This window comes from Vogesella sp. XCS3, from assembly GCF_020616155.1.
Taxonomy (GTDB): Bacteria; Pseudomonadota; Gammaproteobacteria; order Burkholderiales; family Chromobacteriaceae; genus Vogesella.
On sequence record NZ_CP085530.1, the window covers coordinates 3,288,564 to 3,345,342 of the forward strand.

Sequence of the window (56,779 nt, forward strand, 5' to 3'; positions counted from 1 at the left end):
GCTTTTCGCTTTGCTCAATAATTTCGGAATAGTGGCGGCCCCTGTCGCGGTATTTGTTGGTGGTGTCGCTGTTTTTCTTTATATGTATAAGATTGCTTATGCTGGTGATGTTAATGCCAAACTCGAAATGTCAAAGTTGGCCTTGATGTCATTTTTCTTAACGCTATCAACGGCACTGTTCCTGTGGTTGCAAAGCAGTATTATTGCTCAGCCTGATTTCTTTGCGTCCTTATTGGTCTGCATTGGTATCGGTGCTGTCTGGGCTACTGTAGGTTGGTATTTCTTAAAATCTGTCTTGATTGATAAAGTGCGGCTGAAATGAAAATTCTCTTGGTTTGTATGGAATATGATTATGGCGACCCTGCACGAGGCCGTTCGTACGAATATTTCAACTTTTATGATAGTTTAATTGCCAAGCATGAAGTAGTCCTTTTCGATTACATGCAGAATTTGAAACAGCATGGCAAGAATGAAATGAATCGTTTACTGGTTCAGCAAGCCCGGGAACAAGCATTTGATGTCGCAATATTCTCACCCTACACCGACCAGCTGGATCCTGCAGCAGTACAAGATGTGCGTGCATACACACGTACGCTGTGTTTTTTCCATGATGACAACTGGCGTCAGGATTTTGTCCGGTTTTGGGCGCCTCAATTTGATTACTTCACTTCATCTGACTACACCTGTCATGTCAAATATAAGAAGCTAGGCTTGTCCCATGTGATTCACTTTCCATTTGGCGCAAATGACCGCTTATACAAGCCAGTGTCGACAGAAAAAAAGTATGATGTTTCGTTTGTCGGAGGCTGGAACCCTACTCGTGAATGGCTGATCGACCGTCTGAAAAAGGCTGGTATCAACGTACACGTTGCTGGATTTGGTTGGCCAGGCGGTATCGTCGCTCATGAAGATATGGTGCGTATCTTTAGTGAATCACGTATCAACCTGAATCTGACAAATTCACGTTGCTGGGATATAAGAATGCTGGCTTCCAGGCCAATAAATGGTCTGCGTCAACTTCGCTCACCCAAAAGTATCGAGCAGATCAAAGCACGCCACTTCGAGATTAATGCTTGTGGGTCTTTTCAGCTATCTTACTATGTTGAGGGCATCGAGCGTGCTTATCAAATAGGTGATGAGATAGCTGTTTATGCAGACCCAGATGATATGGTTGCTAAAGTTCACTATTATCTGGAGCATGCCGATCTGCGAGAAAACATTGCCAAAGCTGGCTACGATCGTACGGTAAATGAGCATACCTTTGCGCGGCGTTTTGATTTCGTGTTCAGTGAAATGGGACTAGCTGCCGATAATGGGGATATTTCGTGAGCAATCAGGCTATCTTCATTGACCCATCCAGTGAGCACTTTCTGGATGACAAGCTTTTTGATACAGATAACGCTTCCCTGAACAGGGATGGTACGCTGTTGCCTTTTTCCGCATTGCGTAAGCACTACGAGGCCCAGGGTATTCCTGTACACACTGCAGATAAACTGCGTGATGGCAGTAAAAAGCATGCTATTAACCATTACTGGTCGTTAGGCCTGCTGGAAAGCTATAAGGTTTTTCTGAATGATAGCAGTGTAAGATTGCGTGGGTTCATCTTACTTGAACCACCACTTGTTCAGCCTGAGATGTATGAGGCGCTGCCCGAACTTACTACGGCGTTCGAAAATGTTTTCGTACATAATGCGCATGGCGATGGTTACTCATTAACGGATGTTGATACGAACAGGCTATGTAAGATATTCTGGCCACAACCCTACGGTGATGTTCTTCCCGAATTCTGGGCTAACAAAAATCGCTTGAATAAGCTGGTTGTAATCGCTGGTAGTCATAATCCTGGCAATCGTAAACCCGAGTTTTACAGTGAGCGAATCAAAGCCATTTCAGCTTTATCAGCGTATGATGGCGTAGATTTGTTTGGACGCGGCTGGGAGCGTTGGTGGGGCGGGCATGCCCGTTGGTGGCCATACTGGCGCCATTTCATGGCTATCCAGTCTTCTTTTCGAGGTTCATGCACGTCTAAATGGCCAACATTAAGCCAATACAGATTTAGTTTGTGTTTTGAAAACATGCCTATGTCTGGCTATGTGACCGAAAAAATATTTGACTGTCTCTATGCTGGCACGGTGCCTGTGTATTGGGGCGCTCCCGATATTGACACACTATTACCCGCGGATGCCTTTGTCGATATGCGCCGCTTTAATAGTTATGATGAGATGTACCACTTTGTCACTGCCATGAGTGATGACGATTGGCAAGGTATGAGAGAAGCAGGCCGTAGATTCTTGCAGGAAAAGGGTGCTGCTGTTTATCGTGATAGCCTGTTAAACGTGATAGATTTGTAATGGTCGCTCAAAATAACGCTAGTATGACACCCCGCGTACAGATATTCATCCTTGCGCGTGATCGCATGGATTTTTGTCGTGAGACTGTGGCTTCAGCAATAGCACAGCAGTATGAAAATTTTGAAGTGATCGTTTCTGATAATTCGGTTAGCGAGACTGTTTCACAAATGCTTGCCAACGAATTTCCTACTGTGCGGGTAATTCGGCGTATGCCCAATTTGCCAGCATTGCAGCATTTCAATACGCTTATTGCCGAGGCAACTGAGCCCTTGCTGGTATTATTTCACGACGATGATATTTTAGAGCCGGACTATCTAAGCCAGATGGTTTCGCAGTTTGTGGCTTACCCCGATATAACTGCGGTGGGCTGCAACGCTCGTATCATGCGCGGCACCAAGCTGACCAGACAGCCTTTTATGGGGAGTTTTTCCGGCAGGAAATTGCTGCACATGCCTTATGACCTGTTAGAGCCGTATCTTTCATTAAGCACGATAAGCCCTGCGCCTTTTCCTGGCTATATGTACCGCACGGCCATGATACAGGGCCTGACCCTAGATGCCGCGAAGGGGGGGAAGCATGCTGATGTTTCTTTTCTGAGTAGTGTGCTGGCGCGTGGGCCGATGCTATGGATTGATGCTTGTCTGATGCAATACCGTTTTCATGGCAATAATGACAGTAGTCAGGAGTCTATTCCTAACAGGCTTAGTTGGTTGCGGCATATTTATGCCACTGCTGGTGTGCATCCGAAATCCCAAGCTGTGAGAGATTATAAGTTTTTATACTGGTCGAAGTGGTACTCGCAACTTGCCTCTGTTGATATAAGAGATGATGTGCAGTATTTGCAGCATGAATGGCGAAAAAAAGTCATATTATATTTTATTGCTTTTAGTTTCGTGCGCCTTTTTTGCACACGAATGGTGTTTTGGGGGAGATTGGCTCGAGTATTAAAGGCGCGTTTTTTTTACTGATTCGTCCATATATAGAGCTGTAGTGATATTTCGAAGCTTTTTTCGTTTTTGGGGTTCTATGCGAAACCTTAATTTTTCTAGTAGGATCTTCTTGTTGGGATGTGCCGCACTTCCTTTCTTTAATGATTTTCCACTGTTGCGATTTATAACGCCAAGTTTTTTAGATTTGTCTCTTCCTTTTTTTATTTTGGCAGTTATATGTTTGCTATCAGAAAGTGCTTTCTTTGGACGGGCTATTTTTATTGATAAGAACTCATTGAAGTTTTTATTGATTATCTTGCTAACAATTTTTGCAAGTTTGATTGTGAATAATCATAAATCTTCTGTGGTCTGCGGTGTCGATGAGTGTGGTGGGGAGCGGATGTTTAAGACACTTGCTGCTGATGTTATTAAGTTTTCACTTATCCCTTTCTTGGTTTATTTTATAAATAAAGTTGGAATGGAGAGGGTGGCTATTTATGTGAGGCGAGGTTTTTATATATCTTGTGCATATGTGTTCGTTGAGTTGTTGCTTTCTTTTATTCCTTCATTGATTGGTTTTGGCAGACTTGAACTTATGAATTCAATCGATGCCATTTTTCATGCTCGTATCAATGACTGGGGGCCAATGCGAACGCGAGGGTTATCCTTTGAGCCCGGTTATCAGGGAGCGTATCTTATTTTCTGTTTGCCTTTTATTTTTTCTGATGCGCGTGATAAATCCCGAATAAGAAATTTGTGTCTTTGGTTTATTAGTCTTGTTACTACAGGCGCTCCTGGAGCTTTTTTTGCTACATTGGTTTTTTTTGTTTCATTTGATTTTCAAACTAGAAAATCCAGCCTTATTAAAGCTGTTGTTGTTTTCTTGGGCTTGCTATTTTCCGTGCTATTGTTTTCAAGAATGTTAGGCTTGTCTGATTTCATAAGTACAATAACTAGGACTGGGTCATGGGTAGCATCAATATCTGCAATTTCAGACAATGTACTTTGGGGTGTAGGTCCAGGTATGTCAGGGTACTGGTTAGTTAATTACTATCCTGATTTCTTTTATAACTCTCCTGAGGCCGGTGGTTGGTGGCAGTCTGGTATTGACTATATGAATGCACCCACATTTTCTTCTTCTTTTAATTTTATGCTTAATTATGGACTGGTTTCAATAGTCGCTATTTCAGTATTTTTTTACATCGCTGGTTATTGGAGAAATATTTTTGCTAGTAACTTTGGAAAGGCTGCATTTCTTTCTTTTTTTGTTGTTAGTTTCACTATAACGAGTTATCAAGTCTTAGCTTACCTGCTTTTTATAAGCGTTGTTTTATGTAATGGATGGATGTGTCTTGATAGAATTGGGTGCAGGTATACATCTCGCTCAATATGATTTGATATCATACTTTATTTTTTCACCCAGGATAAGAAGTATCGTTCTGGTTTTGGTGCGTTATCGTTAATTTATCTAAAATGATATATATATTGCTTGCAAATGGCGCATCTGTAATACCGCAGTTTGTGCCATACATTCCACAGCTTATTTTGCTGCTGTGGGCTTTCTTTGTGTTTGTTACCTATCGTCATAGGGTTGCTTTACCACTCTATGGTATAGTGTGTTTTTTGTTTGTGCTGTCCTTTGCCGCATTCTTGTATGGTGAGTACGATGAAGGCTATCGCTTCTTGAAGCTTTTCTTTAATTGTCTTGTTGCCATGCTTTTAGCTACTGGCATTTGCCAGCGTTATGAGGAAAACTTTTCTGAGGCTTATTCCGAAGCTGTGCTTTTATTTACGGTGCTAGGAATTATAGGCTTGATATTGACTAGCTTTAGTTCATGGAGTGCTGTTTCTTCTATTGGCGATCGCGTATACCATACTAATTTTCTGACTACTTGGCTGATGGATGGCGATTTTGACTCTAGTCACACGTTATTCTCCCCTTTCCCATATCGTCTTCAGTCGATGTTTGATGAGCCAGGGACATACGGTATGCTGCTTGTACCTGCTTTCTTTTATTTTTTCTTTTCATCGAGATTTTTAGGAGCGGCCATTTTGCTTATGGGCGTTTTTTTATCTGAAAGTGCAAATGCATGGGTGCTATGTGTGCTTGTTATGATATTGAAGGCTATTCAGCTGGATCGTATAAAAGCTAAAGTTTTTCTTGGTATCATGATGCTTCTAGTTACGACGGTTTTCTGGTCTGTATTTATACAACTTTATGAAATCAAGACTGGCATAGACGCTGCTTATGTTCATAATAGTTCAGTGGGCGTTCGCTCTGATGAGTATGCTTATGTATTTAATTCGTGGGCGTACCATGTTTTGCCATTTGATGATATGAAAGTTGAGAGTCGGTTTCCTGATGGGATATCGGTATCTTATATCAATTGGTACGTAAAATCTGGATTTGGTTTTTTGATTGTGCTTTGTCTTGTTTTTTGGCGTTTTTGCATGAAGCTGATGGTGAATTTTAAAACAGGAACTCACGATGGTTGGTTTCCTATAGTGCTGGGGGCTACTTTGTTACTGTCCGGTTTTCAGCGTAGTTCATTTCTTGATAATATACTATTCATGACGCTGACCTTTTGGGCCATTTTTTATAGTGATATTAACAAGCGGGCTAAGTTAGTATATGAATCAGCTTAGTGTCAGTGTCGTCATCCCTTGCTTTAATGCTTTGAACACGTTGAAGCGAAGCCTGGTATCGATCACCATGCAAACAGCATTGCCTCTTGAGGTTATTCTGGTTGATGATGGTAGTGATACCCCTATCGAGCCACTTCTTCGCGATGTCATTGGTACGATGCCTTTCCCCGTTCGTGTGCTTAGGCAAATGAACCGTGGTGCACCTGCTGCTCGTAATGCGGGCATCAAGCTGGCGAATGGGAAGTACATTGCATTTCTTGATGCCGATGATGTCTGGCTGCCAGAAAAGCTTCAGGTACAGTTTGACATCATGGAGCGAGAGGGTTTAATACTCACAGGCCATGGCTATGCATTTGATGCTAATACTTTGCCATGTGAGGGTTCTACTGATAGTACAGGCGTACAGGTGCGCCAGATTAATAAATGGCGCTTTGCTTACGGGAACCCCTTTTTTACGCCTACGGTGATGGTGCGAAAAGACCAGTTTACCGGTTTTGATGAGCGTTTTCGGCGTGTGGATGACTATAAGGCATGGCTGGAGCACTTTCAGCCATCTGGTTATGCCTGTATTGACCTGACATTGGCTGCGGGCTTTAAGCCTGCGATAGGGCATTCCGGTTTGACTGCATCTTTTGATCTTATGCACGAGGGCTATGTAGATGTGCTGCGTACCTTGCGTAATGAAGGGCAGATCGGCTGGCTTTTCTACGGTGCAGCATGGCTGTGTGAGGCCATAAAATTTCCGGTGCGAAAGCATAAAGCGCGATTGGTAAAATAATGAAAAAGCCCCTAGTTAGTCTTTCTGTTGTGAGCCATGGTCAAGCCCGTCTGGTCAAATTGTTGGTGGCTGATTTAAAGCGCCTTGCCTTGGCAGATGTCGAGTTGATTATTACGGTTAATCTGCCTGAGGATGAGACCTTTTACAAAGACACCGGCTACCCGACCGTTATTGTGCGAAATGCTGTGCCGAAGGGCTTTGGCGAAAACCACAATGCTGCACTTTTGCATTCTTCCGGATCATTTTTTGCAGTCGTTAATCCTGATGTCAGGCTTACCCAGCTTGATTTGTCTTTATTGTTGCAGCCTATGCATGATAGGAAGGTTGGCGCTGTCGCCCCTGTGATACTGAATGCTGCCGGTAGCGTTGAGGATAGTGTCCGTCGTTTTCCTACGGTAAGCGGCCTATTTCGCCGGGTGGTATTTAAAGAGACGAAGCCCGGTTATTCCTGGGGTAATGACACTATTGCGGTGGATTGGGCTGCAGGGATGTTTGTTATTTTTCGACGTGAGGCGTTTGTTCAGGTTTCCGGCTTTGATGATAAACGCTTTTTCATGTACTTTGAAGATGTCGACATCTGTGCCCGATTATGGAAAGCTGGCTGGAAAGTACTTCTCCAGCCTCAGGTAAGTGTCATTCATGATGCTCAGCGTGCTAGCCACAGAAGTTTCAAGCACATGAAGTGGCATCTCTCTAGTGCTGTTAGGTACTTGACCGGTATTTAGCGTCTTTTATATACCCAACCGAGCGTGTGATTCGAATATTTTAGGTTCTATAGCGTTGAGTAAGAATAATTTGCCTAGCTTGCTTTCAGAACAGGACTTTGTCGCTGCATGCAGTGCATTACCGCTGGTTTCTATCGACCTGATGCTGACGTACCGTACCCAGGATAGTGAGGTTTTGCTATTGGGCATGAGAAATAATCGCCCTGCGCGTGATTTCTGGTTTTCACCAGGTGGGCGTATTCGCAAAAATGAGGGCATTCAGCTGGCAATGCAGCGTATTGCTAGCGAGGAACTTGGTATGCCGTTGTCTTGGCTATCGCGCGCTACCTTATTGGGTGCTTGGGATCATTTTTATGATGACAGTGCTTTTTCGGATGCAGTTTCTACGCATTATGTAAATTTGGCCTACCGCGTGCCTGTTTCCAGAGAGGAGATAGGTTTGCTCTGCCCACCCTGTGGCGCGTTGGAGCAGCACAGTGCATGGAAGTGGTTCCCGCTTGATGTGGCCAGCTCCGACGAATCTGTGCACGAGAATGTACGCGTAGTGGCGTCTCTTATGCAGGTACGGTGTGATGAAGCGAGGTAACCATTTAGCAAGGTTAGCTCTCCAAAAATCGCCCCTTGGGGCGATTTTTTTATGCCAGTTTTTTGATGTAAGCCGCCACGCCACCTAGCAGCATTTCGATGGAGATGGCGGTCAGCACCAGACCCATCAGGCGTTCCAGGGCGGTGATGGCCTGTTCGCCAAGGGCGCGGTGGATTTTGCCGGAGAACAGGAAGACCAGCAGCGTTACCAGCATGGTGAGGGTGAGGGCGCCTATCCACTCCAGCATGCGTTCCGGTTCGCGGGTGGACATCAGCAGCACGGTGGCCATGGCGGAGGGGCCGGCGATCAGCGGTACGGCAATCGGAACGATGAAAGGCTCGCCGTGCATTTTGTCGCCGCCAAACATGCTGCCTTCGCCGGGGAAGATCATCTTGATGGCGATCAGGAACAGGATGACGCCGCCAGCGACGCGCAGGCTTTCGTCTGTGAGGTGCATCAGCTCGAGGAAGCCTTTGCCAAAGAACATGAAGGTGAGCAGTACCGCAAAGGCGATAAAGCATTCGCGGAAGACTACGCGGCGGCGGCGTTCCGGCTTCACCTGCTTGAGGGCAGAAATGAAGAGGGGAATGTTACCCAGCGGATCGGTAATCAGGATCAGCAGGATGGTGGCAGACAGGAAAGAGGTATCCATAGCTTTTACAGTATGCGGTATCCGGTAAAAAACAAAGTCTGGGCTAGCGTTGCCGGCAGCAGTCATCGTCGAGGCTGATCGCCGGCAAGGGTTGGCCGCAGGCAGTAAGAAAGGCCTTGCGCAGAGCGTAAGGCCTTTTTGGTATGTGCGTGCCATGTGTTGCACTACTGGCAGGGCGTGATTATGTCACGCCCTGTTTTCTATGGCAGCGGGTGTGTCCGTTTACTGACCGCTTGTGTCGTCTTTTTCCTTGCGGTTAGAACCTTCTACCAGTGTGAAGGCGTAAACGCGGCATTCCAGTGCGCCGTTGTACAGCATGGGGCGGCTGTCTGCGGCCAGGCGCATCAGGCTGGGCAGGCGGGTGTCTGCCGTCATCAGGTGGGCGGTCCAGCCGGCAAACTGGCGCTTGAGCCAGGTGGCCAGCTGCGGGTACAGCTCGGCCAGGCTGTCTTGTTCGTCCAGGCGGATACCGTACGGCGGGTTGCACACGATCAGGCCTTGCTTGGCGGGTGCGGCCAACTCGGTGGCGTCGCCCACGCTCAGGGTAACGAGCTCGGCCAGGCCGGTGCGTTCCAGGTTGCGGCGGGTGATGTCTACCATGTGGGCGGCGCGGTCGTTACCGTACAGCGGCAGGGTAGCCAGTTTACGGCTGGCCAGTTCTGCGTCGTTCTTGATGCTGTGCCATAGCAGATCGTTGTGGTTTTTCAGCAGTTCGAAGGCAAAGCCACGGTCGCGGCCAGGGGCGCGGTTCAGGGCGATGTCGGCGGCCTCTACCAGGAAGGTACCGCTACCGCACATCGGGTCCAGCAGTGGCTGGGTGCCGTTGTAGCCGGCCAGCAGCAGGATGCCGGCTGCCAGGTTTTCGCGCAGCGGGGCTTCGCCTGTTTCGTCGCGCCAGCCGCGTTTGAACAGCGCTTCGCCGCTGGTATCCAGGTAGATCTGCACGTCAAAGCCGGACAGGAACACACGGATGCGCATGTCCGGGGTGCGGGTATCTACGCTGGGGCGCTCGCCGCCCAGGTCGCGGAAGCGGTCGCAGATTGCGTCTTTCACGATCAGCGATACGTAGTCGATGCTCTTCAGGCGGGCATGGCCATCGGTCTTTACCTTGATGGTGCAGCCCACATCAAACAGCTCTGGCCAGTTAATGCCCTTGGCTAGGGTGTAGATGTCGCGCTCTTCGCGGAAGGTGCCCATGGCCAGCTGCATCAGCAGGCGGCTGGCGGTACGCGAGTGCAGGTTCACGCGCATCATCACTTCTTGCGTGCCGGTAAAGGCCACGCCACCGTCGGTAAGTTGCAGCTCGGTGCCGCCTTGCAGGGCAATTTCTTCGCCCAGCAGTTTTTCCAGGCCACGCGGGCAGCTGGCAAACAGGGCGAATTCGCCGTCTTTCAGCGTACGTGGCTGGGCTTTGACGAAGGGCGTGCGGCCAACCTTGTCGCCACCGCCTTGCTTGCCAAAACCTTGGCCTGGTTCACGGGCTTCGCCTTTGCCAAACAGCGTGCGGGCGGGGGCCGCATCACGCTGGAAGCCGCCTTCGCGACGCTCGCCGCCAAAGCGTGGTTTGTCGAAGCTGCGCTCTTCGCGCTGGAAGCCGCCTTCACGGCGCTCACCGCCAAAGTGCGGTTTGTCGAAGCTGCGCTCTTCGCGCTGGAAGCCGCCTTCGCGACGCTCGCCGCCAAAGCGTGGTTTGTCGAAGCTACGCTCTTCGCGCTGGAAGCCGCCTTCGCGACGCTCGCCGCCAAAGCGTGGTTTGTCGAAGCTGCGCTCTTCGCGCTGGAAGCCACTTTCGCGGCGTGGTTCGTCGCTACGTGGCGTCGCCGGGGTGTCGATGTCGCTGACGCGCTTCAGGAAGCTGGTACGCACCGGGCCGCCAGCCGGTTTGTTTTCTACCGGTGCCTGCTCGTTGTCGCGTGGTTCTGGTGCCACGTAGTCGGGGTGGGCTTTGCCGCCACGGCCCGCTACGCGGTCACGGGTGTAGGTTTTTTGCGGGCGCTCTGCGGGTGCGGCTTCCGGAGCCGGGGCGTAATCTTCCGGCTTGACCGAAAACAGTGTGCGCGGCTTGTCCAGCCCGTGTTCGCCACGTGGCTGGTGATCGTTGGGTTGCTCGCGGCGGAAATCGCCTTCGCGTTTGAAGCCGCTGTCGCGATTGCCTTCGAAGCGTGGTTTGTCGAAGCTGCGTTGTTCGCCGCGTGGCTGGAACTCGCCATCGCGCTTGAAGCCGCCTTCGCGGTTTTCACGGCTACCTTCGAAGCGTGGCTTGTCGCCGCCGAAACGCGGTTTGTCGAAGCTGCGTTCGCCACGTGGCTGGAACTCGCCGTCGCGTTTGAAGCCGCCTTCACGGTTTTCACGGTTACCTTCGAAGCGTGGCTTGTCGCCGCCGAAACGCGGTTTGTCGAAGCTGCGCTGTTCGCCGCGTGGCTGGAACTCGCCGTCGCGCTTGAAGCCGCCTTCGCGGTTGTCGCGGTTACCTTCGAAGCGGGGCTTGTCGCCGCCGAAACGTGGTTTGTCGAAGCTGCGCTGTTCGCCGCGTGGCTGGAACTCGCCGTCGCGTTTGAAGCCGCCTTCACGGTTTTCACGGTTACCTTCGAAGCGTGGCTTGTCGCCGCCGAAACGCGGTTTGTCGAAGCTGCGCTGTTCGCCGCGTGGCTGGAACTCGCCGTCGCGTTTGAAGCCGCCTTCGCGGTTGTCGCGGTTACCTTCAAAGCGGGGCTTGTCGCCGCCGAAACGTGGTTTGTCGAAGCTGCGCTGTTCGCCGCGTGGCTGGAACTCGCCGTCGCGCTTGAAGCCGCCTTCACGGTTGTCGCGATTGCCTTCAAAGCGGGGCTTGTCGCCGCCAAAGCGCGGTTTGTCGAAGCTGCGCTGTTCGCCGCGTGGCTGGAACTCGCCGTCGCGCTTGAAGCCGCCTTCGCGGTTGTCGCGGTTACCTTCAAAGCGGGGCTTGTCGCCGCCGAAACGCGGTTTGTCGAAGCTGCGTTCGCCGCGCGGCTGGAACTCGCCATCTCGCTTGAAGCCGCCTTCGCGGTTGTCGCGATTGCCTTCAAAGCGGGGCTTGTCGCCGCCGAAACGCGGTTTGTCGAAGCTGCGTTCGCCACGTGGCTGGGCATCACCGTCACGACGATGCTCGCCGCCGAAGCGTGGTTTGTCGAAACCACGGCTGTCGTTGCCAAAGCGCGGGTTGTTGCCGGTCTGGCCTGCTGGCGGAGCGTTATTCCCGGCAGGTGGTGCGTTGCGCTCGGCAAAAGATGTGGGCTGACGGCGTTGCGCGGCGCGCTGGCGGGAACGGAATGTGGACATCGTGCGGTAATCCTTTGAAATCAATCCACCATTCTAGCCTATTCGGGGCTTGCCTGCTTGGTACTCCCCGCGCTTTGGTTTAACATGGCCGGTTCGATTTTGAGTGGCTAAGCCGTGTCTACGCTAGAAACCCAGTTTGGCAGCCGCCTGGTGGCGTGGCAGCGCCTGTATGGCCGCCACGGCCTGCCGTGGCAGGTGAGCGATGCCTATCGTGTGTGGCTGTCCGAGATCATGCTGCAGCAAACGCAGGTCAGCACCGTGCTGGGCTATTACCCGCGCTTTCTGGCGCGTTTCCCCGACCTGGCCACCTTGGCCGCAGCGCCGGTGGACGACGTGCTGGCACTGTGGAGTGGCCTGGGCTACTACACCCGGGCGCGCAACCTGCACAAGGCCGCGCAGATGGTGATGCACGATTTTGGTGGCGAGTTTCCGCGGCAGCGCCAGGATATCGAACGCCTGCCCGGCGTGGGGCGCTCTACTGCTGCCGCCATTGCGGCGTTTGCTTTTGGCCAGCGCGAAACCATTCTGGATGGCAATGTCAAACGCGTGCTGACGCGTTGCTTTGGTGTAGAAGGCTACCCCGGCGACAAGCCAGTAGAGGCGCAGCTGTGGCAGCTGGCCGAGCGGCTTACTCCCGCCAGCCGTGCCGATATGGTGCCGTATACCCAGGGGCTGATGGATCTAGGCGCTACCGTGTGTACGCGCAGCAAGCCTGCCTGTACCGCCTGCCCGATGCTGGATGGCTGTGTGGCGGCCAACAGTGGCCGTACTGCCGAGCTGCCGCAGCGCAAGCCGAAAAAAGCCGTGCCCGAGCGCGAGACGGTGATGCTGATCGCCCTGCACCAGGGCAGTGTGCTGCTGCAGCGCCGCCCGTCGGTAGGTATCTGGGGTGGGCTGCTCAGCCTGCCGGAGTTCGATAGCACGCTGGCGGTAGATGGCTGGCTGGCGGCCAACGCCGTGGGCGACCTGTTGCCCGCGTGGCCCGAGCTGGTGCACGTGTTTACCCATTTCCGGCTCACCATCACGCCGCAGCCGGTACAGCTGCAGCAGAGGTTGGCCGATAGCTGTCATGAGGACAGCTGGCAGTGGCTGCCGCTGGCCGACGCGCTGGATGCCGGCGTGCCGGCGCCGGTGCGCAAGCTGCTATTGCAAGCCCTGGCGATTACCCCCTAAACCCTGTCGCGGCGTGGCCGCATGGTGAGCTGAAAGATGGTTTCCGTAGTACGTTCCGTAGCCGATACTCTGGCCGATGCCGCCGACCCGGCCGTATGGCTGGCCCAGCTGTCGGCCGCGCTGACCGACGCCGAGCGCGCCATGCTGCAGCGTGCGTTTGATGCTGCGCGCGTCATGTACGCCGGCAAAACGCTGCCGCATACCGGTGAAGATGTGTTCAGCCATGCGGTGGCTGCCGCCGCCATCGTGGCCGACCTGAACCTGCTGCCGGACGCCATTGCCGCCACCTTGCTGTTTGCTGCGCCCGATTACCGCGAAGACTGGCAGGAGTGGCTGCCCAATACCTTCAACCGCACCGTGCTGACGCTGGTAGATGGCGGCAACCGTGTGCGCCGCCTCACCGAGCTGGCGCGGCTGGACCGCCTGGCCACACCGGAAGACCGCGCCCGCCAGGCCGAAACCATGCGCAAGATGCTGCTGGCCATGGTGGCCGATATCCGCGTGGTGCTGATCAAGCTGGCGTGGCGCACACAAACCATGCACTACCTGTCGCAGGTGGCCGAGGGCGGCCTGCGCCGCCAGATTGCGCAGGAAACACTGGAGCTGTTTGCGCCGCTGGCCAACCGCCTGGGCGTATGGCAGATCAAGTGGGAGCTGGAAGACCTGGGCTTTCGCCATACCGAGCCGGACAACTACAAGAAAATCGCCAAGCTGCTGGACGAGCGCCGGCTGGAGCGCATCGACTATATCGAACGCTTGCTGGATACCCTGCGTGGCGAGCTGAAAGGCGCTGGCATCAAGGGCGATGTGGCCGGCCGGCCCAAGCACATCTATTCCATCTGGAAGAAGATGAAGAAAAAGAAGCTCGATTTTTCCGAGCTGTACGATATCCGTGCCGTGCGCATTCTGGTGGAGCGCCTGCAGGATTGCTACACCGTGCTGGGCTTGATTCACAGCATGTGGCAGCCGATACCCGGCGAGTTTGACGACTACATCAGCAACCCCAAGGCCAACGATTACCGCAGCCTGCACACCGCCGTTATCGGCCCGGAAGGGCGCGGCGTGGAGGTACAGATCCGCACCTTCGAGATGCACGAGCACGCCGAATTCGGCGTAGCCGCGCACTGGCGCTACAAGGAAGGCGGCAAGGGCGACGCACAGTACGAGGAGAAAATCTCCTGGCTGCGCCAGCTGCTGGACTGGCGCGAGGAAATGTCGGACTCCGACCGCAGCGACCTGGCCGACGCCTTCAAGACCGAGCTGTTCTCCGACACCATCTACGTGCTGACGCCGCAGGGCCGCGTGCTGGATTTGCCTTCGGGCGCCACCGCCATCGACTTTGCCTACAGCCTGCATACCGACCTGGGCCACCGTTGCCGCGGTGCCAAGGTAGAAGGCCATATCGTGCCGCTGTCCACGCCGCTGCAAAACGGCCAGCGCGTGGAAATCCTCACCGCGAAAGAGGGCGGCCCGTCGGTGAACTGGTTGCACGAAGGCTGGGTGAAGAGCCACCGTGCCATCAGCAAGATCCGCCAGTACGTGCGCCAGCAAAACGCCGACGTGGTGCGTGAAACCGGCCGCCAGCTGTTCGAGCGCGAGTTGTCGCGCCACCAGCACGTGCAGCCCAGCCTGGCGCAGATTGCCGACAAGCTGGGTTACTCGCGCATGGACGAGCTGTACGCCGCGCTGGGCCACGGCGAGCTGGGTACCCGCGCCATCAGCAACGCCATCGAGAGCTTTGCGCCGCAGCAGCCGCTGGAGGTGGCGCCGGAAGACCTGGTGCGCCGCAGCCGTGGTGGCCACGATTCGGGTGGCGTGCTGATCGAGGGCGTGGGCAACCTGATGACCATCCTGGCCAAGTGCTGCAAGCCGGCGCCGCCTGATAGCGTGGCCGGTTTTGTTACCCGCGGCCGCGGTATCTCGATACACCGCAGCAACTGCATTACGCTTAAGCGCCTGTCGGCCGACGCGCCGGAGCGGCTGATTGCGGCTGACTGGGGCGACCAGAAAAACGGCGTGTTCCCGATCGACCTGGAAATCCACGCCAGCGACCGCCCCGGCCTGCTGCGCGATATTTCCGACGTGTTCTCGCGCGAAAAGCTGAACGTAATCGGTGTGAACACCCTGTCGCGGGCGCAAAAAGCCAAGCTGCGCTTTACCGTAGAGGTGCGGCAGGTGCGCGATATCAGCCGCGTGCTGGCGCACATCATGGAAGTACGCGGCGTGCACGAGGCGCGGCGCGTGTAAGCGGCGTGCGGCCAACCCTGGCCGCGCCGCGTGTTCTCGTCGGCAGCCTGCCTGCCGGCGCCAGGCCCGGGATGGGCCTGCAATCACTGTTAACCGAGTGCATCATGCAAGACCTGAAACAGCAGGCGCAGCTGGCGCTGTCGCTGATGGACCTGACATCGCTCAATGACGACGACAGCGTGGCCACCATAGACGCACTGTGCGCCAAGGCGCGCAGCGACGCGGGGCAGGTAGCCGCCGTGTGCGTTTACCCGCGCTTTGTGCCGCACGCGCGCCGTGCGCTGGCGCGTGCCGGTGCCAACGGCGTACGCATTGCCACCGTGACCAATTTTCCGCACGGTGATGACGACGTGGCGATTGCCGTGGCCGAGACCCGCGCTGCCATCGCCTACGGTGCCGACGAAGTGGACGTGGTGTTTCCGTGGCGCGCACTGCAAGCCGGCAACGCCGAGCTTGGCCGCGAGCTGGTGTCGGCGTGCAAGGCGGCCTGTGGCGACAAACTGCTGAAGGTGATTATCGAAAGCGGCGAGCTGGCCACGCCAGCGCTGATCCGCCAGGCAAGCGACATTGCGCTGGCCGCGGGGGCGGACTTTCTGAAAACCTCCACCGGTAAGGTGGCCGTTAACGCCACGCTGGAGGCCGCCGCCATCATGCTGCAGGCCATCCGCGATAGCGGCCGGATTTGTGGCTTCAAGGCGGCCGGTGGCGTGCGCACGGCCGACGATGCTGCGCTCTACCTGCAGCAGGCGGCGCATATCATGGGCGAAGCGTGGCTGACGCCAGCCAACTTCCGCTTTGGTGCCTCTGGCTTGCTGGCCAACCTGCAAGCAGTAGTGCAGGACGGGGCGGTGACGCAGCATAGCGGCTACTAAGCGGCGCCAAGGGTGGTTTGTGCGCCCGGCAAGGTTGGCCGCAGCGATGCGGCCAACCTTTTTTATGGATGACTAGCTGGTCTGGCGGGCACTGTCCTTGCCGCCGCCAGCGTGCTAAAAACACAGATAAAGCGCAGCGTGTACTGCGCGCCCAACACGACGAGGCAATACCATGACAAACCGACGCGCCATCATTCTGGTACTGGATTCCCTGGGCATCGGCGCCAGTGCCGACGCCGATAAATTTGGCGATGTAGGCAGCAATACCCTGGGCAGTATCGCCCGTGCCGCCGCCAGCGGTGCGGCCAACGTTGGCCGCAGCGGTCCGCTGCAGCTGCCCAATCTGTCACGCCTGGGCTTGGGTCACGCCTGTGAACTGTCATCCGGCTACTTCCCCGAGGGCATGGACCCGGCAGCGCCGGTAGCGGCCTACGGTTACGCCCGCGAGCTGTCCAGCGGCAAGGACACGCCGTCCGGCCACTGGGAAATCGCCGGTGTGCCGGTGCTGTTCGACTGGGGATACTTCCACGACAAGCAAAACAGCTTCCCGCCGGCGCTGCTGGACGAGCTGGTGGCCAAGGCCGGCCTGCCGGGCTACCTGGGCAACTGCCACGCCAGCGGCACCGAGATCCTCGACCGCCTGGGCGAAGAGCACATGGCCAGCGGCAAGCCCATTTTCTACACCTCGGCGGATTCGGTGTTCCAGATTGCCTGCCACGAGGAAACCTACGGCCTGGAGCGCCTGTACGAGCTGTGCCGCATCACGCGCGAGGCGCTGGCGCCGTACAATATCGGCCGCGTGATTGCGCGCCCGTTTGTCGGCAGTGGCAAGGGCCAGTTCAGCCGCACCGGCAACCGCAAAGACCTGGCGGTAGAGCCGCCAGCCCCCACCGTACTGCAAAAACTGGCAGAGGCGGGCGGGCAGGTGGTGTCGGTGGGCAAGATCGCCGATATCTACGCCCACGTCGGTATTACGCAAAAGTACAAGGCTACCGGCCTGGACGAGCTGTGGGATACCACGCTGGCGGCGCTGAAGACCACGCCTGGCCACAGCATCATCTTTACCAATTTTGTCGATTTCGATTCCAGCTACGGCCACCGTCGTGATGTGGCCGGCTACGCCCGTGCGCTGGAGCAGTTCGACGCACGCCTGCCCGAGCTGCTGGCCGCCATGGGCGACGACGATATCGTGATCCTTACCGCCGACCACGGCTGCGACCCCACCTGGCCAGGTAGCGACCATACCCGAGAGCACATTCCGGTGCTGTGCTACGGCAAGCAGGTAGCGCCTGGCAGCCTGGGCGAGCGCGCCACCTTTGCCGATATCGGCCAGAGCGTGGCCAGCTGGCTGGGCGTGCCGGCCATGGCGTACGGCACGTCATTTCTGGGCTAGGGCCTGAAAGGTACTTTGCCGGTGGCAGGGGGCGCATGGCACCCGTCGCCGGCCTGTTTTTGACTGCGGCCAACATACACGTACAGGAGCGGACGTGTTGGCGCATACCATCTCCGACGGCGGGCAGAGCACCCTCCGGCCTGTGGCTCCCGTGTATCAGCCGGCCGTCGCGATCAAAACAAGGAGATAAAACATGGCTACACCGCATATTGGCGCCGAACTGGGCGATTTTGCCGACACCGTACTGATGCCGGGTGACCCGCTGCGTGCCAAGCTGATTGCCGAAACCTACCTGGACGATGCCGTACAGGTTACCAGCGTGCGCAATGTGTTCGGCTACACCGGCACCTACAAGGGCAAGCGCCTGTCGGTGATGGCGCACGGCATGGGTATTCCGTCGGCCAGCATCTACACCACCGAGCTGATCAAGGACTTTGGCGTGAAAACCATCATCCGCATCGGCTCTTGCGGCTCGGTAGACGCGGCACGGCTGGGCCTGCGCGATATCGTCATCGCGATGGGCGCCTGCACCGACAGCAAGATCAACCGCATGCGTTTCCTGGATCACGATTACGCCGCCATTGCCGACTTCGAGGTGCTGCGCACGGCGGTAGAAACCGCAGCCCAGCTGGGCAAGAAGGTGCAGGTGGGTAATGTGTTTTCGGCCGACCTGTTCTACGGCGTGCAGCCGCAGCTGCTGGACACGCTCAAGAGCATGAATGTGAACGCGGTGGAAATGGAAATAGCCGGCATCTACGGCGTTGCCGCGCAATACGGCGCGCGCGCGCTGGGCATTGTGACGGTATCGGACGTGATTCCTACCGGCGAGGCCATGGACGCCGAGGCGCGCCAGACTACCTTCCGCGACATGATGGAAATCGCACTGGAAACGGCGCTCAAGCTGTAATGCCAGCCTGCTACAGCTGCTTTGCAAAGGGTTTGTAGCGTGCGGTAAACATTTTTTGGTGCAATGCACAAAATTGCCTTGCAAAGTGTCTAGCGCAATTCCATAATCAAGACACATCAGGACGTTGCGTGAAAGTGTGCGTTTTGGTGTTGTCTCCTCCATCCTCCTTCTATAGGTGGAACTTGGCGCAATCAGGCAAGCCCGATTGCGCTCTTTTTTTGCCTTTTTGCCCAATGTGTACCGAAAACGGTTTCTCTTTGCCCGACAAGGCCTTGAATCGTGACTTAGGTTTGACAGCAGGGTATCTCTGTAATAGAATCCGGAACTTTCAAGAATTACGATGGAAGAGTTCCATGAAGACCTTTTCTGCCAAGCCGCATGAGGTAAAGCGCGAGTGGTTCGTGGTCGACGCCGAAGATAAGGTGTTGGGCCGTCTCGCTGCTGAAATCGCTCGTCGTCTGCGCGGCAAGCATAAGCCGGAGTTCACTCCGCACGTTGATACCGGTGATTACATTGTTGTCGTTAACGCAGAGAAACTGCGCGTTACCGGTAACAAAGCACTGGATAAGAAGTACTACCGTCACTCCGGCTACCCAGGTGGTATCTACGAGCGCAACTTCACCGAACTGCAAAACCAGTTCCCGGAGCGCGTTCTGGAAAAAGCCGTTAAAGGTATGCTGCCGAAGGGTCCGCTGGGTTACGCCATGATCAAGAAGCTCAAGGTATACGCCGGCACCGAGCACCCGCACACTGCGCAACAGCCAAAAGTGCTGGAAATCTGATTTCTGAGGCAAGTATAGATGAACGGTAAATACTACTACGGTACCGGCCGTCGCAAGAGCTCCGTAGCTCGTGTGTTCATGCAAAAAGGCTCCGGCCAGATCATCGTTAACGGCAAACCAGTTGACCAGTATTTCGCTCGCGAAACCGGTCGCATGGTTATCCGTCAACCACTGCAAATCACCGAGCACCTGGAGTCTTTCGACATCATGGTTAACGTGAACGGCGGCGGTGAAACCGGCCAAGCTGGTGCAATCCGTCACGGCATCACCCGTGCCCTGATCGACTTCAGCGCTGAGCTGAAACCTACTCTGTCCCACGCCGGCTTCGTTACTCGCGATGCCCGTGAAGTGGAACGTAAAAAAGTGGGTCTGCGCAAAGCACGTCGTCGCAAGCAGTTCTCCAAGCGTTAATTTGCTTGTTGCGAGACAAAAAAAGCCACCGTTCGCGGTGGCTTTTTTCTTTTGGCGCGGGTGTTATCTGCCAAGGTTGGCCGCAATACTGGCCGCCCGGCGTAGCCTGGAAAGGCCTGCTTGGCAACAGCTGACCCGAGTTGTTTTCCTTGTTGCATTGCACTGCCGCACTCCTTACCATGTCGCCTTTGCGACATTTTTTTATATCCAAAGGAGCCTGGCATGATCAAGGTGGGCATTGTCGGCGGTACCGGTTACACCGGTGTCGAGCTGTTGCGTTTGTTGGCCAACCATCCGGGTGCCGAAGTCGTGGCGGTCACGTCGCGCAAGGAAGCCGGCATGAAGGTGGCCGAGATGTTCCCCAGCCTGCGCGGCCGTGTGGATGTGGCGTTCAGTACGCCCGACGAAACCGATCTGAAGGCGTGCGACGTAGTGTTCTTTGCCACCCCGCACGGCGTGGCCATGGCCCAGGCGCGCGAGCTCTTGGAGGCTGGCGTGAAGGTGATCGACCTGGCGGCAGACTTCCGCCTGAAAGACCCGGCCGTGTTTGCCAAGTGGTACGCCATGGAACACAGCTGTACCGACCTGCTGGCCGAGGCCGTTTACGGCCTGCCCGAGGTGAATCGCGAAGCCATCCAGCAGGCGCGCCTGATCGGCATGGCCGGTTGCTATCCGACCTCGGTACAGCTGGGCCTGCTGCCGCTGCTGGAAGGCGGCAAACAGTACATCGAAACCGATACCCTGATCGCCGACTGCAAGTCCGGCGTGTCCGGTGCCGGGCGCAAGGCCGAGGTGGGCACCCTGTTTGCTGAAGCGGGTGACAATTTCAAGGCCTACGGCGTGAAAGGCCACCGCCACAGCCCGGAAATCGAGCAGGGCCTGTCGGCTATCCATGGTGCGCCGGTCAAGCTGACCTTTGTACCGCACCTGACGCCGATGATCCGCGGTATTCATTCCACCATCTACGCGCGCCTGAAACCGGAAGGCCGCGAGGTGGACTTCCAGCAGCTGTTCGAGCAGCGCTTTGCCAGCGAGCCGTTCGTGGATGTGCTGCCGACTGGCAGCTGCCCGGAAACCCGCTCGGTACGTGGTGCCAACACCGCCCGTATCGCCGTGCACCGCCCGGGCAATGGCGACTTGCTGGTGATTCTGGTGGTAGAAGATAATCTGGTCAAAGGCGCATCCGGCCAGGCAGTACAGGTGATGAACCTGATGTTCGGCCAGCCGGAAAATGCCGGCCTGGATATCGTGCCGCTGATGCCCTGATGTTGAAAACTCGCCAGCCGGCCCAATATCCTACTAAAATAGTAGGATGAAGGGCCGCTGGCGCGGCCCGTCCTTGTACCGAAAGGCTTGTGAGATGACTGCTGCTACCGAAACCCCGTCCCCGATCAACTTTACCGACAGCGCTTGCGACAAGGTGCGTGACCTGGTGGCCGAAGAAGGCAACCCGGACCTGAAACTGCGCGTTTTCGTTACCGGCGGCGGCTGCTCCGGCTTCCAGTACGGTTTTACATTTGACGAAATCGCGAATGAAGACGATACCGCTATTGAGCGTGCTGGCGTAACCTTCCTGGTAGACCCGATGAGCTACCAGTATCTGGTAGGTGCAGAGATCGACTACCAGGAAAGCCTGGAAGGTTCCCAGTTTGTGATTCGCAACCCGAATGCACAAACCACTTGTGGTTGCGGCTCGTCCTTTTCGGTGTAAACCCGAGCGTTGCCTCATGCACAAACCCGGGTTTTACCCGGGTTTTGCTTTTGCGGAGAAACATCATGCATAACAAGATTCCGCCCATCATTTTGCCCAAGGTGGAGTTCACCCGCGAGTTTGCGTTCAGTGAACAGGATTTCGAACGTGTACGGCAGCTGATTTACAAGGAAGCGGGCATCTCGCTGAACCCCACCAAGAAAGACATGGTGTACGGCCGCCTGGTACGCCGTATCCGCGAGCTGAAGCTGGATGGTTTTGCCGCCTACGTCGACTTTTTGCAAAGTGCGGGGGGCAAGCGCGAATTTGAGCTGTTTGTGAACGCGCTCACCACCAACCTGACGTTCTTCTTCCGCGAAGAACACCATTTCCACATGCTGGGCGACTACCTGAAGACGCTGCCGGCCGGGCAGGAAATCAGCATCTGGTGCGCGGCGTCGTCTACCGGTGAAGAGCCGTACTCCATCGCCATGACGGCGCTGGAAGCGCTGGGCGGGCGTGGCAATATCAATATTCTGGCTACCGACCTAGATACCAGCGTGCTGGAGGTTGGCCGCAAGGGCATTTACAGCGCCGACAAGATTACCAAGCTGCCGGCCGGTTACGCCGCGCGCTACTTTGACAAGCTGCCGGATGGCAACTATCAGGCCAAGGCGCAGCTGCGCAGCATGATTACTTTCAGCCAGCTGAATCTGGTGCATAACAACTGGCCGATGCGCAAACAGTTCGATGCGCTGTTCTGCCGCAATGTGATGATTTACTTTGATCGCGATACGCAGTTTGCGGTGCTCAAGAAGTTTCACCCGCTGATCAAGCCGCACGGCCTGCTGTTTGTCGGCCACTCGGAAAACTTCTATTTCGCCTCGGACTATTTTGCCCTGCGCGGCAAGACGGTATACGAGCTGGCACGCCGCAAACCTTGACGTTTACGGCAGCTTGGCATGCTGCCTGCATCGCTTTACCATGCTTGCCGGCGAGGCCCCTTGTGGGCCTTTTTTCTTGTGTGCCAAGGGGGTGAGATGAAGGTTGCCATACTGGGTGCCGGCATTATCGGTATTTCTACGGCGTGGTTTTTACGCCAGGCAGGGCATGAGGTCGTGGTGGTAGACCGTGCCAGCGGCCCGGCCCGCGAGACCAGCTTTGCCAATGGCGGGCAGATTTCGGTGAGCCAGTCCGAGCCGTGGGCGCACCCGTCTACCCCGTGGCGCGTGCTGCGCTGGATGCTGCGTGAAGATGCGCCCTTGTGGTTCCGCCCGCATCTGGACCCGGCGCAGTGGCGCTGGTCGCTGCAGTTCTTGCGCGAATGCCTGCCAGGGCGCCATGGGGCCAACCTGCGCCATATGGTGGCGCTGGGGCGTTACAGCCAGCAGACCTTCGCCCAGCTGCGCCAGCAGCTGCCGTTACAGTATGCGCACCGCCAGCAAGGCATTCTGGCGCTACTATTCCAGCGCCAGGAGGTTGAGCACGCGCTGACCGCCTGCAAACTGCTGGCGGCCGAGGGCGTGACGCGCCGCGTGGTGTCGGTAGACGACGCCGTGGCCCGTGAGCCGGCGCTGGCGGCCATTGCCCCGCAGCTGTTGGCCGCTACCTGGTGCGAAAGCGACGAGTCGGGCGACGTACACCAGTTCACCTGCCAGCTGGCGGCGGCTTGTGCCGACGCGGGCGTGCAGTTTGCCTGGCACACCCGCATCAATGCGCTGCAGCCGCAGGGTGGGCGCATTGCCGGGGTGTCGGTTACCGGCGCGGATGGCCGCTTTGATACGCTGCAGGCCGACGCCTACGTGCTGGCGCTGGGCAGCCATAGCCCGCTATTGCTGGCGCAGCTGGGCCACCACATTGCGGTGTACCCGGCCAAGGGCTATTCGGCGACCTTGCCGCTGGCCAATGCCGCGCTGGCACCGCAGGTCAGCATTACCGACGAGTCGCACAAGCTGGTGTTCTCGCGCCTGGGTGACACGCTGCGGGTGGCCGGCACGGCCGAGCTGTCCGGCTACAGCAGCCACCTGAACCCCGTGCGCTGTGCTGCGCTGGTACGCCGCACGCAGCAGCTGTTCCCCGCCGCCTGCGACTGGGATGCCGCGCAGTTCTGGACCGGCCTGCGCCCGGCTTCGCCCGGCAACGTACCGTTGATTGGCCGCTATCGTTACAGCAATTTGTGGCTCAATACCGGCCACGGTACCCTGGGCTGGACCGAGGGGCCGGGCTCTGGCCGTGCGCTGGCCGGGTTGATGAGCGGGCAGGCGCCGCAGATCGCGTTTCCGTTTTTGCACGGCTAGTACGTAGCGCGGCCTGGCCATGCCGGTTTTATTGATGTGGGGCAGGGTTGGCCGCGTACGGCGTGCTACCATGCAGCCCTTGTTTTGCAGGAAACCATCATGCAGGAAATGACCCCTTACGAGCTGCTGGGTGGCGCTGGCGTGGTGCGCTGGCTGACTGACCGCTTCTACGACATCATGGATACCGACCCGTCGGTGAAAAGCCTGCGCGATATGCACCCGGCCGACCTGGCCGGCTCGCGCGAGAAGCTGTACATGTTCCTGTCCGGCTGGCTGGGTGGCCCGCCGCTGTTCATGGATACCTTTGGCCACCCGCGCTTGCGCATGCGCCATATGCCGTTTGCCGTGGATAGCGTAGCGCGCGACCAGTGGATGCAGTGCATGACGCAGGCGGTGAACGAGCTGGTGTGCGAAGACTGGCTGAAAACCAGGCTGATCGAGGCGTTTTACAATACTGCCGATTTCATGCGTAACCGCGACGACGCCTGAGCCGGCCCGGGCGCGGTAAGCGATACGACAATGCGGCCAACCTTGGCGAAAAGGTTGGCCGCATTGCTTTGTCTGGTAGCTGGCTTAGTGCGAGCGGTGGCCGCGCTCTATCATCACGCCCACGTGTTTGACGTCGGGCAGGATGTTCAGCTTGGTGACGGCGACACGAACCCAAGGTGCGCCGAATTCGTCGCGCACAATGCTGGCGATGTGTTCGGCCAGCGCTTCGATCAGCAAAAAGTGCTGCGCAGCCAGCGAGGCTCGCACGCGCTCGACCACCTCGCCGTAGTGAATGGTGTCGCCAATATCATCGCTATGGCAGGCCACTTCGCTGGGGATGCCGTACTCGATATCCAGCAGCACCGTCTGGGGCGCGGTACGCTCCCAGTCGTATACGCCGATGACCGTGTCGGCGCGCACTTCGCGCAAAAAGATAATGTCCATCGTTGCGGGCTTTGGGTTTAGTGCCCGATACCGTAAAATGCCAAGCCTTGCATTCTAGTGGATAAGCCATGACCACAACAGCGTTTGCCTTTATTTTGGGTGCCTATCTGATTGGCTCCCTGTCTTTTGCCGTGATCGTGACCAAGCTGATGGGCATGGCCGATCCGCGTACCTACGGCTCCAAAAACCCCGGCGCCACCAATGTACTGCGTTCCGGCAAAAAGCTGGCCGCTGCACTGACCCTGCTGGGTGATGGCCTAAAAGGCTGGGTGGCGGTGCTGCTGGTTCAGCAGTTCGGCCCGGCCTACGGCCTGGGCGAGCAGGCCGTGGCCATGGCGGGCCTGGCGGTGCTGGCCGGCCATATGTGGCCGGTATTCTTCGGCTTCAAGGGTGGCAAGGGTGTGGCTACCGCGGTAGGCGTGCTGGCCGCGTTCAATGGCTGGCTGGCCTTGGCCGCACTGGCTACCTGGCTGTTCATGGCGTTTGTGGTGAAGATTTCTTCGCTGTCTGCCATTGTGGCCTGTGTGCTGGTGCCGGTTTATGCGTTCTTTATTGTCGGACCGCAAAGTGTGTACTGGGGCACCAGCATTATCATCGCGATTCTGGTGGTACATCGCCACAAATCGAACCTGATAAACCTGTTGACCGGCCAGGAAGACAAGATTGGCCAAGCCGAGCCGGGAGACAAAAAACAGCCCTGAGCCATGACCGTTCGCCCGATACTGCCCCTGAGTGACCCCAGCCTGCGCCGCCAGGCCCTGCCGGTAAACGATGTCCAAGCGGTGCAGTATCTGGTGGATGACCTGCTGGATACGCTGTACGCCACCCGCAACGGGGTAGGTATGGCGGCCAACCAGATTGGCGAAACATTCGCCGTGGCGGTGGTGGATGTCAGCGACGGGCGCAACGCCCCGCTGGTGATGATCAACCCGCGTATCGTGGCGCAGCGCGGCCGGGTACGCGGCAAGGAAGGCTGCCTCAGTGTGCCGGGCTACCGCGCCAGCATCGCCCGCGCCGAAGTCATCGAGCTGGCTGCGTTGGACCGCTGCGGCCAACCTTTTAGCCTGACGGCCTGCGATTTCCAGGCGGCGGCCATCCAGCACGAGCTGGACCACCTGGCCGGCCGCGTGTTTGTCGACCATCTGCCACGCTGGCGCCAGCGCTGGGTGTACTGGCGCCACCCGCAGTGGCTGCGGGTGATCTCGCCAGTTTGACGTGGCAATCACGTAAAAACCGGCCTGGTAGCTAATGCCAGTCAGTTAACGCTGACTGGCATGGGGTTTGTTTCGTTGACCAGCGCTAGTGTGTCCGCTACGCGGACGATATTTGGATGCCGGTTCCGCCCGGCAGACGGAAAAGGGGGCGGATTGCCGCCCCCTTTTCTATCGCTGAGCAAATCAAAGATTTGCACGCAGACCCCGCAACCCGGGGCTGCTCGAAACCCCGGCCAAAATGGCACGCCCCAGGCGCCGCCGAACTCGCCGCGTGCTAACGTCACGCGGCTCAAACAAATCGGCGTCTTAAAACCTGGGGCGCACCACTTTGGCCGGCTCGCGCCAACGGGATGAGGCGCTTCACTCACGCTCGCCCACTTGATTGCCAAGCATATTCGCCTAACTGACTGGCATTAGGCCTGGTGGCCGGTTTTTCCATGTCAATGGGGCAGGGCTAGCCGTCCGACAGCACCTTTACATGCGCCGCCACGCTGCGCGCCAGCGAAGACAGGTCGTATCCCCCCTCCAGCGCCGACACGATGCGGCCTTCGCAGCATTCTGCCGCCACGATCATCAACTGGCGTGTTACCCATTCGTAGTCGGCTTCTACCAAGCCCAGCGAACCCATATCGTCTTCGCGGTGGGCATCAAAACCAGCCGAGATGAAAATCATCTGCGGCTGGAACTCGCGCAGCTGCGGCAGCCACAAATACTCCACCGCCTCGCGGAACTCGCGGCTGCCGCTACCGGCCTTCATCGGTACATGGTGCATATTGCTGCCCATGGGGTTGTCGCCGCTGTAGGGGTAGAACGGGTGCTGGAAGATGGACACCATCATCACGCGCGGGTCATCGTGAAAGATTTCTTCGGTGCCGTTGCCGTGGTGTACGTCAAAGTCGATGATGGCCACGCGTTCCAGCCGGTATTGCGACAGGGCGTGGGCAATGCCTACCGCGATATTATTGAAAAAGCAGAAGCCCATCGCCTTGTTGCTTTCGGCGTGGTGGCCGGGCGGGCGTATGGCGCAGAAAGCATTGGGCGCCTCTTTGTTCATCACCATGTCTACCGCTTTGACTACCGCACCGGCCGCGCGCTGCGCTGCGGGCAGGGTGCCGGGGTTCATGGCGGTATCCGGGTCGACGCGGAAGGTACCGACCGATGGCGCGCACGCTTCGATGTACTCTACGTAGTGTGGCGGATGCACTCGGGCCAGCTGCTGTTCGCTGACCTGTGGCGCATCGACCTCCTGCAGGCTGTCGAAGATTTGCGACGCCATCAGTTGGTCTTTGATGGCAACCAGCCGTTCCGGGCATTCCGGGTGGCCTACCCCCATATTGTGCTGCAGGCAGTCGCTATGGGTGATGTAGGCGGTGAGCCCGCCGCCGGTAATATGAGATTTCAACCAGTTAAGCACAAGCGTTTCCTTATTGCTTTGCCGAGGCAAAAGGGATATATGATTTTTTAATAAATAGTGCGCGTAAGCAGGCCCGAATGCAATCCATCACCTTTGCGTATCGTCAACTTAATGCCTTGATATTGGGGAAACCACAGCAAACCCGGCTGGCGCTGGCGTGTTTGCTGGCCGGTGGCCACCTGCTGATCGAGGATGTGCCCGGCGTGGGCAAAACAACCCTGGCACATAGCCTGGCTGCCGTACTGGGGCTGGACTACCGCCGCGTGCAGTTCACCAGTGACTTGCTGCCGGCCGATGTGCTGGGCGGCAGTGTGTTTTTGCCGGGGGAAGGGCGCTTCGAGTTCCGCCCCGGGCCGGTGTTTTCGCAGCTGCTGCTCGCTGATGAAATCAACCGTGCCTCGCCCAAGGTACAGTCTGCGCTGCTGGAGGCGATGGAAGAGCACCAGGTGTCCGCCGATGGTGCAACGCATGCGCTGCCCGAGCCCTTCTTTGTGATTGCCACGCAGAACCCTGACGGCCAGCGCGGTACCTTCCCGCTGCCAGAGTCACAGCTGGACCGCTTCCTGATGCGCATCTCGCTGGGCTACCCGCCAGCCGATGCCGAGCTGAAGCTGCTGCAAGGTGGCGACCGCCGCCAGGTCATGCACAAGCTGACCGCAGCACTGAGTGCGGCAGACTTGCTACAGCTGCAGCAACAGGCGGCTAGCCTGCATGTGTCGCCGGCTTTGGCCGGCTATGTGCTGGCGCTGCTGCAGGCCACGCGCCAGCCCGAGCTGTTTTTGCACGGGCTGAGCCCGCGCGCCGGCCTGGCCTTGTTGGCCGCAGCGCGCGCTTGGGCGCTGCTGGATGGCCGCGACCATGTGCTGCCGGAAGACATCAAGGCCGTGTTTGTGCCGGTGGCCGCGCACCGGCTGACACCGCGCCTGCCGGGTAGCGATAGCAGCGCGCTGCTGCTGCGGATACTGGGCAATGTGGCGCTGGCGTAAGGCGTTACAGCAGTGGGTGCTGCGCCACACCCCGCGTGAGGCGCAGACACGGCTGACGCAGCGGCGCATCTATCTGCTGCCTACGCGCTTTGGCAGCATGATGCTGCTGGTGGCGCTGGCCGTGTGGATAGGCGCGCTGAACTACGCGGTGAGCCTGGCCTACGTGCTGTCGTTCTGGATCGTGGCATTGATGCTGTTGTCGGTATTGCTGGCCTACCGCCAGCTGGCCGGCTTGCAGCTGCAGGCGCGTGCCGCGGCCAACGTGTTTGCCGGGGACGAGGCGCGTTTTCTGTTGCAGCTGCAATGGCCCGATACCCAGCCACGGCGTTTGCGCGTGCGCTGGTATGAGTCAGACACCGTGCTGGCAGAATGCACCACGCCCGGCGACTATGCCTTGCCGCTGGCGGCGCCTTATCGCGGGCAGCTGGCCATGCCGGTGCTGCGCTTATGGTCCGAGGCGCCATTGGGCCTGGTGCGGGCGTTTTGTCATGTACGTTTGCAGGCGGCGCTGTGGGTATATCCGCAGCCACTGGCCGACCCGCGCGAGCTGGCCTGGCACGGTGGCGATGGCGAGTCGGCAGCCATCGAAGCCGGTGGCGACGACTTTGCCGGGCTGGCTCCCTGGCAAGCGGGGCAAAGCCTGCGCCGCATTGCCTGGCGCGTGTACGCCCGGCGCGGCAGCCTGGCGGCACGCGAGTTTGCCAGCCCGGCCGTCGCGGGCGGGCAGCCCAGCCTGAGCTGGGACGACTATGCGGCCAACGTGCCGCCCGAACAGCGATTATCCCACTTATGCTGGCACGTGTTGCAGGCATCCCGCGCCGGTGCCGGCTTGCTGCTGCGCCTGCCGCAGGGTGAGTACTGCGTAGAGGCGGGTAACAGCGAGCCTGCCTTGCTGGCGTTGGCCCGTTTTGGAGTGCGCGATGCTGGCGGATGAGCTGAGGCTGGCCAGCTTTGCCGTGCTGGCGGCGCTGGCGCTGGTGGCGTTGCCTTTGTTCCTGCACTTGCCGGGCTGGGTACCGCTGGTGTTCGCCTTGCTATTGGCCTGGCGAGCTACGTTGGTATGGCAGCGCCGGCCTTTGCCACGCCGCCTCTGGCTGATGCTGGGCTTACTGTTGCCGGTGGCGGCACTATGGCTGAATTTGCGCACCCTGGTGGGCAGGGAGGGCGGTGTGGCCTTTTTGCTGCTGCTGGTAGGTGGCAAGGCGCTGGAAACCGCCAGCCTGCGCGACTGGCGCGTGCTGCTGGCGCTGGGCTTTTTTCTGGCGGCGACGCCACTGTTGTTTGATCAAAGCCCACTGTCAGCCATCTGGCTATTGTTATCCCTGTTTGCCCTGACCTGGGCCATGGTGCTGCTATCGGGTGAAGATGCCCGCCTGAGCCCGGCGGTGACAGCACGGGCGCTGCTGTTGTCGTTTCCGCTGATGGTGGTGCTGTTTGTGGTGATGCCGCGCCTGCCCGGCCCGCTGTGGAGCATGCCCACCGAGCAGCAGGGCGCCACCACCGGCCTGGCCGACAGCATGAGCCCTGGCGCTATCGGCAAGATGATTCCCTCGCGCGAGCCGGTGTTCACTGCCGAATTTCGCGGTAGCCAGCCACGCGTCAGCCAGCTGTACTGGCGTGTGATGGTGTTCGACCAGTTTGATGGCACGCGCTGGACGACGGCCAACCTGGCGCTGCCCCGTGGTGTGGCGCTAAGTGGTGAGGCCCAGCCGCTGCGCTACGATGTGGTAGCCGAACCCTTCCAGGGCTATCTGCCCATGCTGGAGCAGGGCGTGGAGGCGGGGGAGGGCGTGGTGCTGGGCTATCAGCAAAAGCTGCGCCGTGTCGACGCGGCCAACACCACCAGGCTGCGCTATAGCGTGCAGAGTGTGGCCAGCAGCCAGTACCGCGACGAGCTGGACGAGCGTGAGCAGGCATTCTATCTACAGCTGCCTGCCGATAACCCGCGCACCATCCAGGCAGGGCAGGCGCTGGCCGGGCGCCATCCGCTACCGGCCGCGCGCTTGCAGGCGCTGCAGCTGTGGCTGGCCGAGCAAGGCCTGCGCTACACGCTGAACCCGCCTACGCTAGCCGGCAATGTGGTGGATGGTTTCCTGTTTGATAGCCGCCAGGGCTTCTGCGAGCACTTTTCATCGGCCTTTACCGTACTGGCGCGGGCGGCAGGCTTGCCGGCACGGGTGGTGGTGGGGTTTCAGGGTGGCGAGTTCAATGCGCAGGGGCGCTTCTGGCAGATACGCTCGTCCGACGCGCATGCCTGGAGCGAGGTATGGGTAGACGGTAGCTGGCGGCGGGTGGACGCTACCGCGCTGGTGGCTCCGCAGCGGGTAGATGCCGGTATCGATAATACCCTGGGTGAGGTAGCGCCCCGCATGCCGCTGGTCGGCGGCCGCCCGCCGGGCTGGGCGCAGTGGGTTGGTCAGCAGTGGCAGCTGGCCAACTTCAGCTGGCAGCGCTGGGTAGTGGGCTACGATGCGGCCAGCCAGCAGAACCTGTTCCAGCAGCTGGGCTTGGGCGAGGTGTCTGCGGCCAACGTGGTGAAAGCCTTGCTGGGCGGCATGGCGCTGGTATTGCTGCCGCTGGCCGCCTATGTGCTCTATGGCCGCCGAGGACGGCGCAGTGTGGCGCAGCGGGTATGGCAGGCGCTGGGGCAACGTTTGCGTGGCGCCGGGCTGGCCATTACGCCGGGGGATACGGCTGCCGAGCTACAGGCCCGTGCCGCGCGGCTGGCCGAGGATGATCAGCAAGCGCTGGCTGCGCTGCTACAGCAATGGCAACGCTTGCAATACGGCCCGCAGGGCGGTGACGCTGCGGCCTGGCGGCATTTGTGGCGACAGGTGCGGGCATTTCGCCCTGCCAAGGTTGGCCGCAAACGCTAGCCGTGGCTGGCGTAGCACAATAAAAAACCGGCAGCGCAGGCTGCCGGTGGTGTGTGTGTTTGTATGTGCTCAGATCAGGTAGTCTTTGGTGACACCTTTACGGCGCAAGATGCGACGCAGGTGTTCCAGCCCCTCGATCTGGATCTGGCGTACCCGTTCGCGTGTCAGGCTCAGGGTGGCGGCCAGCTCTTCCAGTGTGCAGACTTCCTGCCCGTTCAGACCGTAGCGGCGCTCGATCACCATGCGCTGCTTGTCGGTCAGCTGGCCCAGCCAGTCGTGCACAAAGTGTTCTATTTGTGCGTTATGCAGCTGGATATCCGGCTCTTCGTGCTGCTCGTCCGGGATGGATTCGCCGATGGACAGCATCGGGTCGATATCCAGTGGTGCATCCAGCGATGCCATGCGTTCGTTCAGGTTCAGCACCTTGCGAACTTCGTCTACCGGCTTGCCTGTCAGGTGGGCAATGTCTTCCAGCGTCGGCTCGCGACCCATCTGGCTTTCCAGATGGCGTGCAGCGCGCAGGTAGACATTCAGCTCCTTGATGACGTGTACCGGCAGGCGGATGGTGCGCGACTGGTTCATGATCGCGCGTTCAATACTTTGGCGTATCCACCAGGTGGCGTAGGTGGAAAAACGGAAGCCGCGTTCCGGGTCGAACTTTTCCAGCGCGTGCATCAGGCCGATATTGCCTTCTTCAATCAGGTCCAGCAGCGCCAGGCCGCGGTTGATGTAGTGTTTGGCAATGTTTACTACTAGGCGCAGGTTGTGCTCGATCATTTTCTGTCGCGCACTGAAGTCACCCTGTACCACACGCCTGGCCAGCTCGACTTCCTGGGCCGGAGTGAGCAGGGCGTTGCTGCCGATGTCGTTCAGATAGATCTGGGTGACATCGGCAATATCCTCAAAGCCTTTGCTGGCCGCTGCTTCTTCTGCGTCTTCGGCTTCGGCACGGGGCTCGTCTTCGGCCTCTACTTCTTCGTCCAGTACTTCTTCCAGCAGATCAAGATCGTCGCTCATGATAATTCCCCCGCTTGCGTTCCTGATCAGGACTGGGTCCGGTCAGGGTCTGGTTTCCAGAAATTTGCTCGGGTCGACAGGTTTGCCTAGCTGACGGATTTCAAAGTGCAGTTTCACCTGGTCAGCATCGGTATTCCCCATTTCGGCAATCTTCTGTCCTTTCTTGACAGACTGGCCCTCTTTCACGAGTAACTGGCTGTTGTGGGCATAGGCCGACAGGAAGGTTTTGTCGTGGCGCAGGATGATGAGCTTCCCGTAACCGCGCAAACCGCTACCGCTATACACCACTTTGCCATCGGCGGCGGCATTCACCGGCTGTCCTGCCTTGCCGGCAATGTCGATACCTTTATTCTGGTCCGAAAAACCGCGAACCACGTTACCCTGGGTAGGCCAGGCCCATACCACACCGGTAGAGGCAGCTTTGGGGCTGCTGGCTTCGGCAGGGGTAACTGCCGGAGCGACGGGTGTTGCTGCTTCTACTTTGCTTACCGGTTTATCCGGCGTGTTCTTGGCGGGTGGTACGTTTACGGCAGGTTTACCGCTTCCTTCGCTCTGGGCCGGAAGGCTCTTGATGGCCTCCTCCGAGTACGGCAGCTTCAGGGCTTTCGGATAAGCCTTGCTGGCTGCCTGAGCGTCGGCACCGTTGGTCGGTGCTTTCGCTTCAACCGGCACTTGGCCTGCTGCCGGTTTGGTTTCTGCCGGCTTCACTACACTGGTAGTGCTGCTGGCGGCTGGGGCGGTTACCGCTGCACCAGTACGCGGTGCATCGGGTGGGGTCAGCCTGATTACCTGGCCAACCTTGATGGTGTAACCGTCCAAATTGTTCCATTCAGCCAGATCCTGGTAGCGCAGCCCGTTATTCACAGCAACGCGGTACAGGGTTTCACCGGCTTGAACAGTGTGAGTTGTCTGGCCCGCGACTACTCTGGCTTGCGGGGTCGTACCCAGTGCAATGGCTTGTGTACTGGCCTTGCCGGTCGTGGCCGGCGTGCTGGCTGCCGGCTTGGTGGGGGCATCGCTACGCGGTTTCTGCGTAGTGGGTGTGCCTTTCACGATTTCTGCAGCGTTTTCCTGGTGCAGCTGTGCGCAGCCTGCCATTAGCGAGACTACTGCGACGCTGCTGCCGATTAGAGCCAGTTTTTTTAACAAGATGTTTTGCATTGAGTATCGATTTTATATGTCAGCTATCTGCCTGCTGTAAATTGTCAGACAAAAATCTATAGGGGTGGGTGTTGCTTTTTTGTTTACTGCTTACCTGGCAGCAGGGGGACAAACTTGGCTGGTTCCAGCTTGGTCTGACGCATGCCCTCTGCAGTTTTCTCGTACAGCCACAGGTGTTGCTCCTGATCGCCTACCGGTAACACCAGGCGGCCGTTATCGGCCAGCTGTGCCAGTAGTGCCGGGGGAACCTGGCGTGCCGCTGCAGTAATGATGATGCCGTCAAACGGTGCTACATCCGGCAGCCCCAGGTGGCCATCGCCATGCACCAGGCGGGCATGTACCAGCTTGGCTTGGCGCAGGTTCTGTCTGGCTTTGTCCAGAATGCCGCCCAGTCGTTCAATCGAAAACACCTCGGCCCCGGTTTTTAGCAGTACGGCGGTCTGGTAGCCGCAGCCGGTGCCGATTTCCAGAATGCGGCCCGGTTTGGCGCGGCCTTCCAGCAGCTTTTCTGTCATGCGCGCCACGGTGAGCGGTTGCGAGATGGTTTGTCCCTGGCCGATAGGCAGCGATACGTCGTCGTAGGCACGGGTTGCCAGTGCCTGGTCGATGAACAGATGGCGGGGTACTTCGTACATGGCGGCCAGCACGCGTTCCTCGCTAATGCCGTTCTGGCGTAGCCGCTCGACCATGCGCATGCGCGTACGGTCGGAGAACATGCCGAAATTGCTGCCTGCAACTAGGGATTGAGCCATGTTTGTATTTCATCCAGTTGATCGCGTGCGGTCAGGTCTATCATCAGCGGCGTAATGGACACGCGCTGTTGGCGGATGGCGTGAAAATCGGTGCCGTTACCGGCGTCTTGCTCCGGGCCTACCGGCCCCACCCAGAACACAGCTTCGCCACGCGGGTTTTGTGCGCGGATGACGGGTTCGGCGTGGTGGCGGCGCCCCAGTCGGGTTACCTCGGTGCCGGCCAACTGTTCTGCAGGGATGTCCGGCACGTTGACGTTCAGCAGCATGGGGCGGCTGAAGGGCTGGGCCTGAAAGCGGCGTACCAGGTCGGTGGCAACCTGGCCTGCGGTGTCGAAGTGGCGGTTTTTGCCGGCCAGCGATACGGCGATGGCGGGTATGCCCAGCAGAAACGCTTCCGTAGCCGCTGCGACGGTACCGGAATACAGGGTGTCATCCCCCATATTAGGGCCGTGGTTGATGCCGGATACGACGATGTCCGGGCGGAAGTCCAGAAAACCGGTGACGGCAACGTGTACGCAGTCGGTTGGTGTACCGTTGACGTAGTAAAACCCGCTGGCAGCCTGCCTGACCGATAACGGACGGTCCAGCGTCAGCGAGTTGCTGGCGCCGCTGCGGTCGCGCTCGGGCGCCACGACGACCACCTCGCCCAGGGTGGAGAGGTGTGCGGCCAACGTTGCCAAGCCTGGTGCAAAATAACCGTCGTCGTTACTAATCAGAATTTTCATCGTAGCTTTCCATCAAGACTTAACGATTGTATCCGCGTATCGGCATGGCGCAAACCGCCGTGCCTGTTGCATAAACAAAAACAGCCCGCATCGGGCGGGCTGTGTGGTTTTGCATGGGCTTACTGGTAGTAGCGCTGGCTGAAGTCCAGCATACGTTCTATCGGCAGGCGCGCTGCGTCCATTTCCGCCTCGGAGAGGTAGTCGATACGGGTGCCTTCGCCTTGCTGGGCGCGCTTTACCGCTTCGATGGTATTCATCTTCATGTAAGGACAGGAGTTGCACTGGCAGCCGGCGTAGATCGGTGCCTGGCGGATGTCCAGATCCGGGCGCGCCAGGCGCATGTTGTACAGGATGCCGTCTTCGGTGGCGACAAAGATCACTTCGCTGCTGCTACCCTGGAAGGCTTTGACCCAGTTCAGCATGCCGGAGGTGGAGCCAACGTACTGGGCACGCTTGAGTACCGGTAGCGGGCTTTCCGGGTGGGCAATCAGGTGGGCCTTGCCATGGGTGGCGGTGAGGGCTTCGTTCAGCGCGGCTTCGTTGAATTTGTCGTGCACTTCGCACACGGCAGACCATAGCGGCATGTCGTAGCCGTACTGGTAGTTCAGGTAGGCGCCCATATTGCGGTCTGGCGAGAAGATGACTTTCTTACCTTCTTCATATAGATGCGCAATGATGTCGTCCACGTTGCGGCTGGTAACGATCCAGTCGGACAGCGCCTTGTGCGCGGCAGACGAGTTGATATATGACACGTGCACGTGGTCCGGGTGGCTTTCGCGCCACTGTTGCAGTGCAGCAACGTCGGTTTGTGTCACCAGCGAGCAGGTGGAGCCGGCATCCGGCAGAATCACTTCGGCCTGCGGGTTCAGGATTTTGGCGGTCTCGGCCATGAAGCGGACACCGGCAAACACGATGATGTCAGCCTTGGATTCCCGGGCAAACAGCGACAGCTCCAGGCTATCGCCGACCTTGTCGGCCATCTGCTGGATTTCTGGCTGGGTATAGTAGTGTGCAAGGGTAACGACGCGTTTGCTCATGATGACGGTTCTCCCGTGAGGGACTGGCCTTTTCCGGATCTGGGTAATCGTTTGATGCGGCACAACATTGCTGCACCGCGAAACCGCGAAGATTAGCAATATTGTGCAAGCAGCGCTACTGGCTTGATACGCTTGATGCAACTGTCAATACTATGCGTGTACCACGCAGCACGCAGGAATGCCCTTATGGCAAGGTCGTGCCTGCTGCGGCAAGATGCCGCCAAACCATCAGGATGGATAAATCATGAAACCGCATTACCTCACACCTTTGTTTTCACCGCGCAATGTGGCCGTGGTGGGTGCCAGCGATACGCCAGGCTCGGTGGGGCAGGCGATTTTTGCCAACCTGCTGGCCGGTAATTTCCAGGGCAAGCTCTACCCCGTGAACCTGCACCACCGCGTGGTGGGCGGCATACCGGCCTATACCTCGGTCAAGCTGATCGAAGGCCCTGTGGATATGGTGGTGGTCACCACCGCGCTGCGCAGCTTGCCCGGCATTGTGAAAGACTGCGGCAAGAAGGGCGTGAAAGGCATCTTGCTGGCCAAGGATTTTGGCGATAGCGAAGCGCAAGAGCGCGAGGCACTGAACGAGGCGGTGTCGATAGCCAAGCACTACGGCATCCGCATCCTGGGGCCGAATGTGCTGGGCCTGATGCGCCCGGTAGCCGGCTTCAATGCCAGCAACTACACCAGTAAGGTGAAGGCCGGCAATCTGGCGCTGGTGTCGCAGTCGTCGGCGCTGTGTACCGCCATGCTGGACTGGGCCGATAGCAAGGGCATCGGCTTTTCCAGCGTGGTATCGGTAGGCGAGGCGCTGGATGTGGAGTTTGGCGAGATTCTGGACTACCTGGTGTCTGACAACTTTACCCAGGGTATTTTGCTGCACGTACACCACGTGCACGACGCCCGCCGCTTTATGAGTGCATTGCGTGCGGCTGCGCGTACCAAGCCGGTGGTGGTAGTGAAATCCGGCCGTTACGAAGACGACGTTACCGGCCTGATGCACTCGTCCAACCTGGTGGAAAGCGGCGACGTGTTCGACGCCGCGCTATCGCGTGCCGGTGTGCTGCGCGTGGCCACCATTGCTCAGCTGTTTACCGCGGCCAAGGTGCTGGCGGCCAACTATCGCGTGGCCGGCAAGCGCCTGGCTATCGTTACTAACGGTATCGGCCCTGGCGTGTTGGCCGCAGACAGTGCCTATATGTACGGCGTGGAGCTGGCCAAGCTGGCGCCGGCCACGCTGGAGCTGCTGAATGAGTCGCTGCCGGCGAACTGGTCGCACGGCAATCCGGTGGACATTATCGGCGACGCCAGCCCGGTGCGCTTCCGTACCGCCGTCAAAGCCTGTCTGGATGACCCGAACGTGGACGGCGTCCTGGTGATTTTCACCCCGCAAGCGGGCACCGACCATCTGACCACCGCCCAGCTGATGGTGGGGCTACAGCGAGAGAGCAGCAAGCCGATGTTCCTGTCGTGGCTGGGCGACGCCAAGGTATCGGAAAGCCGCGAGCTGTTTTCCAAGGCCAAGTGCGCGCATTTCCGCGCGCCCGAGTTTGCCATCGAGGTGTTCCGAAACCTGGCGTCCTACCACCATAACCAGAAAATGCTGCTGCAGACCCCTGCGCCACTGGAGGGCGAGCAGGTGGTGCCTGACGTACTGAAAGCCCGGGCCGTCATTACGACCGCTTTGCTGGAGGGGCGCTCGGTGTTGTCCGAGCGCGAAAGCAAAGAGGTGCTGGCCGCGTTCAATATCCCGGTAAACCGCACCACGCTAGCCAAGGATGTGGATGAAGCCATAGGGTTGGCCGCAGAAATCGGCTACCCCGTGGTGCTGAAGATCGACTCGCCGGACATCATCTACAAGTCTGACGTGGGCGGTGTAGAGCTGAATATCAGTAACGAACACTCCTTGCGCGAAGCCTTTGCCGGCATCATGACCCGCACGCGCGAAGCACAGCCGGATGCGCGCATAGAAGGCGTGTCCGTGCAAGCCATGCGCAAACGCCGCCACGCACGCGAGCTGATGGTAGGGGTAACGCACGATGCGTCGTTTGGCCCGGTGATTACCTTCGGGGCTGGCGGCATTGCGGTAGAGATCATGCAAGACCGGGCGCTGAGCCTGCCGCCGGTGAACCATTATCTGGTCGAGCGCATGATAGACAAAACCCGCATTGGCAAGATTCTGGGCCCGTTCAAGAATATGCCGGGCGTGGATATCGATACGCTCAAGAGCGTGTTGCTGCACGTGTCCGAACTGGTGTGCGAGCTGCCCGAAGTGCGCGAGATGGACATCAACCCGCTGGTGGCCGACGAATCCGGCGTCATTGCCCTGGACGCCCGCATCATCGTGCAGACGGTCAAGCGCACCAAACCGTATGGCCACATGGCCATCATGCCTTACCCCATGCACATGGTGCACTGCTCGATGCTGAAGGACGGTACCCCGGTTAATATCCGCCCGGTACGCCCCGAAGACGCCTACATGACGCAGGAGTTTGTGCGTAACCTGTCGGAAGAAAGCCGCTATAACCGTTATATGTCCAGTATCAAGCAGCTGTCGCAAACCATGCTGGTACGCTTTACCCAGCTGGACTACGACCGTGAAATGGCGCTGGCCATGACCCGTGAAACCGCAGAGGGCGAGGAGCAGCTGGCGGTAGCCCGCTACGTGACCGACCCGGATAACGAAAGCTGCGAGTTCGCACTGGAGGTGGCAGACCACTGGCAGGGCAAAGGTATTGGTGTAATCCTGATGAATGCGCTGTTTGATGCTGCACGTGAACAGGGCCTGAAAGTGATGGTGGGCGAGGTGCTGGCGGGTAACAAAGGCATGCTTAAACTCATGTCCCGCCTAGGCTTTGTGGTGCAGGTACACCCGGAAGACCGGGCCCTGACTATCGTCACTAAAGACCTGCTGCAAGCGCTTCCTGTGCAAAACAGCCAATAAGCACTTGCAGCGTAAGGGAAAAATGCCATAGAATCGGGGGCTTTTCTACGATTCCGTATATTTAAGGACAATCGACAATGGTAGTAATTCGTCTCGCACGTGGCGGCTCCAAGAACCGTCCGTTCTACAACATCGTTGTTACCGACTCCCGCAACCGTCGCGATGGCCGCTTCATCGAGCGTCTGGGTTTCTACAATGCTGTCGCTAACGACAAGCAAGAGCGCGTTCGTCTGGCCATGGACCGCGTTAACTACTGGATCGGCGTTGGCGCGCAAGTGACCGACTCCGTAGCCAAGCTGCTGAAAGACCAGCCGAAGGCTGCCTGATCAGTTTTGATCAGTCTACAGTACGGAAGCAAGGCGCATGCGTGACGCTGATCTAGTTGTAATGGGGTTTGTCCGCGGCGCCTTTGGCGTTCGTGGCTGGGTGAAAGTCCAGGCGGATACCCAGTACGCCGACAGTCTTTTCGACTACCCGCAATGGTGGTTGAAAAAAGACGGCGAATGGAAACCCTATACCTTTACGGATGGCTCCGCCCAGCCTAAGGGTCTGGTTGTCAAATTTGATGGCGTTGACGATCGGGAAATCGCCGCAGGGATGCGTGGCATGCAAATTGCCATCGCCCGCGATCAGCTGCCGGCAGCGGCAGATGATGAGTATTACTGGATTGATTTGATCGGCCTTGACGTGGTGAACAAGGAAGACATCGTGCTGGGCAAAGTTGCCGAGCTGATGGAAACCGGCGCCAATGACGTCCTGGTTGTCCGTGGTGATACGGATGAGCGGCTGATACCTTTTGTGTCCGATTACATTGTCGATGTAGATCTGGCCGCAAAACGGATTACCGTGGACTGGGGTCTGGATTATTAATGCAGCTTGATGCGATTACGCTGTTTCCCGAGATGTTTGACGCAATTACCCGCTTTGGCGTAAGCCGGCGGGCAATTGAACAATCGATCTGGCAGTTTTCAGCGTGGAATCCACGCGACTTCACCAGTGACAACCATCGCACCGTAGACGACCGCACTTATGGTGGCGGCCCCGGCATGGTGATGTTGGTTGAACCGCTGGAAAAAGCGATTGCAGCAGCGCGCGCACGACAGGCCGCTGCCGGTGTTGATAAATCACACGTGGTTTATCTGTCGCCGCAGGGTGCCCCCCTGACGCACGACAAAGTCAGCAAGCTGGCTGGCATGCCAGGCCTGATTTTGCTGTGTGGCCGTTATGAAGGGGTGGACGAGCGCCTGATCGATCGTGAAGTCGATGAAGAAATTTCGGTAGGTGATTATGTGTTGTCCGGTGGCGAGCTGCCGGCGATGGTCCTGATGGACGCCATGGTGCGTCTCTTGCCTGGGGTGTTGAACGACGCCCAGTCTGCCTACGAAGATTCGTTTGTGGATGGCTTGCTGGACTGCCCGCATTACACCCGCCCTGAAGAATATCGTGGTGTGCGCGTACCGGATGTCCTGATGTCCGGCAACCATGCCATGATCGCCAAGTGGCGTTTGAAGCAGTCGCTGGGCCGCACTTTCGAGCGCCGCCCGGATTTGCTGAAAAACCGCACTTTATCCAAACAGGAATCTCGGCTGCTGGCAGAGTACCAGCAGGAACAAGATCTCCTCAAAAACAAGGAGCAGTAACATGGATCTGATCCAGAAACTGGAACAGGAAGAAATCGCCCGTCTGGGTAAAACCATCCCTGAATTTGCACCGGGCGATACCGTTATCGTTCAGGTAAAAGTAAAAGAGGGTAACCGCGAGCGTCTGCAGGCTTACGAAGGCGTTGTTATCGCCATCCGTAACCGCGGTCTGAACAGCTCCTTCATCGTGCGCAAGATCTCTTCCGGCGAAGGCGTTGAGCGTACTTTCCAGACTTTCTCCCCGCTGGTAGCTTCCATCGAAGTGAAGCGTCGCGGTGCTGTGCGTCGTGCCAAGCTGTACTACCTGCGTGGTCGTACCGGCAAATCCGCACGTATCAAGGAAAAGCTGGTTCGCAAGTAAGCCCATCGGGTTTAACTTGTCGTACCCTGAAAGCGTCAGCCTCGGCTGGCGCTTTTTTCATTGGCAACCAGGTTGGCCGCATCCATGCAACAGGCAGCAAAATCGCTTTACCTCGACGCCTTTCTTGACACTCTCTGGCTGGCCGACAACCTGTCGGCCAATACCCTGGCGGCGTACCGCCGCGACCTGTTGCGGCTGGAGGCGGCCTTGCAGCCATTTGGCCATACCCTGGACACAGCAGATACGCCGGCGCTGGAGCAGGTGATGCTGGGCCTGATCGATACCGACAAGCCGGCTACCCGCGCGCGGCGCCTGTCGGCTGCGCGGCGCTTTTACCATTACCTGTGCCAGCAGAAGCTGCGTGAAGACGACCCGTCGGCTCGCCTGCAAGCGCCCCGGCTGGGCCTGCGTCTGCCGGGTACGCTGTCGGAGGCGCATGTGGACGGCTTGTTGGCCGCACCCGATACCGATACGCCTCTGGGGCTACGCGATCGTGCCCTGATCGAAACCCTGTACGCCACCGGCCTGCGTGTCAGCGAGCTGGTAGGCCTGACTTTGGGTCAGCTGTATCTGGGCGAAGGCTATGTGCGCATTGTGGGCAAAGGCAATAAGGAGCGGCTGGTGCCGCTGGGGCAGGTGGCCGAGCACTGGCTGCGCCGCTACCTGGCCGAAAGCCGGCCGCTCATCATGGGGGCGGCGCGTAGCGAAGACGTATTCGTCAGCAACCGCAAACAGGCTATGACCCGGCAAATGGCCTGGCACCTGATAACCCGCTACGGCAAACAAGCCGGGGCGCCGCCGCTCAGCCCGCATACGCTGCGGCATGCCTTCGCTACCCATCTGGTCAACCACGGCGCCGATTTGCGCGTGGTTCAGCTGCTGTTGGGGCATGCCAGCCTGTCTACCACCCAGATCTACACGCACGTGGCCCGCGAGCGGCTGAAGGCGCTGCACGCGGCGCACCACCCGCGCGGCTAAGGTTGGCCGCAAAAAAGCCCCGGTAGTTTACCGGGGCTGTCGGGGGCAATAGTGATTATGCCGTGGCTTCTGCCGGGGTTTCGGCAAACACCAGTTCCACTTTGTCGTCCTGGTCCAGATTGACGGTGACCTCGCCGCCGCCAGCTAGGCGGCCAAACAGCAGCTCGTCGGCCAGCGCCTTGCGGATGGTGTCCTGAATCAGGCGCGCCATCGGACGGGCGCCCATCAGCGGGTCGAAGCCCTTCTTCGCCAGGAACTTGCGCAGGCTGTCGCTGAAGTGGATTTCCACTTTCTTGTCGGATAGCTGCTGTTCCAGCTGCATCAGGAACTTGTCCACCACCTGCAGGATGATCTCCTCGTTCAGCATGCCAAACGGGATGATGGCATCCAGGCGGTTGCGGAACTCGGGGCTGAACAGGCGCTTGATATCGCCCATTTCGTCCCCGGCCTGTTTGCTGTTGGTAAAGCCGATACTGGATTTGGACAGCGACTCGGCACCCGCATTGGTGGTCATGATGATCACCACATTGCGGAAGTCAGCCTTGCGCCCGTTATTATCGGTCAGCGTACCGTGGTCCATCACCTGCAGCAGCACGTTGAAGATGTCCGGGTGCGCCTTTTCGATTTCGTCCAGCAGCAGTACCGCGTAAGGGTGCTTGGTGACCTGTTCGGTCAGCAGGCCGCCCTGTTCAAAGCCGACATAGCCCGGTGGCGCGCCAATCAGGCGGCTGACCGCGTGGCGTTCCATGTACTCGGACATATCAAAGCGCAGTAGCTCCACGCCCAGGAAGTAGGCCAGCTGCTTGGCCACCTCGGTCTTGCCCACGCCAGTGGGGCCGGAGAACAGGAAGGAGCCGATCGGCTTTTGCGGGTTCCCCAGGCCGGAACGCGACATCTTGATGGCTGCGGCCAACGCTTCGATGGCCTTGTCCTGGCCAAACACCACGTTTTTCAGGTCGCGATCCAGGTTTTTCAGCACGTTGCGGTCATCGCTGCTGATGGTCTTGGCCGGAATACGGGCGATCTTGGCGATGATCTCTTCGATCTCGCCCTTGTTGATCACCTTCTTCTGCTTGGACTTCGGCAGGATTTTTTGCGCCGCACCGGCCTCGTCGATCACGTCGATGGCTTTGTCCGGCAGGTGGCGGTCGTTGATGTAACGCGCCGACAGCTCTGCTGCCGTCGACAGCGCGGCCAAGGTGTATTTCACGCCATGGTGCGCCTCGAAACGGCTTTTCAGCCCCTTCAGGATCTCGATGGTCTGTTCTACCGATGGCTCGGGTACGTCAATCTTCTGGAAGCGGCGCGACAGGGCGCTGTCTTTTTCGAAGATGCCGCGATATTCGCCATAAGTGGTAGCGCCAATGCAGCGCAGGCTGCCATTGGAGAGGGCCGGTTTTAGCAGGTTGGAGGCGTCCAGCGTGCCACCGGATGCCGCACCGGCGCCGATCAGGGTGTGGATTTCGTCAATGAACAGCACGGCGTGGCTGTCTTCGGCCAGCTGCTTGATCACCTGTTTCAGGCGCTGCTCGAAGTCACCACGGTATTTGGTGCCCGCCAGCAGGGCACCCATATCCAGCGAATACACCGTGGCTTTAGCCAGCACATCCGGTACATCACCTGCCACGATACGGCGCGCCAGGCCCTCGGCAATGGCGGTTTTACCCACGCCGGCTTCACCTACCAGCAGCGGGTTGTTCTTGCGGCGGCGGCACAGGATCTGGATCACGCGCTCGACCTCGTGCTCGCGGCCGATCAGCGGGTCGATCTTGCCGTCGCGCGCCTGCTGGTTCAGGTTCTGCGTGTAGTTTTCCAGCGCGCCGCCCGGGGCGTTGCCACTATCTTCCCCTTCATTCTCGCCAGAGGCATCGTGGTGCGGCTCCTGGCTGGCGGCCGGTTTGGCGTTTTGCTTGGTGATGCCGTGCGAGATGAAGTTCACTACGTCCAGGCGCGAAATACCCTGCTGATGCAGGTAGTACACGGCGTGCGAGTCTTTCTCGCCAAAGATGGCCACCAGGATATTGGCACCGGTGACTTCTTTTTTGCCGGACGACTGCACGTGCAGGATGGCGCGCTGGATCACGCGCTGGAATCCCAGTGTCGGTTGGGTTTCCACTTCGGCCTCACCGGGCACGGTGGGGGTGTGTTCGTCGATAAAGTCCCCCAGCTGCTTTTTCAGCTGGTCGATGTTGGCGCCGCAGGCGCGGAGGACTTCGGCTGCAGACGGGTTGTCAGTCATCGCCAGGAGCAGGTGCTCCACGCTGATGAATTCGTGCCGTTTGCGGCGTGCATCCATAAAGGCCATGTGCAGGCTGACTTCCAGTTCTTGGGCAATCATCAGTTTTCCTCCATGACACACTGCAGTGGATGCTGGTGCGTTTGTGCGTGCTGCGAAACTTGTTCTACCTTGGTGGCAGCGATGTCTTTGGTATAAATGCCACAAAGACCCTTACCTTCATTGTGGACCTGCAGCATCACGATTGTGGCTTTTTCGGCATTCATGTGAAAAAAATGCTGCAGTACCTCAACGACAAAGTCCATCGGGGTGAAATCGTCGTTCAATAACAATACTTTATACATCGGTGGGGGTTTGACCTCGGCCTTGCGGGCCGCTGTCACGACATCATCCTTGTGCTGCGTAGACATGGGAACCTTCTGCGAATTCGCGCTTATTTCAATTTTGGTTCGTATGGCTGCTTTTTCAAGCCCCTTAACTTTTACCGGCTTGTCTTGACGTTGTCACACGCTAGGCGTAGAAATACAGACGGTGCTTGGCTTTGCATCGCTGGCTGTGTGTAAACCGTTACCTGCTGCAGCGTTTGTAAGCTTGGACTGTCAGGGCTCACCACCCTGTTTACTTTATGCATGCTAAGGATAGTTACACATGGCAACTGGTATTGTTAAGTGGTTCAACGACGCTAAAGGCTTCGGCTTCATCACTCCGGACGAAGGCGGCGATGACCTGTTCGCGCACTTCTCCGCGATCAATATGCAAGGTTTCAAATCGCTGACCGAAGGCCAGCGTGTAAGCTTTGACGTCGTTCAAGGCCCGAAAGGCAAGCAAGCCTCCAACATCCAGAAAGCCTAAGCTTGCGCTAGCTGACGGATGTAGCGGGAACGCTGCTGACAAAAACCGCATCAAGCCGATGCGGTTTTTTTGCGTCTGTCATCAGACAGGCTGAGCCACTATCGGCGCGGTGCCCGCGTGCAAAAGCTGGCGGTAGAGTGCTGCAAAGGTCAGGCTGCCGATGGCGGCGAGCATCAGCCAGGGCAGGGCTGGCATGGCCAGGCTGCGCGAGATATCCAGCAGCCAGCCGCCTCCCAGGTAGCCGGTGGCCCCGCCCAGTGCCAGCCCCAGGCGGCTGGTGCCGCTGTAGCTGGCGCGTGCTTCGCTTTGCGCGTAGCTGGCCAGTAGTGCCTCGCGTGCCGGTTCGGTGATCAGGCTACCGGTATAGAACAACGCGAGTAGCGGCATGGCCAGCCACAGGCTTTGCGCTAGCGCCATCAGCAGCAAGCTCAGCGTCATCACCGCGATACCCAGCAACATGCGTTGTGCCAGGCTGAGGTAGCGTTCGCCCAGCTTGGCCAGCGGGTAGAGCAGGGTGAGCGACAGCGTGGTTTCCATGGCGTACAGCCAGCCCACCACCTGCGGCGTACCCGCCATCTGTTTGAGCACGATGGGGACCAGCAGCATGATCTGCACGCCCAGCACGTAGTAGCCGCTAAGGGTCAGTACCAGCCGCATATAGCGCTTGTCTGCCAGCACGATGCGTACCGAGGCTAAGGGCGATGCTTTGCCGCTGGCCACGCGGTAGGCCGGTAGCAGCCACAGGTTGGCCGCAGCCGCTAGTACGAACACCGCACAGCCGCCCATGCCTACCCACCAGAAGTCAAAATGCAGTAGCCAGGAGCCCAGCATGGCACCGCTTACCGCTGCCGCGCTCTCCCACATCATCAGCAGCGTGTAGAAGTGGTTGCGCTCGTGCTGGCGGGTCAGTTTGATGATGAGGGCAGCACGGGGCGGGTCGAACAGCATGCCGCCCAGGCCGGACAGAATGCAGGAAAACACCAGGGTAGCAGGGGTTTGCGCCATGGCCATGGCGGCAAAGCCGGCGGCGCGTAGTAGCATGCCACCGACAATCAGCGGTTTGGCACCGTAGCGATCGGCCAGCGAGCCGCCCAGTAAGCCCAGCCCCTGTTGCATTAGCTGGCGTATGGCCAGCGCCAAACCCACTGCCGCGGCGGCCCAGCCCAGCTGGTCGACAAAGTGGATGCTGATCAGCGGAAACACGCTGAAAAAGCCGAATACCACCAAGACGTTGTCGAGCATAATGAAACGCCTGCCCAAGCGCCGCGCCTGTTCTGCCGAAGCCATGATGTGCCCCTGTGTGAAGTGGCCTTCATTGTCATGCGGCATCAGCTATCATAGAAGCCGTTAACTGCTAATATTTTCTATGGCTTTTCATTATGGCTATTTCACTGGATGACCTCGCCCTGCTGATCGATATCGTCGATTGCGGCAGCTTTAGCCAGGCGGCTGCGCGCCGTGGTTGGTCGCAGCCGCAGGTTAGCCAGCGCGTGGCGGTGCTGGAGGCCAATGTTGGCGCGCAGCTATTCCGCCGCCATCGCCGCGGCGCGGTGCCGACGCCGGCGTGCGAGGCCTATTTGCCGGCGGCGCGGCAAGCTTTGGCCATTCTGGACGATGGCCGCCGCGCGGTGCAGGGCGTGCCGGCACTGCCGCGCCTGACGCTGGCCTGCCTGCCATCGCTGGCGTCGGTGGTGTTTGGCCCGGTGCTGGTGGCGCTGGCCGAGGCGCCGTTCGAGATCCGCTGCAGTACTGATCATTCGCCCGCCATCATGGAGCGGCTACTTACCGATGGGGTACAGGTGGGCTTTGTGCTGAAGTGCCCGCCAATGGCCGGTATCCAGATGGAGCGCATCTGGTGCTCGCCTATCGTACCGGTGGTACATAAGCGCCACCCGCTGGCGCAAGCTGGGGAGCTGACGCTGGCAGAGGTAGCCAATGCGCGGCTGGCGCCGCAGTACTGGGGCGACGCCTGCGACACCCTGCTGGCCATGCTGCGTCAGCAGCGCACCGCCAGTGGCCCCTTGCACGCCATCCAGCCGGCCAGTGCCGCACGCGAGCTGGCGATGGAACATGGCTTTCTGACCTTCATGCCCGAGGTGGCGGTCAAACGCGACCTGCGCGAAGGCCGGCTGGTGAAGCTGGCCATCCGCGACCTGCCACTATGGCAGTGGGAGGTGATGATGGCCTGGCGCGCCGGCAAGCGCAGCGACGCACCCAAGCAGCAAGTGCTGGATACGGTGCGGGCGATGGCGCCGGACTGGGCCTGACGCGGCCAACGTTGGCCGCAGGTACGCGTGGCAAGGCCCTGCCTGGCGGCAGGGCCTTGCTGTGGTCGTACAGGGTGGTATTACATGCGCGCGATCATGGCGTCGCCAAATTCAGAGCACGACACCTCGGTAGCGCCGTCCATCAAGCGGGCAAAGTCGTAGGTGACTACCTTGTCGCCAATGGCGGCCTCCATGGCGTGGATGACCAGGTCGGCGGCTTCCTTCCAGCCCAGGTGGCGCAGCATCATCTCGGCAGACAGGATCAGCGAGCCGGGGTTCACCTTGTCCAGCCCGGCGTACTTGGGCGCGGTGCCGTGGGTAGCTTCAAAGCAGGCGTACTGGTCGGAGATATTGGCCCCCGGCGCGATACCGATGCCGCCCACCTGCGCCGCCAGCGCGTCGGATATGTAGTCACCGTTCAGGTTGGTGGTGGCAATCACATCGTACTCGGCCGGGCGCAGCAGGATCTGCTGCAGGAAGGCGTCGGCGATGGCGTCCTTGATCACGATGCCGTTTGGCAGTTTCAGCCACGGCCCGCCGTCGATCTCTACGCCACCGAACTCGCGTTTGGCCAGCGCGTAGGCGCTATCGCGGAAGTTACCCTCGGTAAACTTCATGATATTGCCCTTGTGCACGATGGTGACCGACTTGCGCTGGTTGTCGATGGCGTACTGGATGGCGGCACGCACCAGCCGCTCGCTGCCCTCCACCGAGATCGGCTTGATGCCGATGCCGGAGCTGGCGGGGAAGCGGATCTTCTTCACGCCCATTTCGTCTTGCAAGAAGCGGATCACCTTCTGTACCGCTTCGCTGCCGTGGGCCCACTCGATACCGGCGTAGATGTCCTCGGTGTTTTCGCGGAAGATCACCATGTTCACCAGCTCCGGCTGCTTCAGCGGTGACGGCACGCCTTTGAAATACTGCACCGGGCGCACGCACTGGTACAGGTCCAGCTCCTGGCGCAGCGCCACGTTCAGCGAGCGGATGCCGCCGCCCACCGGCGTGGTCATCGGCCCCTTGATCGATACGGCGTATTCTTTCAGCGCGTCGAAGGTTTCGCGTGGCAGCCATTCGTCCGGGCCGTACAGGCGGGTGGACTTCTCGCCGGCGTATACCTCCATCCAGTGAATCTTCTTCTGTCCGCCGTAGGCTTTGGCCACCGCCGCATCGATGACCTTGATCATCACCGGGGTGATGTCGACGCCGATGCCGTCGCCTTCAATGTACGGAATGATGGGCTGGTCGGGTACAAGTTGGCCTGGCAGGATCTTCTGGCCACCGGCCGGCACCTTGATATGCGATACGCTCATGCTGTTCTCTCCTGTGTCATGCGGACATGTTGTGGCAGCTGCCACGGCGTGCCGGCTATCAGACTGCAACAGGGCTAATCTGTTCGCGCCAGCCGTGGGGTAAATGGCGTGCAATATTGCAGCTAGTGTTGGCAACACCCTGTCGTTGTTATGGTACGTGCCACGCAAAGCGCCAAGGTCTGATTGCCACCGCGTGGCGTCGGGCATAAAAAAACGCCAAGGCAAGCCTTGGCGTTGTGTGCGGCAGGGTGGGGGCTTAGGCGCGGGCGCTGGCCAGGATCTGGTTCAGCGTGGCGCTTGGGCACATCACGGCGCGGGTTTTCTCTGCGTCCGGCAGGTAGTAGCCACCGATATCGGCTGGTTTGCCCTGTACGGCTTTCAGCTCGTCGATAATCTGCTGTTCCTGTGCGGCAAAGGCGGCCGCTACCGGGGCAAAGTGGGCTTGCAGCTCGGCGTCGTCGCTTTGTGCGGCCAACGCTTGTGCCCAGTACATGGCCAGGTAGAACTGGCTGCCACGGTTATCCAGCTCGCCGGTACGGCGCGACGGCGACTTGTCGTTGTCCAGCAGCTTGCCGGTGGCTTCGTCCAGGGTTTTTGCCAGGATCTTGGCCTTGGTGTTACCGGTCTTGATGCCCAGCTCTTCCAGGCTCACGGCCAGTGCCAGGAACTCGCCCAGGCTGTCCCAGCGCAGGTGGTTCTCTTCCAGCAGCTGTTGTACGTGTTTCGGGGCCGAACCGCCGGCACCGGTTTCGTACATGCCGCCACCGGCCATCAGCGGCACGATGGACAGCATCTTGGCGCTGGTGCCCAGTTCCATGATAGGGAACAGGTCGGTCAGGTAGTCACGCAGGATGTTGCCGGTAACCGAGATGGTGTCCAGGCCGCGGGCAACACGCTCCAGGGTGAAGCGCATGGCGCGTACCTGGGACATGATGTGGATTTCCAGACCGCAGGTGTCGTAATCCTTCAGGTACTTTTGTACCTTCTTGATCAGTTCGTTTTCGTGCGGGCGGTACGGGTCCAGCCAGAATACTGCCGGCATGCCGGAGTTGCGGGCGCGGGTCACAGCCAGTTTTACCCAGTCGCGGATCGGGGCGTCTTTGACCTGGCACATACGCCAGATGTCGCCTTGCTCCACATTTTGCGACAGCAGCACTTCGCCGGTAGCCAGGTCAACGATGTTGGCCACGCCATCCTGGGCGATTTCGAAGGTCTTGTCGTGCGAGCCGTATTCTTCCGCTTTCTGGGCCATCAGGCCCACGTTCGGTACGGTACCCATGGTGCGCGGGTCGAAGTTGCCGTGCCATTTGCAGAAGTTGATCATCTCCTGGTAAATGCGGGCAAAGGTGGATTCCGGCATCACGGCCTTGCAGTCGGCCGGCTTGCCGTCGGCCCCCCACATTTTGCCGCCGTTACGGATCATGGCTGGCATGGAGGCGTCCACGATCACGTCGTTTGGCGAGTGGAAGTTGGTAATGCCTTTGGCAGAGTCCACCATTGCCAGGCGCGGGCGGTGTTCCTGGCAGGCGTGCAGGTCGCGCACGATTTCTTCGCGCTTGGAGGCCGGCAGCGTGGCGATTTTTTCGTACAGCGTGGCCATGCCGTTGTTCACGTTCACGCCCAGCTCTTCAAACAGCTTGCCGTGTTTTTCGAACGCGTCTTTGTAGTAGATCTTTACGCAGTGGCCAAACACGATAGGGTGGGACACCTTCATCATGGTGGCTTTGACGTGCAGCGAGAACAGAATGCCGGCTTCGCGGCAGTCTTCCATTTCGCGCTCGTAGAATTCGCACAGCGCTTTCTTGCTCATGAACATGGAGTCGATGATCTCGCCGTCCAGCAGGGAAACCTTCGGCTTGAGCACGATGGTTTCGCCGCTGTGGGTCACCAGCTCCATTTTCACGTCACGGGCGCGGTCCAGGGTCATGGACTTTTCGCCGTGATAGAAGTCACCGTGGTGCATGTGGGAAACGTGGGTCTGCGACGACTGTTTCCACTCGCCCATGCTGTGCGGGTGCTTCTTGGCATAGTTTTTCACTGCCAGCGGGGCGCGGCGGTCGGAGTTGCCTTCGCGCAACACCGGGTTTACAGCGGAGCCGAGGCACTTGGCGTAGCGGGCCTTGATGGCCTTCTCTTCGTCAGTCGTCGGGTTTTCCGGGTAGTCAGGGATGGCATAACCCTTGGCTTGCAGTTCCTTGATGCAAGCCATCAGCTGCGATACCGATGCACTGATGTTCGGCAGCTTGATGATGTTGGTGTCCGGGTTCTGGGTCAGTTTGCCCAGCTCGGCCAGGGTATCCGGTACTTTTTGCTCGTCGGTCAGGTTTGCCGGGAACTCGGCCAGAACGCGGGCGGCTACCGAAATATCGGCAGTCTCTACGTTGATGCCGGCTGCGCCGGTAAAGGTACGTACGACCGGCAGGAAGGCGCTGGTAGCCAGCGCTGGAGCTTCGTCGGTCAGGGTGTAGATGATGGTCGGCTGTTCCGAAGGCATTACTCTATCTCCATGATTATTTTTTGACGCCAGAACGATTGCGCGGGGCAGCTTTGGCACGGGGCAGCATCCCGCCTGTGCAAGTGAAAGGTATGGGAAAACCTGCGGTACTGGCTGCCTGTCAGGGGAAGACAGGGGGCTAGGCGGAATGCAGGCTTTCGGGTGACTTTTCAAAAATGAATTATACCTCTCATTGCTGGCTCTGATTGTAGCGTATCCGAACTTTGCTGCGGGTTTGAATGTAAACACCTGTTCGAATCTGAATGACGTTGGCCGCATGGTGTACGGTTCAATAGGATTTCCATGCCGCGCTGCACAGCAAGCCCAGCGGTGCGGCGTGGCCGCTACCGGCCACGCTTGGTATCATCCGGCGCATATTTTCTTTACGCTTGGCTGCCCCATGTCCCAACTCATCCTGTTCAATAAGCCCTATGGCGTGATTTGCCAGTTTTCGCAGCACGAGCTGCACCCCACGCTAAAAGACCACATTGCCTTGCCCGGGGTATACCCGGCAGGCCGGCTGGATACCGATAGCGAGGGCCTGCTGCTACTGACGGGGGATGGCGAGCTGCAGCACCGCATCAGCGACCCGCGCTGGAAGCAGCCCAAGACCTACTGGGTACAGGTAGAAGGCCGGGTGACCGAGGCCCAGCTGCAGGCGCTGCGCGATGGGGTAGACCTGGGCGACTTTGTGACCCAGCCCGCGCAGGTGCGCCAGCTACCGGAGCCGCCCGCGCTATGGGAGCGCAAGCCACCGGTGCGTTTTCGCAAAACCGTACCCGATGGCTGGCTGGAAATCATCATCAGCGAAGGCAAGAACCGCCAGGTACGGCGTATGACGGCCAAAGTTGGCCTGCCCACTTTGCGCCTGGTGCGTGTGGCGGTGGGGCCGTGGCGGCTGGATGGCTTGCAGCCGGGTGACATGCGCAGCCTGGAGGTGTCGCTTGCCGACCTGCCGCGAACGGGGCATGCTAAACCGGCTGCCAAAGCCCCCGCGCGCCATACCGGCCGGCAGGCGCCGGCGCCAGAGACAGCACCGCCACGGGCGGCGCCGCGTTTTCGCTTTGCCAAAAAATAAGCCATAGCGCACGCGCCGCCCTCTGCAGTCAAGACGAACGCCACCCGCCACGCGCTGGCGGGCCACGCAGGGGCCGCGCGATGGAGATACCCGAGTACTACAACCCGGTGGCCAGGGATATCGCCCTGGCGCTGGTAGACGGCTTCAACCGGCACTACCGGCGCTTTCAGGCCACCAGCCGCCAGGCCAAGCGCCTGTTCGAGCTGGCCGACTGGCAAGGCGTGCAGCAGCTGGTACGCGAGCGCATCCAGTACTACGACGAACGCGTCAGCGAAACCGTGGTTCGGCTCAATACCGAGCTGCACGCGGCACTGCTGGACGACGAAATCTGGCAGCAAGCCAAGCTGTATTTCATTGGCCTGCTGACCAACCACAAGCAGCCGGAGCTGGCGGAGACCTTCTTCAATTCGGTGTTTACCCGCATCCTGCACCGCGACTATTTCAATAACGATTTCATCTTCATCCGGCCGGCAATTTCCACCGAGTACATCGAATCCGACCCGCCGTCTTACCGCAGCTATTACCCGGGTAGCAGCAGCCTGCGCAGTGTGCTGCGCCGCATCGTGGCTGATTTTGGCTGGCAGCGCCCGTTTGCCAGCCTGGCGCGCGACCTGGCCAATGTGGTACGTGCAGTGCATGAACACTTTGCCGCACGTTGGCCGCAGGCCGAGGCCAGCTACCAGATTCAGGTACTTTCCAGCGCCTTTTACCGCAACAAGAGTGCCTACATTTTTGGCAAGGTGATTAACGGCAGCCAGATCTACCCCTTTGCCGTACCGGTACTGCAGGACGAGCAGGGGCGGTTGTACCTCGATACCGTGCTGCTGGAGCCGTGGCGCATTGGCGTGCTGTTCTCGTTCAGCCGCGCCTATTTCCTGGTAGACATGGACGTACCCTCGGCTTACGTACAGTTTTTGCGCAGCATGCTGCCCACCAAAACCAAGGCCGAGCTGTACACCATGCTGGGCCTGCAAAAGCAGGGCAAGAACACCTTCTACCGCGACTTCATGCAGCATTTGCAGCATTCGCGCGACCAGTTCACCGTGGCGCCGGGTATACGCGGCCTGGTGATGCTGGTGTTTACCCTGCCGTCTTACCCCTATGTATTCAAGCTGATCAAGGATGTGTTTGGCGGGCCCAAGGACATGGACCGCGCCACGGTAAAGCGCAAATACCAGCTGGTAAAGCGCCACGACAGGGTTGGCCGCATGGCGGACACGCTGGAGTTTTCCAATGTAGCTTTCCCCAAAGCGCGCTTTACGCCGGCCTTGCTGGCCGAGCTGCGCAGCCAGGCGCAGCTGTCTATTGAAGAGAGCGACGACACCATCGTGATTCGCCACGTTTATATTGAAAGGCGCATGAAGCCGCTGAACATGTACCTGATGAGTTGTACGCCAGAAGAGAAAGAGCGGGTAATCCGCGAATACGGTGACGCCATCAAGGACCTGGCGGCGGCCAATATTTTCCCGGGTGACATGTTGTTCAAAAACTTTGGTGTGACGCGTTACGGCCGGGTGATCTTTTATGATTATGACGAAATTGAATACATGACTGATTGCAACTTCCGTCGCATTCCGCCAGCGCCAAACCCCGAGATGGAGCTGTCAGGCGAGGTGTGGTACCCGGTAGCGCACGGTGATGTGTTTCCGGAAGAATTTGCCACCTTCCTGCTGGGTGACCCGCAGATCCGCCGCATTTTTCTGGCTTACCACAGCGACTTGCTGGACGTACGCTTCTGGCAGTACAAGCAGCAGCGTATCCGTGATGGCTTTATCGAAGATTTTTACCCGTATCCTGTCGAAATGCGTTTCTGCCAGCGTTATCCGGCCACAGTCGCCACCGCTGGCCTGGCCGCCCCATAAGACAAAGCCCCTTCCACTGTGTGGAAGGGGCTGCGTACAAATAAGGTGGCTACGCTACGGGTTTACTCGCCGCAACGATGGCTATCAAAGTAGGCTACAGGCCCGGCGCTGGTGAGCCCTACGTGGAAGCAGCTGTCCTCCGGGAAAACATCGCCGGCGTTTTCTGCTGCACGTACCAGCTCGAACAGTACTTCTACTTCTTTGAAGTACTTGGCGATGCGGTCGTTACCTTCCAGCCAGCCCAGAATGGCTTCCCGCTGCGGGTGCTCGTTTTCCAGTGTCAGCGCGCAATGATTGCAGCTGACAAAACTGATGGCCGGTGGAATGGCGATGCCTAGCGGTGCCAGCTCGCTACGTACCAGGCTGGCAAACTGCGACAGTTCCTTGCTGGCACGCTCGCGAATGCCGGATAGCGGCAGTGCCTCGCCACCATTAGCCGAACCAAACAGACGAGCCAGGGCGGACGAGACGGCAGTACCTTCTGCATACATAGTGCTTATATCTCCTTGTCGTTGGTGGTATTAAATCCATTGTAGGAAACATTGTGCAGATTACCTGAATTTATTTTGCCATTTTTTTCAGGGTATACAGCAGCTCCAGCGCCTGGCGTGGCGTGAGGTCATCCACGTCGGTATCAGCCAGTAGTTCTACTGCCGGGTGTGGCTCCGGCTCGTGCTGGATGACGACCGGTGTGCTGAACAGGTCGGGCTGCGCGCGGGCGGCCGACTCGTTTTCCAGCTCGGTCAGATAGCGGCGCGCCTCGCGGATCACCTTCGGTGGGACGCCCGCTAGTTGCGCCACCGCCAGGCCGTAGCTCTGGCTGGCCGGGCCGTCTTCCACGTGGTGCAGGAAGACGATGCGGTCTTTGTGCTCCACCGCCGACAGATGCACGTTGGCTACGCTGTTGTACTCGCTCGCCAGGCTGGTGAGCTCGAAGTAATGCGTGGCAAACAACGTGTAGGCGCGGCTTTTTTCGATCAGCGCGCGGGCGATGGCCCAGGCCAGCGCCAGGCCATCAAAGGTAGACGTACCGCGGCCAACCTCGTCCATCAGCACCAGCGATTTGTCGGTGGCGTTGTTCAGGATGTTGGCGGTTTCGGTCATTTCCACCATGAAGGTCGAGCGGCCGCCGGCCAGGTCGTCGCTGGCACCGATACGCGTAAAAATGCGGTCGATCTGGCCCAGCACGGCGCGCTCGGCCGGCACAAAACTGCCGATATGCGCCAGTAGGGTAATCAGTGCGTTCTGGCGCATATAGGTGGATTTACCGCCCATGTTCGGGCCGGTAATCAGCAATAGCTTGCGCTCTGCGGCCAACCTGGTGTCGTTGGCGATAAAGCGTTCTACCTCCGCCTCGACTACCGGATGGCGGCCGCCGATGATTTCCAGCCGTGTCTCGTTGACGAATAGCGGCTGCACGTAGTGATTGGTTTGCGCACGTTCGGCAAAGGCGGCCAGCACGTCCAGCCCGGCCACGGCTTGCGCCATCAGCTTGAGCTCGCTGATATGGGGTGCCAGCTGGTCCAGTACCGCTTCGTACAGCTGCTTTTCCAGCGCCAGCGACTTGTCCTGCGCCGACAGCGCCTTGTCTTCGAAGGTTTTCAGCTCGGGCGTAATGTAGCGTTCGGCGTTTTTCAGCGTCTGGCGGCGGCGATAGTCGTCCGGCACCTTGTCCGATTGTGCTTTCGATACCTCGATGTAGAAACCGTGCACGCGGTTGAACTCTACCTTCAGCGTGCTGATGCCGGTGCGCTCTTTCTCGCGCAGCTCCAGCGCCAGCAGGAAGTCGCCGCAGTCGGTCTGGATGGCGCGCAGCTCGTCCAGGTCAGCGTGGTAGCCGTGGTTGATCACGCCGCCGTCGCGCAGGAAGGCGGCGGGCTCCGGCAGGATGGCGGTGGCCAGCAGGCTTTCTACCGGGGAGTCGGCTGGCAGCAGCTGTACCAGCTCGGCCAGCAGCGGCGCGTCCAGTGTGGCGGCGATGGTTTTGACACCGGCCAGTGCGCGCAGCGAGTCGCGCAGCGCGGCCAGGTCGCGCGGGCGTGCGGTGCGCAGTGCCACGCGGGCGGTAATACGCTCGATATCGGCTACTTCGCGCAGCTGGGTGTGAATATCCTGGTGTGCGGCCAACAGCGCGCGCACGGCCTGTTGGCGGCGCAGCAGCTTGTCGTGGCGGCGGATCGGGTGGTGCAGCCAGTGGCGCAGCATGCGGCTACCCATGCTGGTGGCGCAGGTGTCCAGCAGCGAGGCCAGCGTGGGCGAGGCTTCGCCGCGGATGGTTTCGGTCAGCTCCAGGTTGCGGCGCGTGGCAGCGTCCATGCGGATCAGCTCGCCCGGCTCTTCTACCGACAGTTGGGCAATGTGCGCCGGGTTCACGCCCTGGGTGGATTTCACGTATTCCAGCAGCGCACCGGCGGCGCCTACCGCTATCGGCAGCGTGTCGGCGCCAAAGCCGGCCAGGTCGCGGGTGCCGAAGTGGCGGGTCAGCGCCAGCGTGGACGATTCGGTATCGAACTGCCACGGCGGCAGTTTCTTTTTCGGGGTGCCGATGCTGTCAAATACCGCCAGGCCGGTGTCGTCGGCCAGCAGCAGCTCGGCCGGTTTCAGGCGTTCCAGCTCGCTGTGCAGCTCTTCCACGCCGGTTTGCATCACCTTGAATTCACCACTGGCCAGCGATAGCCAGGCCAAGCCCAGCGTGCCCTTGTGCATATTCACGGCCAGCACCAGGTTGTCGCGTTTGTCGTCCAGCAGCGCGGCGTCGGTGAGCGTACCGGGGGTAACAATGCGCACCACCTTGCGCTCTACCGGGCCCTTGCTGGTAGCCGGGTCGCCGATCTGTTCGGCAATGGCCACCGATTCGCCCAGTTTCACCAGCCGCGCCAGATAGCCTTCGGCGGCGTGGTAGG

At 58.8% G+C, this 56,779-nt stretch carries 52 protein-coding genes (2 of these 52 only partly in view); 36 read left to right on the plus strand and 16 right to left on the minus strand.

The genetic code is table 11. The annotated features are described in order from the left end of the window. From LCH97_RS15675 to LCH97_RS15715, 9 genes are all read left to right on the plus strand, one after another. Positions 1–322, plus strand: the 3' portion of a protein-coding gene (locus LCH97_RS15675; RefSeq protein WP_227302489.1) for a lipopolysaccharide biosynthesis protein. The gene continues 1,052 nt to the left of window position 1, outside the view; only the last 322 of its 1,374 coding nucleotides appear in the window; the start codon falls outside the window, past its left edge; it ends in the stop codon at positions 320–322. Next, positions 319–1,329 (plus strand): glycosyltransferase, encoded by a 1,011-nt coding sequence (locus LCH97_RS15680; RefSeq protein ID WP_227302490.1) that lies wholly within the window; start codon positions 319–321, stop codon positions 1,327–1,329. Before LCH97_RS15675 ends, LCH97_RS15680 begins: the two co-directional genes overlap by 4 nt. After that, entirely contained in the window at positions 1,326–2,351 is a 1,026-nt protein-coding gene (locus LCH97_RS15685) for a glycosyltransferase family 10 domain-containing protein (protein ID WP_227302491.1), read from the plus strand. Before LCH97_RS15680 ends, LCH97_RS15685 begins: the two co-directional genes overlap by 4 nt. A 23-nt stretch (positions 2,352–2,374) precedes the next feature. Next, positions 2,375–3,319, plus strand: a complete 945-nt coding sequence (locus LCH97_RS15690; protein WP_227302492.1) for a glycosyltransferase family A protein — start codon at positions 2,375–2,377, stop codon at positions 3,317–3,319. Positions 3,320–3,413: 94 nt separating this feature from the next. Continuing rightward, on the plus strand, positions 3,414–4,673 hold the full coding sequence (locus tag LCH97_RS15695) for a hypothetical protein (RefSeq protein ID WP_227302493.1): 1,260 nt from the start codon (positions 3,414–3,416) through the stop codon (positions 4,671–4,673). A gap of 92 nt (positions 4,674–4,765) precedes the next feature. Continuing rightward, positions 4,766–5,926, plus strand: a complete 1,161-nt coding sequence (locus LCH97_RS15700; protein ID WP_227302494.1) for a hypothetical protein — start codon at positions 4,766–4,768, stop codon at positions 5,924–5,926. After that, on the plus strand, positions 5,913–6,704 hold the full coding sequence (locus tag LCH97_RS15705) for a glycosyltransferase family A protein (protein ID WP_227302495.1): 792 nt from the start codon (positions 5,913–5,915) through the stop codon (positions 6,702–6,704). The genes LCH97_RS15700 and LCH97_RS15705 overlap by 14 nt, the downstream gene beginning before the upstream one ends. Next, on the plus strand, positions 6,704–7,429 hold the full coding sequence (locus LCH97_RS15710) for a glycosyltransferase (RefSeq protein WP_227302496.1): 726 nt from the start codon (positions 6,704–6,706) through the stop codon (positions 7,427–7,429). Before LCH97_RS15705 ends, LCH97_RS15710 begins: the two co-directional genes overlap by 1 nt. A gap of 55 nt (positions 7,430–7,484) precedes the next feature. Beyond that, the gene (locus LCH97_RS15715) at positions 7,485–8,015 is read left to right on the plus strand and encodes an NUDIX domain-containing protein (RefSeq protein WP_227302497.1); all 531 of its coding nucleotides are present in this window, start codon (positions 7,485–7,487) and stop codon (positions 8,013–8,015) included. A 49-nt stretch (positions 8,016–8,064) separates the two neighbouring features. Here LCH97_RS15715 and LCH97_RS15720 read toward each other — a convergent pair whose 3' ends face one another. Then, entirely contained in the window at positions 8,065–8,667 is a 603-nt protein-coding gene (locus LCH97_RS15720) for a MarC family protein (protein ID WP_017510384.1), read from the minus strand. A 222-nt stretch (positions 8,668–8,889) separates the two neighbouring features. Beyond that, positions 8,890–11,964, minus strand: a complete 3,075-nt coding sequence (locus LCH97_RS15725; RefSeq protein ID WP_227302498.1) for a THUMP domain-containing protein — start codon at positions 11,962–11,964, stop codon at positions 8,890–8,892. A 114-nt stretch (positions 11,965–12,078) separates the two neighbouring features. Here LCH97_RS15725 and mutY point away from each other — a divergent pair, with 114 nt between their 5' ends. The 12 genes from mutY (at position 12,079) to LCH97_RS15785 (ending at position 24,225) form a co-directional block, all read left to right on the plus strand. Continuing rightward, positions 12,079–13,137 (plus strand): A/G-specific adenine glycosylase, encoded by a 1,059-nt coding sequence (mutY, locus tag LCH97_RS15730; protein ID WP_227302499.1) that lies wholly within the window; start codon positions 12,079–12,081, stop codon positions 13,135–13,137. 36 nt (positions 13,138–13,173) lie between these two features. Then, positions 13,174–15,384 carry a bifunctional (p)ppGpp synthetase/guanosine-3',5'-bis(diphosphate) 3'-pyrophosphohydrolase gene (locus LCH97_RS15735; protein WP_227302500.1) on the plus strand — a complete coding sequence of 737 codons (2,211 nt, stop codon included), beginning with the start codon at positions 13,174–13,176 and terminating at the stop codon, positions 15,382–15,384. Positions 15,385–15,488: 104 nt separating this feature from the next. Continuing rightward, a complete protein-coding gene (gene deoC / locus LCH97_RS15740) occupies positions 15,489–16,256 on the plus strand; it encodes a deoxyribose-phosphate aldolase (protein ID WP_227302501.1) in 768 nt (255 codons plus the stop codon). A gap of 172 nt (positions 16,257–16,428) precedes the next feature. Further along, entirely contained in the window at positions 16,429–17,649 is a 1,221-nt protein-coding gene (locus LCH97_RS15745) for a phosphopentomutase (protein ID WP_227302502.1), read from the plus strand. A 193-nt stretch (positions 17,650–17,842) separates the two neighbouring features. Then, positions 17,843–18,556, plus strand: coding sequence for a purine-nucleoside phosphorylase (gene deoD, locus LCH97_RS15750; protein WP_227302503.1), 714 nt, complete (start codon positions 17,843–17,845; stop codon positions 18,554–18,556). Between the two features lie 353 nt (positions 18,557–18,909). Next, positions 18,910–19,338: a 50S ribosomal protein L13 gene (gene rplM, locus LCH97_RS15755; RefSeq protein WP_017509912.1), complete on the plus strand. Its 429-nt coding sequence runs from the start codon at positions 18,910–18,912 to the stop codon at positions 19,336–19,338. 18 nt (positions 19,339–19,356) lie between these two features. Next, positions 19,357–19,749, plus strand: a complete 393-nt coding sequence (rpsI, locus tag LCH97_RS15760; protein ID WP_017509911.1) for a 30S ribosomal protein S9 — start codon at positions 19,357–19,359, stop codon at positions 19,747–19,749. 222 nt (positions 19,750–19,971) lie between these two features. After that, complete coding sequence (argC, locus tag LCH97_RS15765) at positions 19,972–21,015, plus strand: N-acetyl-gamma-glutamyl-phosphate reductase (protein ID WP_227302504.1); 1,044 nt, start codon at positions 19,972–19,974, stop codon at positions 21,013–21,015. A 94-nt stretch (positions 21,016–21,109) separates the two neighbouring features. Beyond that, entirely contained in the window at positions 21,110–21,460 is a 351-nt protein-coding gene (erpA, locus tag LCH97_RS15770) for an iron-sulfur cluster insertion protein ErpA (RefSeq protein WP_017509909.1), read from the plus strand. A 65-nt stretch (positions 21,461–21,525) separates the two neighbouring features. Then, positions 21,526–22,383, plus strand: coding sequence for a CheR family methyltransferase (locus LCH97_RS15775; RefSeq protein ID WP_227302505.1), 858 nt, complete (start codon positions 21,526–21,528; stop codon positions 22,381–22,383). 96 nt (positions 22,384–22,479) lie between these two features. Next, complete coding sequence (locus LCH97_RS15780; protein WP_227302506.1) at positions 22,480–23,736, plus strand: D-amino acid dehydrogenase; 1,257 nt, start codon at positions 22,480–22,482, stop codon at positions 23,734–23,736. A 99-nt stretch (positions 23,737–23,835) separates the two neighbouring features. Next, on the plus strand, positions 23,836–24,225 hold the full coding sequence (locus LCH97_RS15785; RefSeq protein ID WP_227302507.1) for a group II truncated hemoglobin: 390 nt from the start codon (positions 23,836–23,838) through the stop codon (positions 24,223–24,225). 84 nt (positions 24,226–24,309) lie between these two features. Here LCH97_RS15785 and folB read toward each other — a convergent pair whose 3' ends face one another. Further along, positions 24,310–24,669 (minus strand): dihydroneopterin aldolase, encoded by a 360-nt coding sequence (gene folB, locus LCH97_RS15790; RefSeq protein ID WP_227302508.1) that lies wholly within the window; start codon positions 24,667–24,669, stop codon positions 24,310–24,312. 68 nt (positions 24,670–24,737) lie between these two features. Here folB and plsY point away from each other — a divergent pair, with 68 nt between their 5' ends. Together plsY and def are read left to right on the plus strand one after the other, a co-directional pair. Further along, positions 24,738–25,370 (plus strand): glycerol-3-phosphate 1-O-acyltransferase PlsY, encoded by a 633-nt coding sequence (gene plsY / locus LCH97_RS15795; protein WP_227302509.1) that lies wholly within the window; start codon positions 24,738–24,740, stop codon positions 25,368–25,370. Between the two features lie 3 nt (positions 25,371–25,373). Then, positions 25,374–25,883: a peptide deformylase gene (gene def, locus LCH97_RS15800; RefSeq protein ID WP_227302510.1), complete on the plus strand. Its 510-nt coding sequence runs from the start codon at positions 25,374–25,376 to the stop codon at positions 25,881–25,883. A 454-nt stretch (positions 25,884–26,337) separates the two neighbouring features. Here def and LCH97_RS15805 read toward each other — a convergent pair whose 3' ends face one another. Continuing rightward, complete coding sequence (locus LCH97_RS15805; RefSeq protein WP_227302511.1) at positions 26,338–27,297, minus strand: histone deacetylase family protein; 960 nt, start codon at positions 27,295–27,297, stop codon at positions 26,338–26,340. Positions 27,298–27,374: 77 nt separating this feature from the next. On the opposite strand from LCH97_RS15805, the gene LCH97_RS15810 reads away from it, so the two are divergent. Genes LCH97_RS15810 through LCH97_RS15820 form a run of 3 tightly spaced genes read left to right on the plus strand, consistent with a single transcriptional unit; the run spans position 27,375 to position 31,159 of the window. Beyond that, positions 27,375–28,283 carry a MoxR family ATPase gene (locus LCH97_RS15810; protein ID WP_227302512.1) on the plus strand — a complete coding sequence of 303 codons (909 nt, stop codon included), beginning with the start codon at positions 27,375–27,377 and terminating at the stop codon, positions 28,281–28,283. Continuing rightward, positions 28,267–29,217: a DUF58 domain-containing protein gene (locus tag LCH97_RS15815; RefSeq protein ID WP_227302513.1), complete on the plus strand. Its 951-nt coding sequence runs from the start codon at positions 28,267–28,269 to the stop codon at positions 29,215–29,217. The genes LCH97_RS15810 and LCH97_RS15815 overlap by 17 nt, the downstream gene beginning before the upstream one ends. Further along, positions 29,204–31,159, plus strand: coding sequence for a DUF3488 and transglutaminase-like domain-containing protein (locus tag LCH97_RS15820; protein WP_227302514.1), 1,956 nt, complete (start codon positions 29,204–29,206; stop codon positions 31,157–31,159). The genes LCH97_RS15815 and LCH97_RS15820 overlap by 14 nt, the downstream gene beginning before the upstream one ends. Positions 31,160–31,228: 69 nt before the next feature. Here LCH97_RS15820 and rpoS read toward each other — a convergent pair whose 3' ends face one another. The 5 genes from rpoS to nadA all read right to left on the minus strand — a co-directional run bounded on the left by rpoS (position 31,229) and on the right by nadA (position 35,851). Continuing rightward, positions 31,229–32,176, minus strand: a complete 948-nt coding sequence (gene rpoS / locus LCH97_RS15825) for an RNA polymerase sigma factor RpoS (protein WP_227302515.1) — start codon at positions 32,174–32,176, stop codon at positions 31,229–31,231. Between the two features lie 42 nt (positions 32,177–32,218). Continuing rightward, complete coding sequence (locus tag LCH97_RS15830; protein ID WP_227302516.1) at positions 32,219–33,337, minus strand: peptidoglycan DD-metalloendopeptidase family protein; 1,119 nt, start codon at positions 33,335–33,337, stop codon at positions 32,219–32,221. A gap of 83 nt (positions 33,338–33,420) precedes the next feature. Next, positions 33,421–34,089 (minus strand): protein-L-isoaspartate(D-aspartate) O-methyltransferase, encoded by a 669-nt coding sequence (locus tag LCH97_RS15835; protein ID WP_227302517.1) that lies wholly within the window; start codon positions 34,087–34,089, stop codon positions 33,421–33,423. Then, a complete protein-coding gene (gene surE / locus LCH97_RS15840) occupies positions 34,074–34,814 on the minus strand; it encodes a 5'/3'-nucleotidase SurE (RefSeq protein WP_017509895.1) in 741 nt (246 codons plus the stop codon). Before surE ends, LCH97_RS15835 begins: the two co-directional genes overlap by 16 nt. Before the next feature lie 119 nt (positions 34,815–34,933). Then, positions 34,934–35,851, minus strand: coding sequence for a quinolinate synthase NadA (gene nadA, locus LCH97_RS15845; RefSeq protein WP_227302518.1), 918 nt, complete (start codon positions 35,849–35,851; stop codon positions 34,934–34,936). A 244-nt stretch (positions 35,852–36,095) separates the two neighbouring features. Between nadA and LCH97_RS15850 the strand changes: the two genes are divergently transcribed. The 6 genes from LCH97_RS15850 (at position 36,096) to xerD (ending at position 41,777) form a co-directional block, all read left to right on the plus strand. Then, positions 36,096–38,798, plus strand: coding sequence for a bifunctional acetate--CoA ligase family protein/GNAT family N-acetyltransferase (locus LCH97_RS15850; RefSeq protein WP_017509893.1), 2,703 nt, complete (start codon positions 36,096–36,098; stop codon positions 38,796–38,798). Positions 38,799–38,875: 77 nt separating this feature from the next. Beyond that, a complete protein-coding gene (gene rpsP, locus LCH97_RS15855) occupies positions 38,876–39,124 on the plus strand; it encodes a 30S ribosomal protein S16 (protein WP_017509892.1) in 249 nt (82 codons plus the stop codon). A 37-nt stretch (positions 39,125–39,161) separates the two neighbouring features. Continuing rightward, positions 39,162–39,668, plus strand: coding sequence for a ribosome maturation factor RimM (rimM, locus tag LCH97_RS15860; RefSeq protein WP_026108130.1), 507 nt, complete (start codon positions 39,162–39,164; stop codon positions 39,666–39,668). Further along, entirely contained in the window at positions 39,668–40,438 is a 771-nt protein-coding gene (gene trmD / locus LCH97_RS15865) for a tRNA (guanosine(37)-N1)-methyltransferase TrmD (RefSeq protein ID WP_227302519.1), read from the plus strand. Before rimM ends, trmD begins: the two co-directional genes overlap by 1 nt. A gap of 1 nt (position 40,439) precedes the next feature. Next, positions 40,440–40,799 (plus strand): 50S ribosomal protein L19, encoded by a 360-nt coding sequence (rplS, locus tag LCH97_RS15870; protein WP_017509889.1) that lies wholly within the window; start codon positions 40,440–40,442, stop codon positions 40,797–40,799. Positions 40,800–40,883: 84 nt separating this feature from the next. Beyond that, on the plus strand, positions 40,884–41,777 hold the full coding sequence (gene xerD / locus LCH97_RS15875) for a site-specific tyrosine recombinase XerD (protein ID WP_227302520.1): 894 nt from the start codon (positions 40,884–40,886) through the stop codon (positions 41,775–41,777). Positions 41,778–41,832: 55 nt separating this feature from the next. On the opposite strand, the gene clpA is transcribed toward xerD, so the two are convergent. Both clpA and clpS read right to left on the minus strand, forming a co-directional pair. Continuing rightward, the gene (gene clpA, locus LCH97_RS15880; protein WP_227302521.1) at positions 41,833–44,115 is read right to left on the minus strand and encodes an ATP-dependent Clp protease ATP-binding subunit ClpA; all 2,283 of its coding nucleotides are present in this window, start codon (positions 44,113–44,115) and stop codon (positions 41,833–41,835) included. Next, entirely contained in the window at positions 44,115–44,423 is a 309-nt protein-coding gene (clpS, locus tag LCH97_RS15885) for an ATP-dependent Clp protease adapter ClpS (RefSeq protein WP_227302522.1), read from the minus strand. Before clpS ends, clpA begins: the two co-directional genes overlap by 1 nt. Positions 44,424–44,661: 238 nt before the next feature. On the opposite strand from clpS, the gene LCH97_RS15890 reads away from it, so the two are divergent. Continuing rightward, a complete protein-coding gene (locus LCH97_RS15890) occupies positions 44,662–44,865 on the plus strand; it encodes a cold-shock protein (protein WP_017509885.1) in 204 nt (67 codons plus the stop codon). 81 nt (positions 44,866–44,946) lie between these two features. On the opposite strand, the gene mdtH is transcribed toward LCH97_RS15890, so the two are convergent. Next, positions 44,947–46,107 carry a multidrug efflux MFS transporter MdtH gene (gene mdtH / locus LCH97_RS15895; RefSeq protein WP_255619242.1) on the minus strand — a complete coding sequence of 387 codons (1,161 nt, stop codon included), beginning with the start codon at positions 46,105–46,107 and terminating at the stop codon, positions 44,947–44,949. A gap of 137 nt (positions 46,108–46,244) precedes the next feature. Between mdtH and LCH97_RS15900 the strand changes: the two genes are divergently transcribed. Continuing rightward, on the plus strand, positions 46,245–47,132 hold the full coding sequence (locus LCH97_RS15900) for a LysR family transcriptional regulator (RefSeq protein WP_227302524.1): 888 nt from the start codon (positions 46,245–46,247) through the stop codon (positions 47,130–47,132). A gap of 80 nt (positions 47,133–47,212) precedes the next feature. On the opposite strand, the gene icd is transcribed toward LCH97_RS15900, so the two are convergent. Next, positions 47,213–48,442 carry an NADP-dependent isocitrate dehydrogenase gene (icd, locus tag LCH97_RS15905; protein WP_227302525.1) on the minus strand — a complete coding sequence of 410 codons (1,230 nt, stop codon included), beginning with the start codon at positions 48,440–48,442 and terminating at the stop codon, positions 47,213–47,215. A gap of 256 nt (positions 48,443–48,698) precedes the next feature. After that, positions 48,699–50,936 carry an NADP-dependent isocitrate dehydrogenase gene (locus LCH97_RS15910; RefSeq protein ID WP_227302526.1) on the minus strand — a complete coding sequence of 746 codons (2,238 nt, stop codon included), beginning with the start codon at positions 50,934–50,936 and terminating at the stop codon, positions 48,699–48,701. A 400-nt stretch (positions 50,937–51,336) separates the two neighbouring features. Between LCH97_RS15910 and LCH97_RS15915 the strand changes: the two genes are divergently transcribed. Then, positions 51,337–52,014: a pseudouridine synthase gene (locus LCH97_RS15915; RefSeq protein ID WP_227302527.1), complete on the plus strand. Its 678-nt coding sequence runs from the start codon at positions 51,337–51,339 to the stop codon at positions 52,012–52,014. Positions 52,015–52,094: 80 nt separating this feature from the next. Then, on the plus strand, positions 52,095–53,876 hold the full coding sequence (aceK, locus tag LCH97_RS15920; protein WP_227302528.1) for a bifunctional isocitrate dehydrogenase kinase/phosphatase: 1,782 nt from the start codon (positions 52,095–52,097) through the stop codon (positions 53,874–53,876). Positions 53,877–53,938: 62 nt separating this feature from the next. Here aceK and LCH97_RS15925 read toward each other — a convergent pair whose 3' ends face one another. Both LCH97_RS15925 and mutS read right to left on the minus strand, forming a co-directional pair. Further along, positions 53,939–54,367: a hypothetical protein gene (locus LCH97_RS15925; protein WP_227302529.1), complete on the minus strand. Its 429-nt coding sequence runs from the start codon at positions 54,365–54,367 to the stop codon at positions 53,939–53,941. A gap of 70 nt (positions 54,368–54,437) precedes the next feature. Beyond that, positions 54,438–56,779 carry the 3' portion of a DNA mismatch repair protein MutS gene (gene mutS / locus LCH97_RS15930; RefSeq protein WP_227302530.1) on the minus strand. The gene runs 202 nt beyond the window's last position, so the window shows 2,342 of its 2,544 coding nt (coding positions 203–2,544); the start codon falls outside the window, past its right edge — the gene reads right to left on this strand; it ends in the stop codon at positions 54,438–54,440.

Excerpts from the sequence above, each read along its gene's own strand:
- LCH97_RS15775 (WP_227302505.1), top strand. The coding sequence starts at position 21,526 with ATGCATAACAAGATTCCGCCCATCATTTTGCCCAAGGTGGAGTTCACC.
- nadA (WP_227302518.1), bottom strand. The coding sequence starts at position 35,851 with ATGAGCAAACGCGTCGTTACCCTTGCACACTACTATACCCAGCCAGAA.
- LCH97_RS15720 (WP_017510384.1), bottom strand. The coding sequence starts at position 8,667 with ATGGATACCTCTTTCCTGTCTGCCACCATCCTGCTGATCCTGATTACC.
- LCH97_RS15925 (WP_227302529.1), bottom strand. The coding sequence starts at position 54,367 with ATGTATGCAGAAGGTACTGCCGTCTCGTCCGCCCTGGCTCGTCTGTTT.
- LCH97_RS15900 (WP_227302524.1), top strand. The coding sequence starts at position 46,245 with ATGGCTATTTCACTGGATGACCTCGCCCTGCTGATCGATATCGTCGAT.
- surE (WP_017509895.1), bottom strand. The coding sequence starts at position 34,814 with ATGAAAATTCTGATTAGTAACGACGACGGTTATTTTGCACCAGGCTTG.
- LCH97_RS15890 (WP_017509885.1), top strand. The coding sequence starts at position 44,662 with ATGGCAACTGGTATTGTTAAGTGGTTCAACGACGCTAAAGGCTTCGGC.
- LCH97_RS15830 (WP_227302516.1), bottom strand. The coding sequence starts at position 33,337 with ATGCAAAACATCTTGTTAAAAAAACTGGCTCTAATCGGCAGCAGCGTC.
- LCH97_RS15725 (WP_227302498.1), bottom strand. The coding sequence starts at position 11,964 with ATGTCCACATTCCGTTCCCGCCAGCGCGCCGCGCAACGCCGTCAGCCC.
- LCH97_RS15735 (WP_227302500.1), top strand. The coding sequence starts at position 13,174 with ATGGTTTCCGTAGTACGTTCCGTAGCCGATACTCTGGCCGATGCCGCC.
- rimM (WP_026108130.1), top strand. The coding sequence starts at position 39,162 with ATGCGTGACGCTGATCTAGTTGTAATGGGGTTTGTCCGCGGCGCCTTT.
- erpA (WP_017509909.1), top strand. The coding sequence starts at position 21,110 with ATGACTGCTGCTACCGAAACCCCGTCCCCGATCAACTTTACCGACAGC.
- rplS (WP_017509889.1), top strand. The coding sequence starts at position 40,440 with ATGGATCTGATCCAGAAACTGGAACAGGAAGAAATCGCCCGTCTGGGT.
- icd (WP_227302525.1), bottom strand. The coding sequence starts at position 48,442 with ATGAGCGTATCGCATATCAAGGTGCCGGCCGGTGGCCAGAAGATCCTG.
- argC (WP_227302504.1), top strand. The coding sequence starts at position 19,972 with ATGATCAAGGTGGGCATTGTCGGCGGTACCGGTTACACCGGTGTCGAG.
- LCH97_RS15680 (WP_227302490.1), top strand. The coding sequence starts at position 319 with ATGAAAATTCTCTTGGTTTGTATGGAATATGATTATGGCGACCCTGCA.
- LCH97_RS15910 (WP_227302526.1), bottom strand. The coding sequence starts at position 50,936 with ATGCCTTCGGAACAGCCGACCATCATCTACACCCTGACCGACGAAGCT.
- clpA (WP_227302521.1), bottom strand. The coding sequence starts at position 44,115 with ATGATTGCCCAAGAACTGGAAGTCAGCCTGCACATGGCCTTTATGGAT.
- LCH97_RS15850 (WP_017509893.1), top strand. The coding sequence starts at position 36,096 with ATGAAACCGCATTACCTCACACCTTTGTTTTCACCGCGCAATGTGGCC.
- rplM (WP_017509912.1), top strand. The coding sequence starts at position 18,910 with ATGAAGACCTTTTCTGCCAAGCCGCATGAGGTAAAGCGCGAGTGGTTC.
- LCH97_RS15780 (WP_227302506.1), top strand. The coding sequence starts at position 22,480 with ATGAAGGTTGCCATACTGGGTGCCGGCATTATCGGTATTTCTACGGCG.
- aceK (WP_227302528.1), top strand. The coding sequence starts at position 52,095 with ATGGAGATACCCGAGTACTACAACCCGGTGGCCAGGGATATCGCCCTG.
- LCH97_RS15710 (WP_227302496.1), top strand. The coding sequence starts at position 6,704 with ATGAAAAAGCCCCTAGTTAGTCTTTCTGTTGTGAGCCATGGTCAAGCC.
- plsY (WP_227302509.1), top strand. The coding sequence starts at position 24,738 with ATGACCACAACAGCGTTTGCCTTTATTTTGGGTGCCTATCTGATTGGC.
- LCH97_RS15915 (WP_227302527.1), top strand. The coding sequence starts at position 51,337 with ATGTCCCAACTCATCCTGTTCAATAAGCCCTATGGCGTGATTTGCCAG.
- rpsP (WP_017509892.1), top strand. The coding sequence starts at position 38,876 with ATGGTAGTAATTCGTCTCGCACGTGGCGGCTCCAAGAACCGTCCGTTC.
- LCH97_RS15785 (WP_227302507.1), top strand. The coding sequence starts at position 23,836 with ATGCAGGAAATGACCCCTTACGAGCTGCTGGGTGGCGCTGGCGTGGTG.
- LCH97_RS15835 (WP_227302517.1), bottom strand. The coding sequence starts at position 34,089 with ATGGCTCAATCCCTAGTTGCAGGCAGCAATTTCGGCATGTTCTCCGAC.
- xerD (WP_227302520.1), top strand. The coding sequence starts at position 40,884 with ATGCAACAGGCAGCAAAATCGCTTTACCTCGACGCCTTTCTTGACACT.
- rpoS (WP_227302515.1), bottom strand. The coding sequence starts at position 32,176 with ATGAGCGACGATCTTGATCTGCTGGAAGAAGTACTGGACGAAGAAGTA.
- LCH97_RS15705 (WP_227302495.1), top strand. The coding sequence starts at position 5,913 with ATGAATCAGCTTAGTGTCAGTGTCGTCATCCCTTGCTTTAATGCTTTG.
- LCH97_RS15690 (WP_227302492.1), top strand. The coding sequence starts at position 2,375 with ATGACACCCCGCGTACAGATATTCATCCTTGCGCGTGATCGCATGGAT.
- LCH97_RS15745 (WP_227302502.1), top strand. The coding sequence starts at position 16,429 with ATGACAAACCGACGCGCCATCATTCTGGTACTGGATTCCCTGGGCATC.
- deoD (WP_227302503.1), top strand. The coding sequence starts at position 17,843 with ATGGCTACACCGCATATTGGCGCCGAACTGGGCGATTTTGCCGACACC.
- folB (WP_227302508.1), bottom strand. The coding sequence starts at position 24,669 with ATGGACATTATCTTTTTGCGCGAAGTGCGCGCCGACACGGTCATCGGC.
- mdtH (WP_255619242.1), bottom strand. The coding sequence starts at position 46,107 with ATGCTCGACAACGTCTTGGTGGTATTCGGCTTTTTCAGCGTGTTTCCG.
- def (WP_227302510.1), top strand. The coding sequence starts at position 25,374 with ATGACCGTTCGCCCGATACTGCCCCTGAGTGACCCCAGCCTGCGCCGC.
- trmD (WP_227302519.1), top strand. The coding sequence starts at position 39,668 with ATGCAGCTTGATGCGATTACGCTGTTTCCCGAGATGTTTGACGCAATT.
- rpsI (WP_017509911.1), top strand. The coding sequence starts at position 19,357 with ATGAACGGTAAATACTACTACGGTACCGGCCGTCGCAAGAGCTCCGTA.
- LCH97_RS15810 (WP_227302512.1), top strand. The coding sequence starts at position 27,375 with ATGCAATCCATCACCTTTGCGTATCGTCAACTTAATGCCTTGATATTG.
- LCH97_RS15815 (WP_227302513.1), top strand. The coding sequence starts at position 28,267 with ATGTGGCGCTGGCGTAAGGCGTTACAGCAGTGGGTGCTGCGCCACACC.
- LCH97_RS15820 (WP_227302514.1), top strand. The coding sequence starts at position 29,204 with ATGCTGGCGGATGAGCTGAGGCTGGCCAGCTTTGCCGTGCTGGCGGCG.
- deoC (WP_227302501.1), top strand. The coding sequence starts at position 15,489 with ATGCAAGACCTGAAACAGCAGGCGCAGCTGGCGCTGTCGCTGATGGAC.
- clpS (WP_227302522.1), bottom strand. The coding sequence starts at position 44,423 with ATGTCTACGCAGCACAAGGATGATGTCGTGACAGCGGCCCGCAAGGCC.